The 45,989-nt window shown below is 56.6% G+C and carries 37 protein-coding genes (1 of these 37 only partly in view); 23 read left to right on the top strand and 14 right to left on the bottom strand.

The features are described from left to right. The 4 genes from Q7T36_RS02190 to Q7T36_RS02205 all read left to right on the top strand — a co-directional run. Nucleotides 1–494, top strand: the 3' portion of a protein-coding gene (locus tag Q7T36_RS02190) for a 3-oxoacyl-ACP reductase (RefSeq protein WP_304843503.1). 901 nt of this gene lie to the left of the window's left edge; 494 of the gene's 1,395 nt are visible here — the last part of the coding sequence; the start codon falls outside the window, past its left edge; the stop codon is at nucleotides 492–494. A gap of 216 nt (nucleotides 495–710) precedes the next feature. Then, on the top strand, nucleotides 711–1,571 hold the full coding sequence (locus Q7T36_RS02195) for a MaoC/PaaZ C-terminal domain-containing protein (protein WP_304843505.1): 861 nt from the start codon (nucleotides 711–713) through the stop codon (nucleotides 1,569–1,571). 63 nt (nucleotides 1,572–1,634) lie between these two features. Then, a complete protein-coding gene (locus Q7T36_RS02200; protein WP_304843507.1) occupies nucleotides 1,635–2,834 on the top strand; it encodes a serine hydrolase in 1,200 nt (399 codons plus the stop codon). 18 nt (nucleotides 2,835–2,852) lie between these two features. After that, entirely contained in the window at nucleotides 2,853–3,467 is a 615-nt protein-coding gene (locus Q7T36_RS02205; protein WP_304843509.1) for a 1-acyl-sn-glycerol-3-phosphate acyltransferase, read from the top strand. 114 nt (nucleotides 3,468–3,581) lie between these two features. Here the strand turns inward: Q7T36_RS02205 and Q7T36_RS02210 are convergent, their stop codons facing one another. The 3 genes from Q7T36_RS02210 to Q7T36_RS02220 all read right to left on the bottom strand — a co-directional run bounded on the left by Q7T36_RS02210 (nucleotide 3,582) and on the right by Q7T36_RS02220 (nucleotide 5,289). Further along, nucleotides 3,582–4,016 carry a hypothetical protein gene (locus tag Q7T36_RS02210; RefSeq protein ID WP_304843511.1) on the bottom strand — a complete coding sequence of 145 codons (435 nt, stop codon included), beginning with the start codon at nucleotides 4,014–4,016 and terminating at the stop codon, nucleotides 3,582–3,584. 91 nt (nucleotides 4,017–4,107) lie between these two features. After that, nucleotides 4,108–4,608, bottom strand: coding sequence for a ribonuclease E activity regulator RraA (gene rraA, locus Q7T36_RS02215; protein WP_304843513.1), 501 nt, complete (start codon nucleotides 4,606–4,608; stop codon nucleotides 4,108–4,110). A gap of 6 nt (nucleotides 4,609–4,614) precedes the next feature. After that, entirely contained in the window at nucleotides 4,615–5,289 is a 675-nt protein-coding gene (locus tag Q7T36_RS02220) for an NAD-dependent epimerase/dehydratase family protein (RefSeq protein WP_304843515.1), read from the bottom strand. Nucleotides 5,290–5,471: 182 nt separating this feature from the next. Here Q7T36_RS02220 and Q7T36_RS02225 point away from each other — a divergent pair, with 182 nt between their 5' ends. The 15 genes from Q7T36_RS02225 to pal all read left to right on the top strand — a co-directional run bounded on the left by Q7T36_RS02225 (nucleotide 5,472) and on the right by pal (nucleotide 20,235). Next, nucleotides 5,472–6,632 carry an isovaleryl-CoA dehydrogenase gene (locus tag Q7T36_RS02225; RefSeq protein ID WP_304843517.1) on the top strand — a complete coding sequence of 387 codons (1,161 nt, stop codon included), beginning with the start codon at nucleotides 5,472–5,474 and terminating at the stop codon, nucleotides 6,630–6,632. A gap of 169 nt (nucleotides 6,633–6,801) precedes the next feature. Then, complete coding sequence (locus Q7T36_RS02230) at nucleotides 6,802–8,412, top strand: carboxyl transferase domain-containing protein (RefSeq protein ID WP_304843519.1); 1,611 nt, start codon at nucleotides 6,802–6,804, stop codon at nucleotides 8,410–8,412. A 9-nt stretch (nucleotides 8,413–8,421) separates the two neighbouring features. Further along, nucleotides 8,422–9,201, top strand: a complete 780-nt coding sequence (locus tag Q7T36_RS02235) for an enoyl-CoA hydratase-related protein (protein ID WP_304843521.1) — start codon at nucleotides 8,422–8,424, stop codon at nucleotides 9,199–9,201. Further along, entirely contained in the window at nucleotides 9,198–11,168 is a 1,971-nt protein-coding gene (locus tag Q7T36_RS02240) for an acetyl/propionyl/methylcrotonyl-CoA carboxylase subunit alpha (protein ID WP_304843523.1), read from the top strand. Before Q7T36_RS02235 ends, Q7T36_RS02240 begins: the two co-directional genes overlap by 4 nt. Nucleotides 11,169–11,638: 470 nt before the next feature. Beyond that, complete coding sequence (locus Q7T36_RS02245; protein ID WP_304843525.1) at nucleotides 11,639–11,926, top strand: hypothetical protein; 288 nt, start codon at nucleotides 11,639–11,641, stop codon at nucleotides 11,924–11,926. 123 nt (nucleotides 11,927–12,049) lie between these two features. Further along, a complete protein-coding gene (ruvC, locus tag Q7T36_RS02250; RefSeq protein WP_304843527.1) occupies nucleotides 12,050–12,568 on the top strand; it encodes a crossover junction endodeoxyribonuclease RuvC in 519 nt (172 codons plus the stop codon). A gap of 110 nt (nucleotides 12,569–12,678) precedes the next feature. Next, nucleotides 12,679–13,833, top strand: a complete 1,155-nt coding sequence (locus Q7T36_RS02255) for an iron-containing alcohol dehydrogenase (protein WP_304843529.1) — start codon at nucleotides 12,679–12,681, stop codon at nucleotides 13,831–13,833. Continuing rightward, nucleotides 13,830–14,429, top strand: a complete 600-nt coding sequence (gene ruvA, locus Q7T36_RS02260; RefSeq protein WP_304843531.1) for a Holliday junction branch migration protein RuvA — start codon at nucleotides 13,830–13,832, stop codon at nucleotides 14,427–14,429. The genes Q7T36_RS02255 and ruvA overlap by 4 nt, the downstream gene beginning before the upstream one ends. A 30-nt stretch (nucleotides 14,430–14,459) precedes the next feature. Next, a complete protein-coding gene (ruvB, locus tag Q7T36_RS02265) occupies nucleotides 14,460–15,491 on the top strand; it encodes a Holliday junction branch migration DNA helicase RuvB (RefSeq protein WP_304843533.1) in 1,032 nt (343 codons plus the stop codon). Next, a complete protein-coding gene (ybgC, locus tag Q7T36_RS02270) occupies nucleotides 15,488–15,880 on the top strand; it encodes a tol-pal system-associated acyl-CoA thioesterase (protein WP_304843536.1) in 393 nt (130 codons plus the stop codon). The genes ruvB and ybgC overlap by 4 nt, the downstream gene beginning before the upstream one ends. Before the next feature lie 4 nt (nucleotides 15,881–15,884). Then, on the top strand, nucleotides 15,885–16,559 hold the full coding sequence (tolQ, locus tag Q7T36_RS02275; protein ID WP_304843538.1) for a protein TolQ: 675 nt from the start codon (nucleotides 15,885–15,887) through the stop codon (nucleotides 16,557–16,559). After that, nucleotides 16,556–16,993: a protein TolR gene (tolR, locus tag Q7T36_RS02280; protein ID WP_304843540.1), complete on the top strand. Its 438-nt coding sequence runs from the start codon at nucleotides 16,556–16,558 to the stop codon at nucleotides 16,991–16,993. Before tolQ ends, tolR begins: the two co-directional genes overlap by 4 nt. Beyond that, a complete protein-coding gene (gene tolA / locus Q7T36_RS02285; RefSeq protein ID WP_304843542.1) occupies nucleotides 16,990–18,237 on the top strand; it encodes a cell envelope integrity protein TolA in 1,248 nt (415 codons plus the stop codon). The genes tolR and tolA overlap by 4 nt, the downstream gene beginning before the upstream one ends. Before the next feature lie 5 nt (nucleotides 18,238–18,242). Next, a complete protein-coding gene (gene tolB / locus Q7T36_RS02290; RefSeq protein WP_304843544.1) occupies nucleotides 18,243–19,511 on the top strand; it encodes a Tol-Pal system beta propeller repeat protein TolB in 1,269 nt (422 codons plus the stop codon). A 28-nt stretch (nucleotides 19,512–19,539) separates the two neighbouring features. After that, nucleotides 19,540–20,235 carry a peptidoglycan-associated lipoprotein Pal gene (gene pal, locus Q7T36_RS17955; protein ID WP_370690028.1) on the top strand — a complete coding sequence of 232 codons (696 nt, stop codon included), beginning with the start codon at nucleotides 19,540–19,542 and terminating at the stop codon, nucleotides 20,233–20,235. A gap of 143 nt (nucleotides 20,236–20,378) precedes the next feature. Here the strand turns inward: pal and Q7T36_RS02300 are convergent, their stop codons facing one another. From Q7T36_RS02300 to Q7T36_RS02310, 3 genes are read right to left on the bottom strand one after another with little or no spacing between them, the layout of a single operon-like run. Continuing rightward, nucleotides 20,379–20,804 carry a hypothetical protein gene (locus tag Q7T36_RS02300; RefSeq protein WP_304843546.1) on the bottom strand — a complete coding sequence of 142 codons (426 nt, stop codon included), beginning with the start codon at nucleotides 20,802–20,804 and terminating at the stop codon, nucleotides 20,379–20,381. Then, nucleotides 20,801–22,636, bottom strand: a complete 1,836-nt coding sequence (locus tag Q7T36_RS02305; RefSeq protein ID WP_304843548.1) for a radical SAM protein — start codon at nucleotides 22,634–22,636, stop codon at nucleotides 20,801–20,803. Before Q7T36_RS02305 ends, Q7T36_RS02300 begins: the two co-directional genes overlap by 4 nt. Next, the gene (locus Q7T36_RS02310) at nucleotides 22,633–23,145 is read right to left on the bottom strand and encodes a hypothetical protein (RefSeq protein WP_304843550.1); all 513 of its coding nucleotides are present in this window, start codon (nucleotides 23,143–23,145) and stop codon (nucleotides 22,633–22,635) included. The genes Q7T36_RS02305 and Q7T36_RS02310 overlap by 4 nt, the downstream gene beginning before the upstream one ends. A gap of 357 nt (nucleotides 23,146–23,502) precedes the next feature. On the opposite strand from Q7T36_RS02310, the gene Q7T36_RS02315 reads away from it, so the two are divergent. Next, nucleotides 23,503–25,119, top strand: a complete 1,617-nt coding sequence (locus Q7T36_RS02315; protein ID WP_304843552.1) for a ricin-type beta-trefoil lectin domain protein — start codon at nucleotides 23,503–23,505, stop codon at nucleotides 25,117–25,119. 112 nt (nucleotides 25,120–25,231) lie between these two features. After that, a complete protein-coding gene (locus Q7T36_RS02320; protein WP_304843554.1) occupies nucleotides 25,232–25,849 on the top strand; it encodes a Crp/Fnr family transcriptional regulator in 618 nt (205 codons plus the stop codon). On the opposite strand, the gene Q7T36_RS02325 is transcribed toward Q7T36_RS02320, so the two are convergent. The 6 genes from Q7T36_RS02325 to Q7T36_RS02350 form a co-directional block, all read right to left on the bottom strand. Further along, complete coding sequence (locus Q7T36_RS02325) at nucleotides 25,788–26,660, bottom strand: alpha/beta fold hydrolase (RefSeq protein ID WP_304843557.1); 873 nt, start codon at nucleotides 26,658–26,660, stop codon at nucleotides 25,788–25,790. The genes Q7T36_RS02320 and Q7T36_RS02325 overlap by 62 nt on opposite strands. A 70-nt stretch (nucleotides 26,661–26,730) precedes the next feature. Continuing rightward, a complete protein-coding gene (locus Q7T36_RS02330) occupies nucleotides 26,731–27,423 on the bottom strand; it encodes a hypothetical protein (protein WP_304843559.1) in 693 nt (230 codons plus the stop codon). Nucleotides 27,424–27,425: 2 nt separating this feature from the next. Beyond that, a complete protein-coding gene (gene pepN, locus Q7T36_RS02335) occupies nucleotides 27,426–30,062 on the bottom strand; it encodes an aminopeptidase N (protein WP_304843561.1) in 2,637 nt (878 codons plus the stop codon). Continuing rightward, complete coding sequence (locus tag Q7T36_RS02340; RefSeq protein WP_304843563.1) at nucleotides 30,055–30,885, bottom strand: DUF2797 domain-containing protein; 831 nt, start codon at nucleotides 30,883–30,885, stop codon at nucleotides 30,055–30,057. The genes pepN and Q7T36_RS02340 overlap by 8 nt, the downstream gene beginning before the upstream one ends. A gap of 82 nt (nucleotides 30,886–30,967) precedes the next feature. Further along, the gene (locus Q7T36_RS02345; protein WP_304843603.1) at nucleotides 30,968–31,684 is read right to left on the bottom strand and encodes an RNA methyltransferase; all 717 of its coding nucleotides are present in this window, start codon (nucleotides 31,682–31,684) and stop codon (nucleotides 30,968–30,970) included. 2 nt (nucleotides 31,685–31,686) lie between these two features. Continuing rightward, on the bottom strand, nucleotides 31,687–33,312 hold the full coding sequence (locus Q7T36_RS02350) for an NAD(P)/FAD-dependent oxidoreductase (protein ID WP_304843565.1): 1,626 nt from the start codon (nucleotides 33,310–33,312) through the stop codon (nucleotides 31,687–31,689). 207 nt (nucleotides 33,313–33,519) lie between these two features. Between Q7T36_RS02350 and Q7T36_RS02355 the strand changes: the two genes are divergently transcribed. Then, on the top strand, nucleotides 33,520–34,692 hold the full coding sequence (locus Q7T36_RS02355) for a hypothetical protein (RefSeq protein ID WP_304843567.1): 1,173 nt from the start codon (nucleotides 33,520–33,522) through the stop codon (nucleotides 34,690–34,692). A 64-nt stretch (nucleotides 34,693–34,756) separates the two neighbouring features. Further along, entirely contained in the window at nucleotides 34,757–35,281 is a 525-nt protein-coding gene (locus Q7T36_RS02360; RefSeq protein WP_304843569.1) for a transposase, read from the top strand. Between the two features lie 144 nt (nucleotides 35,282–35,425). Here Q7T36_RS02360 and Q7T36_RS02365 read toward each other — a convergent pair whose 3' ends face one another. Together Q7T36_RS02365 and Q7T36_RS02370 are read right to left on the bottom strand one after the other, a co-directional pair. After that, nucleotides 35,426–35,794, bottom strand: a complete 369-nt coding sequence (locus Q7T36_RS02365; protein ID WP_304843571.1) for a hypothetical protein — start codon at nucleotides 35,792–35,794, stop codon at nucleotides 35,426–35,428. Between the two features lie 12 nt (nucleotides 35,795–35,806). After that, nucleotides 35,807–45,784, bottom strand: a complete 9,978-nt coding sequence (locus Q7T36_RS02370; RefSeq protein ID WP_304843573.1) for a hypothetical protein — start codon at nucleotides 45,782–45,784, stop codon at nucleotides 35,807–35,809. Nucleotides 45,785–45,989: the final 205 nt, after the last annotated feature.

The following is a 45,989-nucleotide window of genomic DNA, read 5'->3' on the forward strand; positions in this document are numbered from 1 at the left end:
TCATCGTCCACAACGCCGGTGTTACCCGCGACAAGACCCTGGCCAACATGACCCCGCAACAATGGGGCCTGGTGCTGAACATCAACCTGTCCAGCGAAGAGCGCATCAACGACGCGCTGCTGGCCAACAACGTGCTCAATGCCAACGGCCGCGTCATCTGCGTGTCGTCCATCAGCGGCATCGCCGGTAACATGGGTCAGACCAACTACGCAGTGTCTAAGGCCGGTGTCATCGGCATGGTGCAATCCATGGTGCCCGTGCTGAAGGAAAAGGGTGTCACCATCAACGCCGTGGCTCCGGGCTTCATTGAAACCGCCATGACCGCCGCCATCCCCTTCGCCATCCGTGAAGCCGGCCGCCGAATGAACTCGATGTCACAAGGCGGCCTGCCGGTTGATGTGGCCGAAGCCATTGCCTGGTACGCCAACCCCGCCTCCGCCGGTTTGAGCGGCAATGTGGTGCGGGTGTGCGGTCAGAGCCTGATCGGGGCTTGATGCAAGTTCCCTCTCCCCTTGTGGGAGAGGGTTAGGGAGAGGGGTGCTGCGGTGGTCTGCACACAGTCCTTCTCAAAGACACCTACTCCCGATTGTTCACTCACTTCAGGGGTGACGGTTACGGCGTGAGCCAGGATTCCTGCCTCCACCGTACCCCTCTCCCCGGCCCTCTCCCACAAGGGGAGAGGGAGCTTCTCTTCTCGGGGCCTTCATATCATGACCACCCTCTCCTTCCAATCCCTGCCTTCCAGCCTGTCGCTGTACCCCAAGGCATTGATCAACAGTTACAAGGCCAAGAAAAGCACCGACCTGCCGGATCTCAAGGCCAGCCTGAGCGCCGTCAGCATCGACCGCCAGCACCTGGCCGCCTACAACGCCGTCTGCGGTTTCGGCCAAGGCGACGTGCTGCCCGCCACTTACCTGCACATGCTGCTGTTCCCCCTGCACATGGCGCTGATGGCGGATGAATCCTTTCCTTTCGCCCTGCTCGGTTTGGTGCACATTTCCAACAGCATCACCCAGCACCGCCCGGTCAATGCCGCCGAAAAGGTCAACCTGACCTGCGAATTCGGGGAACTGAAGCCGCACGACAAGGGCGTGCAGTTTGCGCTGATCGGCAAGGCCTATGTCGGCAACGAACTGGTCTGGTCCAGCGAAAGCGTGTACTTGCGCCGTCAATCCACCGGTGCGGAAGCCAAGTCAGACAAGCCCAAGGAAACAAAGTCCGCCGGAACTCCGGACTTCAACGCCATCTGGGAAATTCCCGGCGATATCGGCCGCCAATATGGCGCGGTGTCCGGTGACCGCAACCCGATCCACCTCTACAACTTCACCGCCAAGCTGTTCGGCTTCCCTCGCGCCATTGCCCACGGCATGTGGACCAAGGCCCGCTGCCTGGCCGCCTATGACGGCCGCCTGCCCGCCGCCTTTAAGGTGGACGTGCAGTTCAAGCTGCCGGTACTGTTGCCCGCCAAGGTGGCCTTCCAGTCCATCCCCAACGGCAAGGGCGCGTTGTTCTCCGTCGCCGACGTCAAGTCCGGCAAACCGCATCTGGCGGGGAGCATTACGGCTCTGTAAGCTCGGGGGCGCGATGACAACATCGCGCCCTTTTTCCTTGTCTGCCCGAAATGAGTCAGCCCCATGACCTACACCATCCACGGCCGCTACGAATCCAACTTCGAACCCCTGGCCGATGTCTTCCTGCAACAGATGCCAAAATCACCCAAAGTCGGCGGCGCAGCGCTGACCGTCTACCATCGCGGTGTGCCGGTGGTTGATATCTGGAGCGGCGTGCGCAACAAGGGCGGAACGCCGTGGCAGGCGGACACCATGAGCATCAGCTATTCCACCACCAAAGGCATCCTCAGCACGCTGGCGCACATGCTGGTGGACGAAAGTGTGCTGGCCTATGACACCCCCATCGCCCATTGGTGGCCGGAGTTTGCCGCCAACGGCAAGCATGGCATCACGCTGCGCCATGTCATGACCCACGAATCCGGGCTGTACCACATCCGCCAGATGATTGAAAACGCGCGTGAAATGCTGGACTGGCCGCACATGCTGGACGTGATCGCCAACGCCAAGCCCTACCACGCCCCCGGTGAGCGTTGGGGCTATCACGCCCTCACCTACGGCTGGATTGTGGGCGGCGTCATTGAAAAAGCCACCGGCGAACCGCTGGCCAAGACGCTGGCTGAAAAAATCGCCATTCCGCTGGAACTGGACGGCTGCTACATCGGCGTACCCGACAGCGAACTGTCGCGCTGCTCCGAAATCATTGGCGCGGCCCGCCACAACCCGAATCCGCGCAAGCCCTCGAAAGTAGCGGTGTGGCGGCAGAAGCTGATCACCAACGCACTGGCCCTGTCCGGTTTTGACGACAGCACCGCCACCGACGCCCTGCTGCCGCGCGGCATGAGCCGTTTCTACCTCGACGAAGCCGAAAGCCTGCAAGCTTGCATCCCCGGCGCCAACGGCGTGTTTACCGCCCGTTCGCTGGCGCGTATTTATGCCGCACTGGCCAACGGCGGCGAACTGGACGGCGTGCGCCTGATGTCCGCCCAACGTTTGGCGGAAGCGACCCGTGTGCACAGCCGTCAGCGCGGCGAGGTGGTGCCGATGCCAATGCACTGGCGGATGGGCTATCACCGTATCTTCACCACCTGGCCGAAGACTCCGCATGCCTTCGGGCATTTCGGCTATGGCGGCTCGGGTGCGTGGGCAGACCCGTCGCGTGATCTGGCAGTCGCCTACACGGTCAATACCGGCAGCGGTTCGCCGCTGGGTGACTTGCGCATCATGCGAATCAACACCGCCGTCATTCAGTGTGCTGAAAACTGATTGGGAGATAACGCAACCATGGCAACGTTCAAGCTGGGTGATCAGGTGCCGCAACGCGGCAACATTTTCTCGAAGGCGGTGGGCGCAGCCATGTTGCGGGCGGTTGGCTGGCGGGTGGTGGGTGATTTTCCCAATGTGCCGAAGGCGGTGATGGTGGTGGTGCCCCATACTTCGAACTTTGACGCCTATATTGCGTTGGCGGCAACCTGGGCCATCGGGCTGGATATCACCATGATGGTGAAGCATACGGTGTTTGTGTGGCCGTTTGGCGGTTTGCTGCGCGGGTTGGGGTTTGCGCCGGTGAACCGGGAAGATGCGAAGAATCTGGTGGGGGTGTCGGCCCGGAAGTTCCGGGAATCGGACAAGCTGATTATGGGGATTGCGCCGGAGGGGACGCGGCACAGTGCGAAGCAGTGGAAGTCGGGCTTTATGCGGATTGCGCTGGAGGCCGGGGTGCCGGTGATCATGACGGGGTTTGATTACCGGAAGAAGGAGGTGATTTTCTTGGGGCGGTTTGATCCGTCCGGGGATATTGAAGGGGATATTCCGAAGATTATTGCATTGTTCAAGGAGGTTTATCCGAGGATTCCGGAGAGGTTATCGGAGCCGTTGAAGGAGATTCAGCAACGGTGAGGTGGTTTATCCGTTTGTAGGTTGGGTTGAGGCACGTAACCCAACAGTGTGTTTGTGCAGGGTGCGTATGTTGGCCTCATCTGTCAATCCATAAGCCTACAAGGCTCGAGATTCCTATTCGAGCCCGTATATTGGACGACAGTCAGGAGTGTGGCCATACCACCAGTAGATCTCTCGTCCTTTACCATTTCCAATATAAATAGTTATGCCTATTTTTTCTTTACAAAATATCATAGCACTCTCCGTTCTTGTTTTAAGCTGCCACCCTCTCGCCAGAAACTCCTTGTAATACCATTGCTTAATCGTTTCGCGACTCATACCATAAGAAAATAAATGTTCCATACGGGCTGCTGTCGTAGTAGTCGTCACTTTTCCTTTCGTATAAATAACGCCACTTAATACTGGCCTGCTCTTAAAATCCGATATCATTTCACCAAATCGCGCATATCCAAAAGTCTGCGTTATAGTTGGACTCATTATAAGAACAGAAAGGATTCCAATAAATACAATAACTATCACCGCATCAATCAAGTGCGATTTCGGAATCATGATTGACTAACCTGAAAATCAGCTAAAATAGGGCAAAAAACAAAACCCTTCGAACGAAAGATGTAGTCGGGCTGAAGCCCGACCCACAAAATCATTCCCCCGCCGGCATCTCCAACGCCTTATCCGCCACAATCACCCCATTATTATCCGCGTAAATATACTCCCCATCCTCAATAATCACCCCGCCAAACGACAGACGAATCCCCGTCTCCCCAATCCCCCGCCGATTACTCTTCATCGGCATCGAATTGATCGCCTGAACCCCCAGGTCCAGCTGCGCCAGCGCATCCACATCCCGCACGCACCCGTAAACAATCACCCCTTCCCACTCATGCTTCACCGCACTGGCGCCAATCAAATCCCCCAACAGCGCACAGCGCAACGACCCGCCGCCATCCACCACCAGCACCTTGCCCTTGCCCGGCGTCGCCAGCAGCTCCTTCACCCGCGAATTGTCCTCAAAACACTTCACGGTCACCACCTGACCGCCAAAGGACTTCCGACCGCCATAATTGCGGAACATCGGCGAAATCACACGCACATCAGGATAGGCATCGCACAGATCGGGGGTAACGTAATCAACCATGACCAACTCCAGTCAGGAAAAGGCAGCCAACGCCGCCAGCATATCATCGTAAAAATACACGGAAGGATTCACTTCCGGCTCGGGCAGATTGGCCACCGCCACCATCGCCGAAGCCACCTGCTCACCGCGAATCGGCTGGATGGCGCGCAACGGCCCGCGCAAAAACAGCCCGACCACGGGGAAGAAAGTCGCCAACAAGTTCTCAGCCAAACGGGTTTCGCCACGCTCACCCAGCAGCAGCGACGGCCGGAAAATGCTGAGGCGCGGGAACTCCAGCGTCGTAATGTCCTTCTCCAGCAAACCCTTCACCCGGCTGTAAAACACCAGCGACTTGGGGAACGCTCCCAGCGCCGACACCAGCAGAAAATGCGTGCAGCCGTTCTGGCGCATGGCATGGGCAAATTCCAGGTTATAGCCGAAATCCACCTTGTGAAACTCCGCCTTGCTCCCGGCCTGCTTCAGCGTGGTGCCCAGGCAGCAAAAAGCCTCATCCGCATGCAGGTTGACCAGTGAATCGGCCAGTTTGTCAAAATCCACAATCAGGTTTTGCAACTTCGGATGCGGCGTAACCGGCTTGCGGCTCACCGCAATCACCTTCTCATACATCGGCAACGCCAGCAGTTTTTCCAGAACCTGTTTCCCTACCAGTCCTGTGGCTCCTATCAAAATCGCGGTTTTTCCGCTCATGGAGATGCCCTGTAAAACAGCCAAAGGAAGGGATGGATTATGACCTTTGATGCAGATTTGGCAATAGTCTTATGAATGCCGGTGCTTTAGCAGCGTGGCGCAATCCGTCTAGCAAAGCAAGCATTTGCTTGGTATGATCCGGTGCATGCAAATCGCCCCCTCCGGAACACAGGAAACAGACCATGTACACAGGCATGAATTTCGGTTTTGACGACACCCTCAATCAGCTGCGTGACACCGTTCGCCAGTTCGCCCAGGCGGAAATCGCCCCGCGTGCGGCGGAGATCGACTCCAGCAACCAGTTCCCCATGGACCTGTGGAAGAAAATGGGTGATCTGGGTCTGCACGGCATGACCGTGCCCGAAGAGTTAGGCGGCGTGAACATGGGTTATCTGGCGCATGTGGTCGCCCTGGAGGAAATCTCCCGCGCTTCCGCTTCCGTCGGCCTGTCTTACGGTGCGCATTCCAACCTGTGCATCAATCAGATCTATCGCAACGGCACCGACGAACAGCGCGCCAAATACCTGCCGAAACTGGTCAGTGGCGAACACGTAGGCGCGCTGGCCATGTCTGAAGCCGGCGCCGGTTCCGACGTTGTTAGCATGAAGCTGCGCGCCGACAAGGTGGACGGCGGCTATGTGCTGAATGGCACCAAGATGTGGATCACCAACGGTCCCGATGCCAGTACCTATGTCATCTATGCCAAGACCGACCTCACCGCCGGTCCGCACGGCATGACCGCCTTCATTGTCGAACGTGACTGGAAGGGTTTCAGCCGTTCGCCGAAGCTGGACAAACTGGGCATGCGCGGTTCGAACACCTGCGAGTTGGTGTTCAATGATGTGTTAGTGCCGGAAGAAAACATCCTTGGTCGTCTGAACGGCGGCGTGAAGGTGCTGATGAGCGGACTGGATTACGAGCGAGTGGTGCTGTCCGGCGGCCCCATCGGCGTGATGCAGGCTTGCATGGACATCGTGGTGCCCTACATCCACGAGCGCAAGCAATTCGGTCAGGCCATCGGCGAGTTCCAGCTGATCCAGGGCAAGGTGGCGGACATGTACACCAAGCTCAATGCCTCCCGCGCCTACCTGTACGCCGTAGCGCAAGCCTGCGACCGTGGCGAGACTGCCCGCAAGGACGCCGCCGCCGTCATCCTTTATACTGCCGAGAACGCCACGCAATGTGCGCTGGACGCCATCCAGATCCTGGGAGGCAACGGCTACATGAACGACTGCGCCACCGGCCGCCTGCTGCGCGACGCCAAGCTCTATGAAATCGGCGCGGGCACCTCGGAAATCCGGCGTATGCTGATTGGACGGGAATTGTTCAAGGAAACGGCCTGAAGCTTTTCCCCCTCTCCCCCTGTGGGAGAGGGCCGGGGAGAGGGGTGCGGAAAGTTGTCCATACACACCGTCAGTTCCGGATTCACCGCCGTACCCCTCTCCCTAACCCTCTCCCACAAGGGGAGAGGGAACTCCCGAACATTGCGAATTTCAGTTTAGGTACCCCGCCATGCCCATCCTTTCCACCCAGCTGAACCCCCACAGCCCCGGTTTTCAGGAAAACGCCGCCGCCCTGCGCGCGCTGGTGGACGACCTGAAAGCCAAGCTTGCCTACATCGCCCAAGGCGGCGGTGACGAGGCCGTGAAGCGCCACAAGGCGCGCGGCAAGCTGACTGCCCGCGAACGTATCAACACCCTGCTTGATCCCGGTTCGCCGTTTCTGGAACTGTCGCCGCTGGCCGCTTTCGAGGTGTATGGCGATGAAGACGTTCCTGCCGCCGGGCTGGTGGCAGGGATTGGCCGAGTGGCCGGCATCGAGTGCATCATTGCCGCCAACGATGCGACGGTGAAGGGCGGCTCCTATTATCCGCTGACGGTGAAGAAGCACCTGCGTGCACAGAAGATTGCTGAAGAAAACCACCTGCCCTGCATCTACCTCGTGGATTCCGGCGGCGCGAACCTGCCCCGTCAGGATGAAGTGTTTCCGGACGAGCAGCATTTCGGGCGAATCTTCTTCAATCAGGCCAACCTGTCGGCGCAGAACATTCCACAAATCGCCGTGGTGATGGGTTCCTGCACCGCTGGCGGCGCGTATGTACCGGCGATGGCGGACGAAGCGATCATCGTCAAGAATCAGGGCACCATTTTCCTGGCCGGTCCTCCCCTGGTGAAGGCCGCGACCGGGGAAATCGTCAGTGCCGAAGATCTGGGCGGCGGTGAGTTGCATTCGCGCATTTCCGGGGTTACCGACCAGCTGGCTGATAATGACGAACACGCCCTAGCCCTAGCCCGCGCCGCCATTTCGCACCTGAACCGTCGCAAGCCGGAACAATTAGCCATGCGCGCGCCGCTGGCTCCGCGTTTTTCGGCGGAAGAACTGTACGGCATTATTCCCAAGGACCCGCGCCAGCCCTTTGATGTGCGCGAGATCATTGCCCGGCTGGTGGACGACTCCGCCTTTGACGAGTTCAAGCCGCTGTACGGCCCGACGCTGGTCTGCGGCTTTGCACACCTGTGGGGCTATCCGGTGGGCATCGTCGCCAATAATGGTGTCTTGTTCAGCGAATCCGCCATGAAAGGCGCTCATTTTATTGAATTGTGCAGCCAGCGCGGTATTCCGCTGGTGTTCCTGCAGAACATTACCGGCTTCATGGTCGGCAAGAAGTATGAAGAAGGCGGCATTGCCAAGAACGGCGCGAAGATGGTGATGGCCGTGGCCTGCGCCAAGGTGCCGAAGTTCACGGTGGTGATTGGCGGTTCCTACGGCGCCGGAAACTATGGCATGTGTGGCCGCGCCTACAGCCCGCGCTTCATGTTCATGTGGCCGAATGCGCGCATCGCAGTGATGGGCGGTGAACAGGCCGCCGGGGTGCTGACCGATGTGAAAAAGGCCGCCATGGCCAAGCGTGGCGTGCACTGGACACCGGAACAGGAAGCAGAGTTCCGTCAGCCTTATGTGGAGAAATATGCCCGGGAATCTCACCCCTACTACGCCAGCGCGCGCTTGTGGGATGACGGTGTGATCGACCCGGCGCAAACCCGTGATGTGCTGGGACTGGCGATTTCGGCGTCGTTGAATGCGCCGATTGAAGACACGAAGTTTGGCGTGTTCCGGATGTGAGGTGACGACATGCTCCAACATGACTTAGATCTGCGCGGCGTCGCCACCCTGTGCCTCGACCGCCCGCAACTGCACAACGCCTTCGATGACACACTGATCGCCGAACTGAACCGCGTGTTGACCCACTACGCCGCCAACCCCGCCGTGCGGGTGCTGGTGCTGCGCTCCAACGGCAAGAGTTTCTCCGCCGGGGCCGACCTGAACTGGATGAAGCGCGTCGCCCAATACGACTTCGATGACAACCTGCGGGACTCGCAGGGTCTGGCCGAGCTGATGGAGCGTATCTACCGCTTCCCCGCCCCGACCGTAGTCGTGGTACAAGGCCCCGCCTTTGGCGGCGGCGTCGGGCTGGTCAGTTGCTGCGACATCGCCATTGCCAGCACCAGCGCCAGCTTCTGCCTGTCGGAAGTGAAACTGGGCCTCGCGCCCGCCGTGATCAGCCCCTATGTCATCGCCGCGATGGGTGCACGTCAGGCGCAGCGTTATTTCCTGACCGCCGAGCGCTTCAGCGCCGACACCGCCTGCCAGACCGGCCTGGTACAGCAGGTGGTGGCCCCGGAAGTGCTGGATGACGAAGCCGGCAAGCTGGTCAACGCGCTGCTCGCCAACGGCCCGGTGGCACTCGCCGCCTGCAAGAAATTGATTCACCGTGTGGCCGAGGCCAGCACTCCCGAACTGCGCGACTACACCACCAACCTGATCGCCACCCTGCGCGCCGGCCCCGAAGGCCAGGAAGGATTGAAAGCCTTCCTCGACAAGCGCCCCGCCAACTGGATTCCGACACCATGATCAAGAAACTGCTGATCGCCAATCGCGGCGAAATTGCCTGTCGCGTCATCCGCACCGCCCGCAAGCTGGGAGTGCGCACGGTGGCGGTGTACTCCACGGCGGACGCCCGCGCCCGTCACGTGCAAATGGCGGACGAGGCTTATTGCATCGGCCCCGCCCCGACCCGTGAAAGCTACCTGCGCGCCGACAAGATCATCGAAGTCGCCAAGCAATGCGGCGCGGACGCCATTCACCCCGGTTACGGCTTCCTGTCCGAGAACAGCGGTTTTGCCGCCGCCGTAGCGGATGCCGGGCTGACCTTCATCGGCCCGTCGGCCAGCGCCATTGCCGCCATGGGTGGCAAGTCGCAGGCCAAGTCGCTGATGCAGCAGGCAGGCGTGCCGCTGATTCCCGGTTATCACGGCGAAGCGCAGGATGAAGCGACGCTGGTCGCCAAGTCGCTGGAAATCGGCTTGCCGGTGCTGCTGAAGGCCTCGGCCGGTGGCGGCGGCAAGGGCATGCGCGCGGTACATGCGCCGGAAGAACTGAAGGAAGCGATCCTGGGTGCACAGCGCGAAGGCCTGAGCAGTTTCGGCGACAGCCGCCTGCTGGTGGAAAAGCTGCTGGTGAAGCCGCGCCATGTGGAAGTGCAGGTGCTGGCGGACAAGCACGGCAACTGTGTCTACCTCTTCGACCGTGACTGCTCGCTGCAGCGCCGTCACCAGAAGGTGGTGGAGGAGGCTCCGGCTCCGGACTTGTCGCCGGAACTGCGCCGCGCCATGGGCGAAGCTGCCGTGCAGGCCGCCAAGGCCATTGGCTACAGCAACGCCGGGACCATCGAGTTCCTCGTCGCCAACAACGCCTTCTATTTCATGGAGATGAACACCCGCCTTCAAGTAGAGCATCCGGTCACGGAAATGATCAGCGGTCTGGATCTGGTGGAATGGCAGCTGCGCATCGCCAGTGGCGAGCCGCTGCCCTTCACCCAGGACGAGCTGAAACCGAATGGTTGCGCCGTGGAAGTGCGTCTCTACGCCGAAGACCCGGCGCACGACTTTCTGCCGCAGATCGGCCGCCTCACCCGCTTCAGCTATCCGCAGGGCGCGGATTGGCAACGCGTCGATACCGGCTTCCAGAGCGGCGACGAGATTTCTCCGTATTACGACCCGATGCTGGCCAAGGTCATCGCTTGGGGCGAAACCCGCGAGCTGGCCATCACCCGGCTGGTGCAGACGCTGGCCGGGATGCGCGTCAGCGGCCTGCGCCACAACCTCAGCTATCTGCAACGGGTGCTGTCGCATCCGGACTTCATCGCCGGTCAGCTGGATACCGCTTTCCTGATCCAGCGCCACGACGACCTGCTGAACCGGCAGAGCCCGCATCACCACGCGGCACTGCTGACGGCGGCGGCCTGGTTCTTCACGCAGCAGCAATCCGCCACCGCCCAGCGCGGCGACGCCTCGCCCTGGGCCGGGCTGGCCAGCTGGCGGCTGTGTGGCGACAACCACACGCATCTGCGCCTCAACCTCAACGATGAAGTTTGCGAGCTGGACCTGACCCCGACCGCCGACGGTTTCCACTGGCGTCAGGATGAACAGGAAGGCCGCTTCAGCTTCTCGGATTTCGAGGAACAGTTTGTGTGGCAGGACGACAGCAGCCGGGTCGCTTTCAACGTCACCATCGACCACCACGGGCTGCAACTGACCCACGAGGGCTTTCTGTGGCAATGCAGCCTGGTGGAGCCGTGGAAGCATGCCAAGGGCGCGGATGACGGTCATGCGGGCTACCGCGCGCCGATGACCGGCCGCATCACCGCCGTGCTGGTATCCGCCGGTCAGACGGTGAAGAAAGGCGAGGCGCTGGTGGTGATGGAAGCAATGAAGATGGAACACCGCATCACCGCCAAGGATGACTGTGTACTGTCGGAAGTTAGGGTCAGCGCCGGGGATCTGGTGCAGGACGGTCAGGTGCTTTTAGCGATCGAATAACGTCAACCCTGCCCCGTCCAAGCCCGGCCCTGCGCCGGGCTTTTTCTTGGCACAAAACCTGCCGTTCGTCGGATGACCAACGGTTGGTGGCCGTCAAAATCCCGTCAAACTCACTTAATGTCACTTCTGGAATTCATTAAAATTTGTTTCAGAATTCACCCAGCCCTTGCCATGACTGGCTTTGCCACCAATACCACGCTCATGTACGACACAAATTTGATGTCGCATCTTAGCTATTGACGGTAAGCCCCTAATTTATATAGATTCCACACTGAAACAAATTGACACATTTAGGTGATTTTGGGACCGGGACAATTGGTTACAAAGTCGCGACAGGGGGAAATTCACGATGGTTCAAGGACTTGTCGGTCTTCAGGTTTTTTGTCATGAATTCGAAAAAGACTCTGCCGGAATTCTTCCCTATACTGCCCCGACAGTCACGCTCATCCAGACTTTCCGGTGAAACAGACATGATTATAACAACGCGTGCGTGCCCCCATTGCAGCTTCTTCATGCGCCAGATCGGCAACGATCCGGAACATGTTCTTTGCCCCAACAACTACTGCCCGGAGAAGTTCTCCGACTGTTGTCCGCGCTGTGATTCGGACAAGAAGGAAGTGCGTCTGGTACGGGTTGGCCTCACCGCCTTTACCTGTCAGGACTGCGGCCAGGACTGGGACAATGTGAAGACACCCGGCCTCCCCTCCTCTTCCAACCTGATTGTGCTGCGCTTTCCAAAACTCGCCACCGGCTCCTGACGGAGTTCAGTACGCCCGCTTTTCCGCCACTCAGGCAAAGCGGTGGCGGCTTGAAGCCAAACAGGACTGGTCTGACCGGTCCGTTGGGTTAAGATAGCCGCTCTTCTCCTTCTGACTGCATTCATGACCATCATCATTGGCATCGACCCCGGCTCCCGTCTTACCGGCTACGGCATCATCCGCAAGACCGGCAGCAAATGCGAGTTCATCGACGCCGGCACCATCCGCACCGAAACTGAAGAAATGCCCCTGCGCCTCAAACGCATCTATGAAGGACTGAAACGGGTCATCGACTTTTACCAGCCGACCGAAGCGTCGGTGGAACAGGTTTTCCTGGCCCGAAATCCGGACTCGGCCTTGAAACTGGGACAGGCGCGCGGCGCGGCAGTGACCGTGCTGATGATGCATGATGTCGCGGTTTCCGAGTATTCCGCCCGGCAGATCAAGCAGGCCGTAGTGGGGGTGGGCTCTGCGGAAAAGGAGCAAGTGCAAGCCATGGTGACCCGCTTGCTGAATATCCCGGTCATTCCGCAAGCGGATGCCGCCGACGCCCTCGCCGCAGCCCTGTGCCACGCCTTTACCTCGCAGGCCTTGCTGAAAATCGGCGCTGCAGCGATTCGTGGCGGCAGATCGAGACGTTAGTCACATTTCCTAAAGTAATTCCTGAGTTGAAATGTTTCCAAATGTGTTATATGAAGCTATGATGCCCGTTGCGTCCCTTCAACCTATACCCATTTTTAATGAAGGCTGTCATGCTCAATTTTGACTTCTACAATCCTACACGTGTCATTTTCGGCGATGACCGGATTGCCGAATTGCCCAAGCGCATTCCCCACGATGCACGCATCCTGATTCTCTATGGCGGCGACAGCGCCCGCCGTAACGGCACACTGGATGAAGTGCTGGATGCTTTGGTCGGTCATGAAGTGTTTGAGTTCGGCGGCATTGAAGCCAATCCCTCCTACGAAACACTGATCAAGGCGGTGGAACTGGTTCGCGCCGAGAAGGTCGATTTCCTGCTGGCTGTCGGCGGCGGCTCTGTCATTGATGGCGCCAAGTTTGTGGCGACAGCCGCCACCTACGACGGTGACCCGCTGGACATCCTTACCCGCCGCATGCGCATCATGAATGCCCTGCCGATCGGTGTGGTGCTGACTTTGGCGGCCACGGGATCGGAAACCAACAACGGTGCGGTCATTACCCACCAGGCCACGCAAACCAAGCACACGCTGATGGGCGAACGACTGTACCCGGTCTTCGCTATCCTCGACCCCACCAAGACCTTTACACTGGATGCCCGCCAGATCGGTAACGGGGTTGTTGATGCTTTTGTGCACGTTACCGAACAATACCTGACCTACCCGGTGAACTCCCCGGTACAGGATCGTTTTGCCGAAGGCCTGCTGCTGACGCTGATTGACCAAGGCCCCAAGGCCCTGGCCTCGTCGCGTGATTATGATGTGCGCGCCAACCTGATGTGGACCGCCTCGCTGGCGCTTAACGGCCTGATTGGCTCCGGTGTTCCCCATGACTGGGCCACGCACATGATCGGCCATGAACTGACCGCCCTCTACGGTATTGACCATGCCCGCACGCTGGCCGTGGTGCTGCCCTCCATGCTGAAAGTCCGCAAGGACGCCAAGAAGGAAAAACTGGTGCAGTTCGCCGAGCGCGTCTGGGGATTGACGGAAGGCGAAGATGACCAGCGCATCCGCTATGCCCTGGCGCGCACCAGCAAGTTCTTTGAATCCATGGGTGTTCCCACCAAGCTGTCCGCTTATAACCTGGGGCAGGATGCTGTTGAAAATGTGCTCAAGCACCTGGAAGCGCACAACATGACCGCCTTGGGCGAAAAGCGTGACGTTACCCTGGAAATCAGCCGTAAGGTGCTGGAGGGTTGTCTGTGATAGGTCGGCTGCACGGAACTGTTGTCGACCTGAGCGCCCCGCATGCCCTGATTGATTGTCACGGCGTCGGCTATGAAGTGGAACTTCCCCTGCCTGCCTATTGCCAGTTGCGCCTCGGGCAACCCGCCACCGTCTGGACGCATCTGGTGGTGCGTGAAGACGCCCATCTGCTGTTCGCCTTTTCCGGCAAGGAAGAGCGCCTGCTGTTCCGCCTGCTGCTGAAGGTCACCGGTGTCGGCCCGAAACTGGCGCTGAGCCTGCTTTCCGGCATGGAACCGGCGATGTTCCTGCAATGCATTGAACGCGAAGACATCGCCAACCTGACCCGTATTCCGGGTGTCGGCAAGAAGACCGCCGAACGCCTGCTGATTGAATTACGTGACCGTATCAAGGAGCTTTCACCAGTCACCAATACCGTGCCGCAAACCCGCCTCACCCTCTCTGTTGACCTTTCGCCGGTGGCCGAAGCCGAACAGGCGCTGATGGCGCTGGGCTACAAGCCCGCCGAGGCGCAACGAGCCATCGCCAACGTCAAAAATCAACACGAAAACACGGCAGACCTGATACGCGCCGCATTGAAAGCGATGGTAAAGTAGCGCCTTTACCGATCCGGACTTTTCCCCCTCATGATGGACCGACTGATTGCGCCCCAAGCCCAGCGTCAGGAAGAAATCTTTGATCGCGCCATCCGCCCCACCAGTCTGGCCGACTATATCGGCCAGCCGAAAGTGCGCGAGCAGATGGAGATTTTCATTCACGCCGCCCGCAGCCGCGGCGAAGCGCTCGACCATACCCTGATCTTCGGACCACCCGGCCTAGGCAAGACCACGCTGGCCAATATTATTGCCCGGGAAATGGGCGGCGAAATGAAGTCCACCAGCGGCCCGGTACTGGAAAAGGCCGGTGATCTGGCGGCGCTGCTGACCAATCTGGAAGCCGGCGACGTGCTGTTCATTGACGAAATTCACCGTCTGTCGCCGGTCATTGAAGAAATCCTTTACCCGGCCATGGAAGACTACCAACTTGACATCATGATTGGTGAAGGCCCCGCCGCCCGCTCCATCAAGCTGGAGCTTCCCCCTTTCACGCTGGTGGCGGCCACCACCCGCGCCGGTCTGCTGACCTCCCCGCTCCGCGACCGCTTTGGTATTGTGCAGCGGCTGGAATTCTACAATGTTGCCGACCTCACCCATATCGTCACCCGTTCGGCCAGCCTGCTGAATGTACCGATGCAGCCGGAAGGTGCGGTTGAAATTGCCCGTCGCGCCCGCGGTACGCCCCGGATTGCCAACCGCCTGCTGCGCCGAGTGCGCGATTATGCCGAAGTCAAAGCCGACGGCATCATTACCGGCCCGGTAGCTGCAGCGGCCCTGGACATGCTGGACGTGGACCGTATCGGCCTGGACGGACTGGACCGCCGCTACCTGTTGACACTGATGGAAAAATTCGGCGGCGGCCCGGCCGGGGTTGAGTCACTGGCGGCAGCGCTGGCGGAAGACGGCGGCACGCTGGAAGATGTGGTCGAGCCTTACCTGATCCAGCAGGGTTTCGTCATGCGCACGGCCCGTGGACGCATCGCTACGCCTCAAGCTTGGGGGCAATTCGGCCTCACCATGCCGGAATCGTTACGGCAGCAGCTGGGCGGGGTGGCGTCTTGAGCCGCTTCAGCCTGCCGGTTCGGGTCTATATCGAAGACACCGATGCCGCCGGGATCGTCTATTACGTCAATTACCTGAAATTCATGGAACGGGCGCGCACCGAGTTCCTGCGGCACATCGGTTTCGGGCATTATTTACACCATGCGGACTACCTGTTCGTGGTGCGCTCGGCTAACATCCGCTACCGTCGCCCGGCGCGCATGGACGACCAGCTGGAAGCCACCGCAGTCATCATGAAACGCGGCCGCGCCTCGCTGGATTTCCACCAGACCATTCTGCGGGATGGCGAAATCTGCTGTGAGGGCGACATTGCCATTGCCTGTGTCGACAAAAACACCCTGAAACCCCGCGCCCTGCCCGAGCGCCTGACCGATCTGTTACCGGACTGAACCCATGGCTGTCAAAGAATCCCTCTCCATCCTCGGCCTTGTCGCCCATGCCAGCATTCCCGTGCAACTGGTGATGCTGTCGCTGGCCGCCGCTTCCGTGTACTCCTGGGCGCTGATCATCCGTTACCGTCGCGTACACTCCCAGGCGCGCAAGCTGCAGGCCGCCTTCGAGGAACAGTTCTGGTCCGGCAGTGATCTGGGCGCGCTGTACCAGAAAAGCCAGCAAAATGCCGACCGCCAGGGCTCCGAAGCCGTATTCCATGCCGGATTCAAGGAGTTTGTGCGACTGCGTCAAAAAGGGCTGAGCGCCGAGGGCGTGATGCAGGGTGTCACCCGCGCCATGCGTGTGACCCTGATGCAGGAACAAAAACGGCTGGAAAGCGATTTGTCGATTCTGGCCAGTGTCGGCTCCAGCGCCCCTTATGTCGGCCTGTTCGGTACGGTATGGGGCATCATGACCTCGTTCATCGGCCTGGCCAGCGTGGAACATGCCACCCTGTCGGTGGTGGCTCCCGGCATCGCCGAGGCGCTCATCGCCACCGCCATCGGCCTGTTTGCCGCCATTCCGGCCGTACTGGCCTACAACCACTTCATTTCCAGCAGCGACGACATCAATAACCAGTACTCCATCTTTGCCGACGAGTTCTCCGGCATCCTGCATCGGGAAAGCCACACATGATGGAGCAAAGCCCCTTCCATCGTCCGGCGCGCCGCCTGATGTCGGACATGAATGTCGTGCCTTACATCGACGTGATGCTGGTGCTGGTGGTGATTTTCATGATCACCGCGCCCATGCTCACCCAAGGCCTGAAGGTTGAATTGCCGGAGGCCGCCGCCGATACCATCAACATTGACAGTGAAGACCCGGTGGTGATCACCATCAAGGCTGATGGCAGCTACTGGTTGAAGCAAGGCAGTGGCAAGGACAAGCGCCTGAAACTGGACGACATGATCCAGGCGCTGAAAGCTGTTGAGCAATCCCAGCCCAAGGCCCAGATACTGCTGAACGGCGATACCCATGTGGATTACGGCCGGGTCGTGAAACTCATGGCGGCCCTGCAACAAGCCGGACTGACCCGGGTCGGCCTGCTGACTGTCTCGCCGGAATCATGAAGCCCGACTGGCGTACCCTGCTCCGCAAACCCCTGACGCAATCCGTGCTGCTGCATGGCAGCCTGCTGCTGGCGCTGTTCGTGTTTTCCCGCCATTTGGTGCCCGATCTGCCTCCTCCTGCCGCGCCAATAAAGGCGCAACTGGTGGGGACGCTTCCGTCCGCATCCCAGCCTGCCGTAGCAAAACCGGTGATTGTCCCGCCACCGGTCGCAGAACCCGTAAAACCGGTGGTTGATGAGACTCCGGCTCCCAAACCCGTAGAAAGTCCGGTTGAACCGAAGCCGGAACCCAAGCCGAAACCGGTCAAGAAAACCGTCGAACCTAAAAAGCCCGCTCTGGAAAAACCAGTCCCGGAAAAGAAGCCCAAGACCGAACCCAAGCCGAAACAGGTCAAGGATTCCCCGTTGCCCAAATCCGAAAAGGCCGACAAGAAAGTTGCCGCCAAGAAACCGGAGCCGGAGAAGTCGAAGGATCAAAAGCCGGTGAAGGAACCGGAGAAAAAAGTTCCGGAAAAGAAACCTGCCAAAGCCAAGGCGGAGCCTGCACCCGTGAAGGAAAAGCTTAAGGACGAGCCGAAGAAGGACGAGAAGAAGCCCAAGGCCAAGCCAGACGACAAGACTCCGGACAAAAAACCGGAAAAAGTACCTGAAAAGGCAAAGGACAAGTCCAAATCCGAAAAGTCCCCGGAGAAAAAGCCTGAGGACAAGAAGCCCGTTGCGCAGGAAAAGCCGGTTAAAAAGCCCGACCCGGTTCCGCCAAAGAAGCTGCAACCGCTGTCAAACCTGAACGAACTGGATCAGGAAATGCAGTCGGTGCAGAACCAGTTGAAGACGCAGGAGAAGGATCGCCTGAAGAAACAGGCCGAAGCCAATGCCCGCGCCGAAGCGGACCGGTTGGCGGCAGAGCAGCAGGCGGAGGATCAGCGACAAGCCATCCTGAAACAATCTCAGGCAAACAAGGCAATGACGGAAAAGTACCAACGCTTGGCTGAGCAGCGAATTTATGCTCGCTGGAGTGTTCCGCCACAGACGGAAACAGGGCAATATTGCATCGCTAGAATCATAGTCTTGCCAGGTGGCGAAGTAGAAAACGTACTCATTACCAAATCCAGTGGAAATGCTGCGTTTGATACCAGCGCCAGAGCCGCTATCCTTGCCGCTAGCCCGCTACCGGTTCCCTCTGACGCGAAGTTGTTCCGTGAGGTTTTCAAACAGTTTTCCATTACTATCATCAAGAAGGATTGATAGCTATGTTGCGTGTTGGCTTACTGCTCGTTCTAATATCTTTGGCAACCGCTGGCAATTGCGAGTTGATGCTTGAAGTTCGTAAATCAGGAAATAATAGCACCCCGATTGCAGTTGTTCCTTTCGGAAACGACCTGCAAAGCAATAGCTTGTCTGGTATTATCAGTAGTGATTTGACTCAAACAGGACTTTTCCAACCAGCATCAAATCTGCCTGCCAAACCAACCAGCAGTTCCGAAATCAGCTATCCTGTTTGGCAAGCCGCGAAATTAAACCATATTGTGGTCGGCAAAGTTGTTCCCCAAGGCGGCGACCAGTACACCATCCAGTTTGAACTGCTCAGCAGCGACCAGCAAAAACGCATCCTTGGCGAAACGCTGACCAACATCCCGGTCGCCAAATGGCGCGATGCCGCACACTTCATCAGCGACCGCATCTTCCGCCAGCTGACCGGCAAGCCCGGCGCGTTCAGCACCCGCATCGCCTACGTATTGCAATACAAGCGCGACGGCCAAACCCGTTACCGCCTTGAGATTGCCGACGCCGACGGTCACCGCCCGCAAACCGTGCTCGACTCACCGGAACCGCTGCTGTCACCGTCCTGGTCGCCGGACGGCCAGAAAATCACCTACGTATCCTTTGAAAGCCGCAAGCCGGCCGTGATTGTGCAGACGCTAGCCACCCAGCAACGCGAAGTGGTGGCCCGCTTCAAGGGGCTTAACGGCGCACCGGCCTGGTCGCCGGACGGCAGCAAGCTGGCGCTGACCCTGTCCCACGAAGGCAATCCGGAAATCTACCTGCTGACGCTGGCTGACAAAAAACTGACACGGCTTACGCAGGATAACGCCATTGATACCGAAGCCCGATGGTCTCCGGACGGCCAATCGCTGATCTTTACCTCCGACCGGGGCGGTTCGCCGCAGATTTACCGGCTGGACGTGGGCAGCCGTGAAGTGCGCCGCCTGACCTACGACGGCAACTTCAATGCCCGGGGCGCACTGAGCCCGGACGGCCGCTATCTGGCCATGGTGCACCGCGAACGCGGGCAGACATTCCAGATAGCCGTGCAGGATCTGGAAACCGGTGTGCTGAATACCCTGACCGACACCCCGCTGGATGAGTCACCCAGTTTCTCCCCCAACGGCCAGATGGTGGTTTATGCCAGCCGTCAGGGCAAACAGGGGGTGCTGGGCATCATGTCGCTGGATGGCCAATTCAAGATGAGCCTGCCCGCCACCGACGGGCAGGTGAGAGAACCCGCCTGGTCGCCCTGAGCGACCCACTGCTGAACGAGAGAATGTTATGAAATTGCCGAATCACACCCTCACCGCCCTCAGCCTGTGCCTGGCGGTCGCCCTGACCGCCGGTTGCGCCAGCAGCCCGAAGAAGCCGGTTGCCGGCGACCAACCCACTGCCGACGCCACGACCCCCGCAGATGCCAACCCATCCGGAGCCGATGAGGCCAAGACCGGCGCCCTGAACGGTGATGGCGGCCTCAACAGCCAAGGCATGGGCGACGATAACGGTAGCTCTGCCGGCAATAACGGCGCTGGCGCCAATGGTGTTAACGGACAAGGTGTTTCAGGCTCCGGCGTCAAGGGTGGCGCAAATGGCGCCGACGACACCAGCGGCTCAACCTCTGCCGCCGCCTCGTTGTCGGACCGCATCGTCCACTTCGAGTTTGACAGTTCCGAAATTCGTCAGGACGACTACCCCACCCTGTTGACGCATGCCCGTTACCTGCAGGAAAACCCCAACGCCCGCGTACTGCTGGCCGGTCATGCGGATGAGCGCGGCACCCGCGAATACAACATGGCGCTGGGTGAGCGTCGCGCCAAGTCCGTAGAAGCTTTCCTGGGAGTCAATGGCGTGCGCCCCGCGCAACTGGACACCGTCAGCTATGGCAAGGAAAAGCCGGTCAGCGACGAGCATGACGAAGCAGCATGGGCCGAGAACCGTCGGGTGGAAGTCTCCTACGAAGCCGGTGGCCCCAAGTAACAGGCTCAGCCTGTTTATCCAGAACGTCATTCCCGGCTTGACCGGGAATCCACGGGCCGTTGGACACAAAGGTGTTTGACGTCGGTGGATTCCCGCCGGCGCGGGAATGACGGCAGGGCCTGAACAACCCTCCCGAATCCTGCTTAGCCGTTGTTATTGTTATTATTGTTGTTATTATTGTTATTGTTGTTCTGGCGCTTCTGCTCCCGGGAGGCCCCGGACTCCCCGGGCAGAGTCAGCAACAATCCCGCCGATCCCAGACGCACCAGACTGCCATTACGACTGTACGCCGCTTCATCCAGCGCCGAAATTTTCCGGCCATCGCACCACAACAAGCGCACCTCCTTTGCCCCGACCAAACGGAAACTGGTGGCCACGCCCCCGCCCGGCGTATGGCAGGAAACCTGACCCTTGCGGAAAATGGCGTAAACCTTGCGCCCGGATTGCGCCAGAAACCAGTTCACCAGCCACGCTTCGTGCTTTACCCGCTCCGGACCATCCGGCATGCGCGTGGCGTTCAGGAAGCACTCCACGGTATAAGCAATCTTTTCAGTTTCACCGGGATTCATGACAAGGCTCCGGAACGCGGCAGATAAAAGAACTCCAGATTCTGGAACGGCAGATTGATGGCCTGGATATGGTAGAAAGCGTTGTTTTTCTGCTTCTGATAATGATAGTCCCGCAAGTAGCCGGTGGTGAAAAACAGGTTGTTCAGCACCCCCTTTTGGTAATGTCTGGCATGCAGGGCCAGCAAACCGGATAAATCCGCCATCACATAATCCGGCCCCAGCAAATCGCTGCTTTCCAGAAAATCGCTGTACAGCTGCCAGGTGAAGACATGGGCCTGCTTGCTGCGTTGCTCATCGCCATAAACCACCGGCGTGTCACGCAGCAGTTGCAGATAGAGCGTGTTGCGCACGGGCTCGTCACAATTCTGCCGCCACAGGCTGCGCGGGAGATGCACCACTACCCTGTCCCCTTCAGTCAGGGTATGCCACACCGATTGTGTCTTCAATAACTGCGACTGCAACGGAATCACTTCCTCGTTCACCTGCAACGTAAAAGCTTGATCGCTGTACAAGGCCTGCAACAACGGGTCGTCGTCAATCAACGCCTGCAAGGCATGCTGCTCCGGATTCAGATCGTTCGGCAGCAACAGGGCCCGGGGCGGCGCTTCCGGCTCCTGCACCACCAAGGCGGGATGCATGTCGCGTGTGTAGAGGCGGGCGAAGGCCTGCTGGTCGTCAGGCTCATCGGCCGGGAAAGACTTCGGGTTGTCGGCGTACATCGCCTTTTGCAGGTCACAGGTGTAGGACTTGCCCTGGCGGGTCTGGTGTTTGACGACGGGGCAGCCGCTGTGGCACAGCGACAAATGCCCGCAGCCGCTGCAATCACTGTCCATGCCATGGGTTTGATGGATCTGGCGGATTTTGCGCGCGCCGTTATCGAGAATATCCTCGATGCTGTCCTGAAAGATATTGCCGTACCGGAATTCCTCAATGCCCTGCCCGCGCACGCAGGAATACACCGCACCATCGCTTTGCAGCAGGTAAAAACGTTCGCCGCAGTTATAGGCGTTGGTGCAGTAGCTGGGCGTGAATTCGTCGAACCAGTTGCGGCGCAGGCCTTCCTCCAGCTCGGTGCCGCTGAACTCAGCCTTGAGGGCTTCGTACAGGGCTAACTGATCGTCGCGGGTGGCGGGCGTCAGCACAGCGTCGCCCCGGTCGGCATCGTTCAGTTCGGAGGCAAACGCAAACATCAGGTTGAACTGGTTCATGTCAAAACCCAGTTCACGATGGATAAACCAGATGTCGCGGATCAAGGCGGGGATGTCCTGCAGGTGTTCCTGGCAGATCGTGGCGGAGATTTTCTTGCCGTGCGGGTATCGCCCCAGCAGGCGGATGTTGTCCAGCGTCCGTTGCAGCCAATCGCCACCGCTGCGGGTGGTGCGGTACTGCGCATGCATGGCCAGAGGCAGGTCGATGCTGGCGCTGACTGATACCTTGTGCCGGTCCAGCAGATCGTAAAGGCTGGCGAACTTGTAGAGATTGGTCTTGATGTGCGGTGCGGTCTTGCGATGACCCAGCGCCGAAATGTCATCAAAATGCGTCAGGTAATGGCGGCGAATGGTGGTGAACAACGCCTCCAGCACCACCGGCGGCAAGGTGGTGACCTCGCCGCCGTGCAGGGAGACGTTGAACGCCAGCACTCCGGACTGGCGCAGGGCGTCCAGCGCTACGCGCAAGGTTTCCACGGCGCGGCCCGCGTCCTTTTTCAGGGCGGCGGTGGTGGTTTGTTCACCCAGATAGCAGTAACGGCAACTGAGGTTGCAGCACAGGGTGGGCGCATACAGCAGGTGGATGTTACGGGTGAACTCCGGGGGAGCAACGGGAATTTTCATGACCGTGTCCCCGCCCCGGTTGGGCGCGTAATCTCGGACGACCTCAGCCCGACCAGTTCTACAGCGGGATTGGCGGCCACCACTTTTTCCAGGATGCGCAGCTTCACCTTGTCGAACTTGGCCTGCTTGTTGCGGGCAATCTTGTCCGGCTTGCGGGCGTTGGTGGGGAAGTCGTCCTGCGACAGGATCAAGGGCATTTCACCCTCTTCCCGGATTTCCAGTCGTCCCGGTGCGGACAGGCCCAGTTGCGAGATATTGGCGTAGTAGAGTACCCGGTTGCCGCAGATCAGGTAACGCGGCCCCAGCAGCAGCTGGTTCGCGGTCGGCCAGATGCGGATCAGGTAAACCAGCAGGATGAGGCCGCACACCACTCCCGCCGGGGCGCTCAGATACAGGAAAACCAGCCCGGCAACCAGCAGCCCGATGATGATGCGCCGTTGCTGGCCGGGGGTGAAGCTGACCGATTGGCGGTGGCGGTATTTGAAGATCGAGTATCGCGATTTATCCATGTTGCCTCCCGGTGCGCGGCTGGTCCGGTGGGAACGGGCTGGATGCGATGACAGGCATCGTCTTGTTGTAATGGCCCTTGGGCGGGTGGTTGATCATCTGGGGGATGATGCACCGGGATTGTGACGGGTTCAAGATGCGGGAAAAGAGTTGTTACCTTGCTGGGGCTGCCAACGCTGGAGGCGGAGTCCGGTTTCTCCCCTTCATCCCGCAAACTTCTACGCCGTCTGTCGGTTGGCCGGAGATATCCCGTTTTCTGTCCGCCCGGGTTCTGTCTGTAATTTGAGCATGCCGTAATCTACGCCCCATACCGAATGTGAACTGACACCCATTTTCACCTGACGCTTGAGGGCTTCTTCATGACAACAAAAATCTGGCCGGCCGCACTGCTGGGACTGGGGCTGGCCAACGCCGCCATGGCCGACGCCATTACCGACTTCAACAACAGCTGGGTGGGCCAGGCGCTGTCCATGCAACGGGTGCTGGACCGCGCAGCGCCGATGAAGGACAACAATATTATCGGCACCCACAACAGCTATAACTCCGAAGTCTATCGCGACGCCGACAGCTATCTGGACCCGCAGCAGAAATTCTCCATCTACGACCAATTGCGCCTGGGCGCGCGGTTCATTGAACTGGATGCGCACTGGACGGCGCAGGCGCACGGCTGGCCTTGGCAATGGGGCAATGACCTGCTGCTGTGCCACTCCGGCATTGGCGCCAGCATGGGCAGCTGGCATCTGGGATGCAGCCTCACCGACCGTTTTGTGCGCGACGGCATGCAGGAAGTGCGCAACTGGCTGGACCGTCCGGAAAACGCCAACGAAGTCATCATCCTCTACGTGGAAGACCATACGGACGGCCATCATCAGGAATTGCTGAACATCCTTAACGACAAGCTGGGCGGCAAGATTTACGCCAGCGGCGGCTGCAAGGACATTCCCGATTCGCTGACCAAGCTGCAGGTCCGTCAGGCGGGCAAACAGGTGGTGCTGTGGAAGGATGGCGGCTGCTCGGGCAACAACGGCATGGCGGCGCTGGCGCATACCGGGCTGGGCAATATCGGCCGCATCTGGGAAGACGGCACCACCATCGGTTACATCAACGGCCTGTTCAACGGCGGCGTGGACCGCATCAGCGCCGCCGATGTCACCCAGGCCTTCAAGACCGGCGGCAACATCGTCAATCTGGACCAGTTCACCAACAGTGACGGACGTCTGGCCGCCGCTGTGTGGAGCTGGGACGTGGGCGAGCCCAACAACTACAACAACCAGGACTGCGCCGTGCAATGGGGCAACGGCCGCTGGGATGATGCCGCCTGTACCAACACCTATGCCTATGCCTGTCACCAGCCCGGCACCGGCAACTGGACCGTCACCCGCCAGACCGGCGCCTGGAACGGCGGCGCGGCGGCTTGTGCAGCCATCGGCAACAACTACATCTTCGATGTTCCCACCAACAGCCAGCACAATGAATTACTGAAAGCGGCCAAGGCCGGCGTCACCCACGTCTGGCTGAACCACAATGATATGGCCGTAGAAGGCAGCTGGATCATTCCCGGCACCGTTGCCCTGCCTACCACCCCGGTGTACAAGTCCTTGACCGATGGCCGCAGCGGCCTGTGCCTGGATGTCAGCGGCAGCAACACCGCCAACGGCACCAAGGTACAATTGTGGAGTTGCAACGGCACCAACGCGCAAAAATGGTGGTATGACGCCGCCAACGGCTACCTGCGCAGCGCGGTCGGCAGCAACAAGTGCCTGGACAATCGCGGCCAGGCCTTCAACGGCGGGGAGATCGTGATCTGGGATTGCGTGGACAGCAACAACCTGCGCTTTGACTGGGTGGGAAGCACGCTCCGCAACCGCCACGACAACAACATCGCAGTGGATGCCTTCGGTACAACCTCGGGGTCCAGAGTAGGACAATGGTCTTACCAGGGCGGGCCGAACCAGCAATGGAGTTGGGGTAACTGAGGTATTCCGTGCCCGGGTGACGCATTCCGCGAACAGTTCGTCACCCGGACGCATCATCTGCCATGCATGATCAGCGTACACTTCCCGGAACCAAGACTTTCCGGGAATCCTCATGACCAAGCCTGCCGCCGTCCCTGACTATGAACGTCTGGCGCTGCATGCCGCCCTGAACCGGATTTCGGTTTTGCCGGACGAAGACTTCCAGGCGCTGAAACCCCTGCATCGGCAATGCTGGCCCAAAGGCAGCCTTCCGCTCAAGGCCGGTGAGCTTGCGCATCAGGCAGCCTTCGTTCTGAGTGGCGCACTCCGGGAATATTACCTGCTGCAAGACGGCGCCGAACGCACCCGCTCCTTCAACCTGCCGGGCGACCTGGCCGGTTCCTTGTCCGACTTGCTGGGACAAACGCCTTCCCTCACCTGGGTGGCGGCGGAAACCGACAGTGTGCTGTTGGCCATTGACTGGAACGTGTACCAGCAGCTGGTCAATACCCGTCCGGCTTGGGCGCGTTTCTCCGGAAAATTGGCGGAATCCCTGTACTTGCGCAAGGTGGAACGGGAATATGAGCTGCTGGGCCTGAACGCTCTGGAACGCTACCGGCGCACCCTGCTGCGCTGGCCATCGCTGGAAAGCCGTTTCAGCCAGCGGGATATCGCCTCCTACATCGGCATTACACCGGTACACCTGAGCCGGTTGCGAGCGCTGATCCTGAAACAGTCGCACCCGGTGTAATTTCCCCGGATACAGGACGCCCGGCGCACTCGGCCAGAAACGGCTCCACTTGGGCAAGGAAGGCATCGGGCAGTTCGGCAAAGGGGGCATGCCCGCAGGCAAATTCCGCAAAACGGGCCAAGGGTAGACACTTCCGGGCGACACGGCCGTCGAGATAAGGTGAGATCACCGGGTCCATCCGGCCATAGGCCAGCATTACCGGCGACTGGATGCGATGCGCCTGCGGACGCAAATCGTAATCCGCCTCCAGAAAGCTTCGCCACACCGCGCGGTTTCTCAACAATGCTACCCCGCCTGACTGTTCACCGGCCGCCCGTTCCAGCATCTGCTCCACCACTGGCGTACGGCGGCGCAGATACAGACTGGCAAAGCGTCGCGGCGACAGCGCGAAACGACTGCCCTGCCAGCGGCAAAACCCGCGTGTAAAGAAATTATGCGGTGTAAATCCGCCCGGAGAGACCAGCACCAGGCCGCGCACCCGCTCCGGACATGAAATAGCCAACCGCGCTGCCACATTTCCGCCCAGTGAGTTACCGATGATCAACACCGGTTGCTGTCCCAAGGCGTCCAGCAGTTCCCGCAGCACCCGGTCATGCATAGCAAGGTCGACACTTTCCGGGGCAATATCCAGCGTGGAGCGGCCATAGCCCGGCCAATCCGGGGCAATGACATGGTAGTGCCTGGCCAAGGCGGGAATGACGGCGTCAAAGTCACGGCTGTCACCGGGATTGGCGCTGAGCAGCAACAGGGGAATACCCGCACCGGCTTCCTGATAGTGAATAAGCCCGGCGGAACTGGCGAGATAAGGCATGATGAATCTCCACGGCTACAGGATGTGAAGCCAGTATCCGTGAAGTTGCAGGGAGATGCGTTAACCTGGGTTAACGGGCTGCCGCCGTTTCAATCTTCTTCAACCGATACCAGTACTCCGGCCCGCTTCCCGTCTCCACCGCCCGCACTTCAAACAAACCGCAGCTGCGAATCAGGCTCAGCAGGCAGGGAGAACCATAAGCCTCCTCCAGCGCCGTCATTTCCACCGGCATGGCGCGGGTCAGGCGATGATCGACATCAAACACCGGTACCCATTTTTCATGGCCGGGCATCATCCGCGCATAATCATCCAGCACCTTGAGCAAAGCAGCATGCTCCTTCAGCATTTCACCGGCCGACATGCTGTCCAGTTTCCGGGTCCAGGCCGACATGGCTTCCTGCTGATCCTTCACCATACCCTCCAGGCATTCGATATCCGGCTGCAACACATCCATGCGTGCATCCAGAATCTGCCCGGCTCTCAGCAGGCTGTCGGCGGAAGACCAGTTGCAGTTCGCCAGAAACTGGTGGACCAGCTCATAGCGATCCTTCGCCAGGTCCAGCAGCACCCGTTTGCGCAGGGTGTCAAAACCCGAGGCCAGCTGGTGCGGCAGATAACTGCCGGGCAGGACGTGCTCATCATCCGGAAAATTGCCATAGGCCGCCAGAAAATTGATCATGGCTTCCACTTGCTGGTAAACCACCACATTCCGGCCAACTTTCCGTTGCACATCAGTGCGCAGGCTCTCCATATCGTTATCCATGTTCAGGAACCCAGCAATCGACCCAATGTCTCAGAAGTATCGTTGGAGAGTTGGCGCTGCGCCAGTCCTTCCAGTACAGCTTTTGCCTGCGCTTGTCGGACAGCTTCCAGACGCTTCCAGCGGCTGAAGGCCCCCAGCAGGCGGGAAGCGATCTGGGGATTGATGGCGTCCAGCTCGGCAATCTTTTCACCCAGCAGACGATAGCCTTCCCCGTCACGACGATGGAACTGTACCGGGTTGCCGTTGGCGAACTGGGCCAGCAGCGAACGCATGCGGTTGGGATTGGTCAGGGTAAAGGCGGCATGCGTGGCCAGCCGCTTCACTTCCTCCACCCCGCGCAAGGGATTGGTGGCCTGCACCGCAAACCAGCTGTCAATCACCAGCGCTTCCTTGGCAAAACGGCCAAAGAAGTCGGCCAGACAGACCGCCGCATGCGGCGCATCGAAATGCACCAGCGCCCGCAACGCCGACATGCGCTCGGTCATGTGCGGCGCCTTGCGGTAGTTGTCCGCCACGCGATCGCGCAACGCGGCGGAAGTGTCGCCCAGCAAGGCATAATGCAGGCAGACATCACGCCAGGTGCGCAAGGCAATGGCGTCGCTGTTGTACTGATAGGCCGTTTCCGGACTATGCAGGTATTGATCGCGGAAGAAAGCGGCCAGATGCCCGGCGATGGCCTTCTGCAAGCCCAGACGCACTTCATGGATGCGCTGCGGGTCAATCGGCATGACTTTATCGGCCAGATAGCTTTCGCCCGGCAGTTGCAGCAGCTTGGCGGCCAGTTCGGGGTCTTGGCTGACCAGCTCCGGCAACAGACCGGCCAGCGACACCAGCACTTCCTGCAGACCCGGCAGGCTGTCCGCCTCGCCGCGAATCACGGTCAGCATCATGCGTTCAAACAGGGTCTGCGCCGACAACCAGCGGTTGAAACCGTTGTTGTCATGACGCATCAGGAACAGCAATTCAGCATCGGATGCCGGGTAATCCAGTACTACCGGCGCGGAGAAATCACGCAGCAGCGACGGCACCGGCGCATCCGCGACATTCTGGAAAACCCAGGTTTCGTCGGCCTGAGCCATCACCAGCACCCGTTCGGTGAGGGTCGCCTCGCTTTCACCGGCCAGCGCCAGCGGCAAGGCCTCACCCTGCGGACTGAACAGGGACAGCTTCACCGGCACCGGCAGCAATTGCGGTTCCGGGAAACCCGCCTTGGCGGGCACGGACTGGCGCAGCGACAAGCTATAGGTCTGCGCCACGGCATCATGCACGCCGCTGACATGCAGCACCGGCGTGCCCGGCTGTCGGTACCATTGCATGAACGGCGTCAGGTCGCGGCCGGAAGCATCCGCCAGCGCCCGCACAAAATCCTCCACCGTCACGCCCTGGCCGTCATGGCGGTCAAAATAAAGGTCAGTGCCTTTGCGGAAATCCGCCTCGCCCAGCACGGTATGCAGCATGCGCACAATTTCCGCGCCTTTTTCGTACACCGTGGCGGTATAGAAGTTGTTGATCTCGATGAAAGATTCCGGACGCACCGGGTGCGCCAGCGGACCGGCATCTTCGGCAAACTGGGCATTGCGCAGCACGGCCACATCTTCAATGCGCTGCACGCTGGCAGACAATTGGTCGGCGGTGAACTGCTGGTCGCGGAATACCGTGAAGCCTTCTTTCAGGCTCAGTTGGAACCAGTCACGGCAGGTGACGCGGTTGCCGCTCCAGTTATGGAAGTATTCGTGCGCCACCACCGACTCCACGCGCTGGAAGCCCATGTCCGTGGTGGTGTCCGGGTGAGCCAGCACGCAGGAGGTGTTGAAGACGTTGAGGCCCTTGTTCTCCATCGCACCCATGTTGAAATGGCTGACGGCCACGATCATGAAGATATCCAGATCGTACTCGCGGCCGTAACGCTGCTCGTCCCAGCGCATTGAGGCCTTCAGGGATTCCATGGCGTGGCGGCACTGGCGCAGGTCGTGCTGTTCGGCAAACAGTTGCAGCGTCACGCGCCGACCGGAACGGGTGATGAAATGGTCTTCCAGACAGGCCAGATCCCCCGCCACCAGCGCAAACAGGTAGCTGGGCTTGGGGAACGGATCCTCCCAGGTGGCGTAATGACGGCCGTTACCGGCTTCACCACGCAGCGTGCAATTGCCGTTGGCCAACAGCACCGGGTAGCGTTTTTTATCGGCGGTGATGGTGGTGGTGAACAACGCCATGTTGTCCGGGCGGTCCACAAACCAGGTGATCTTGCGGAAACCCTCCGGCTCGCACTGGGTGCAGTACATGCCCTTGGAGAGGTACAGCCCTTCCAGCGCGGTGTTGTGCTCGGGGTCAATCTCCACCACCGATTGCAACCGGAACTCCCCGGCCTCGGGAACGGCGAGGATTTCAAGCTCCTCTCCCACCACGGCATATTGTCCGTCTGTCAGGGGTGTTCCGTTAATAGCCAGTGACTTCAGCGTCAGATCGACCCCGTGCAGGCGCAGCGGTGTTCCAACCGGCGTGCTGCCGGCGCGCTGGACGGTCATGTCCGCACTGACCCGGGTATAACCGTCATGGATATCCACCCGCAGGTCGATCCGGGAAATACGGTAAGCCGGCGCCTGATAATCCTTGAGGAAGACGGTGCGGGGATCAGTCATGGGGTTGTTCTCCGAATTCAATTTCGTAGCCGCCGTACTTGCGGATGTTGATGACGCCGGTATCCAGAATCAGGTATTGCCCCTTGATGCCCATTAGCTTGCCGCTGACGTCGGGGGCGTTGTCCAGGTTGAAGGCCTTGACCTTTACGGGGTACTGCTGCACCGGGTAGCAGAACTCGCGCTGCGGTTCTTCGGACAGCAGTTGCAATTCGCCGGGGTAACGGGCTTGCAGTTCGGCCAGCTCATCGGCACAGAGGATCAATAATTCGTCACGCAGCAACATCAGGTCCAGATCGGGCGCTTCTTCCTTCAGGAGGCGTTGCCAGGCGGTCTTGTCGCTGATGTGGTTGGCGAAGATGACTTCGGCCAGCCCGGCCTGCAAACGCGTCTTGACGGCCATGATCGGCAAGGCCTGACGTGCGCCCTGGTCCAGCCAGCGCGTGGGCACTTGCGTACCGCGGGTAATGCCCACTTTCAGCCCGGATGAATTGGCCAGATAGACTACGTGTGGCTGAAAGCAATGCGTCAGCGCCCATTCCGGTTCGCGGCAGGTGCCAAGGTGGAAGTGACAGGTTTCCGGCTTCATGATGCACATGTCGGCCGATGCCGAGTTACGGAAACACTTGTAGCAGAACCCCTGGCTGAAAGACTTGCTGGTCTTGGCGCCGCAGTTGAGACAGTAGATACGGCCTGTGTAATGCAAACGGACAGGCTGGCCGATGTAATCGTTGAGCGGTACGAGGAAATCACCCACCGGTAATTCATACGTAACAGGGCTGTCGTCGCGGGTGCGCATCTTTTTGAGGATGCCTTGGTAGTACATGGGACTGGGTTCTCGTAGCTTGGGCGGTTGTCGGGCTGAAGCCCGACCTACAGGGTGTCAGCAGTGTAATGGATTGCCGGAATTATCGCTTCAATTCATACACACACATATTCACCGCCGACGCCAGATTCAATGATTCAATGGCTCCACACCCGGCAATGGTGAACGGTTGCGCCTGCAAACGAAGCAGTTCCTCACGCGGAACGCCGCGCGCCTCATTGCCAAAGACATAACAGTCAAAATCCCGGAACGCGGCATCGCTCAACGGCCGCCCTTCCATGTCCAGACAGGCAATATTGGCATATCGCGCTGCCAAGGCAGACAGCGGCACCTCCAGCTCCATGGGTACATGGAAAATGGCCCCCATGCTGGCCCGCACCACCTTGGGATTATAGGGATCGACGCTACCCGAACTCAGCAGGCAGCGGAATCCGCCAAACCAGCCCAAGGTGCGCAAAATAGTGCCGAGATTGCCGGGGTCCTGCACTTCATGCAGGTAAATGGCGAGGCTTTGGTCGCCCTTGCCTGCCAGCGACGGCAATACCGGAACCACGGCGACAATGCCCTGCGGCGTCTTGGTGTCCGCCATCTGCGCCATCTGCCTGGCAGAAACCAGCGTGGTGCGAAAAGGTCCGTTCCAATTGGCGTATGCCTCGGTCACATACAGGTGTGAGGACTGCAAGGCCACGTTGTGTTCCGCCGCCTTTTCCAGCTCCAGCACCAGATGTTCGCCTTCCACCAGAAAATGGCCGAACTCCTCCCGGTACTTTTTCTGGTGCAGCTTCATGATGTCGTCCATCTTCACGACGGCAACCCCGCCTTGGCCACCATATCCAGCGCCACGGCTTCCGCCACCTTGATGCCATCCACCCCCGCCGACAGGATGCCGCCCGCATAACCCGCGCCTTCACCCGCCGGATACAAGCCCTGCGTATTCAGGCTTTGCAGGCTGTGATGGTCGCGGGTAATGCGTACCGGCGACGAAGTCCGGGTTTCAATGCCGGTCAGCACGGCATCGTCCCGGTCAAAGCCGCGAATCTGCTTGCCGAACTCCGGCAGCGCCTCGCGGATGGCCTCAATCACATACGTCGGCAACGACAGCGCCAGATCCCCCAGCTTGACGCCAGGCTTGTAGGACGGCTCCACCTCGCCCAATTTTTCCGAAGGCTTACCCTTGATGAAATCACCCACCAGCTGCCCCGGCGCGCAGTAATCGCTGCCGCCCAGTTCAAAGGCGCGGGACTCCAGTTGTTCCTGCAATTCCACACCTGCCAGCGGACCGCCGGGGAAATCCTGTTCCGGGCTGATGCCCACCACGATACCGGCATTGGCGTTGCGTTCGTTACGGGAATACTGGCTCATGCCGTTGGTCACCACACGCCCCGCTTCCGACGTTGCCGCCACCACGGTGCCGCCGGGGCACATGCAGAAACTGTACACCGCCCGGCCGTTTTTGGCGTGATGCACCAGCTTGTAGTCGGCTGCGCCCAGCGCCGGGTGACCGGCGTATTTGCCCAGACGGGCGTTATCAATCAGCGACTGCGGATGTTCGATGCGGAAGCCGACGGCAAAGGGTTTGGCTTCGATATGCACGCCGCGCCGATGCAGCATGCGGAAGGTATCGCGGGAACTGTGACCCAGCGCCAGCACCACATGGCGGCTGGCAATCACTTCACCGCTGTCCAGCACCACGCCTTCCACCTGTCCGTTATTAAGTTGCAGGTCAGTGACCCGGCTTTCAAAGCGCACTTCCCCGCCCAGCGTGCGGATTTCCTCACGCATGGCGGACACCACGCCGGTCAGTCGGAAGGTGCCGATGTGCGGCTTGCTGACGAACATGATTTCTTCCGGCGCACCGGCACGCACAAACTCGTGCATCACCTTGCGTCCGTAGAATTTGGGGTCCTTGATCTGGCTGTAGAGCTTGCCGTCCGAAAACAGCCCGGCGCCGCCTTCCCCGAACTGCACGTTGGATTCCGGGGTCAGGGTCTTGTTGCGCCACAGCGCCCAGGTGTCCTTGGTGCGCTGGCGCACTTCCTTGCCGCGTTCCAGCACAATGGGTTTGAAGCCCATTTGCGCCAGGGTCAGGGCCGCGAACAGGCCGCAGGGGCCGAAACCGATAATCACCGGCCGCTCCGTGAGTCCCTGGGGCGCTTGGGCGACGGTGTGGTAACGGGTGTCGGGCGCGGGACGGATATGCGGGTCGCTGGTGAAGCGTTGCAGCAGTTTGTCGATGTTGCGGGCGTTGAGGTCAATGATATAGACGAACTTGATTTCGCTGCCTTTTTTGCGGGCGTCATAGCTGCGCTTGAAGACGGTGAAATCGATGAGGTCGGCGTCTTTGATCTTGAGGCGTTCGACAATGGCGGCGCGCAGGGCTTCGGGGGTGTGGTCCAGCGGCAGGGCGAGTTCGGTGATGCGGATCATGGCGGGTTCCTGGCCGGTTTCTCCGGCAAAGGGGGTGTGCGTGGGATGGGGGATTGTACCCGGTGTGGGGCCGGCTGTCAGTTGGCGCGGGTTGGCGGCATCCGGTTATCCGTCCGGCAACTATCCTTTCGGCCATGGGAATGGCATCATTCCCAGCGCGCCGCCACCCGGCCTCTTTCTATTCAACCCTTGCATGTGAGACATCTCATGGCCTCCGCTTTTCCTGCTTCACCCGACCGCAGCCGCCTGGATCGTTTGCTGGGTTATCTGGATGCAGACCCCGCCAACCCGGCCTTGTTGACGGATGCCTTGCAGGAGGCCATTGCCGCTGAAAATCTGGATGCCGGTGACCGGATTCTGTCGCTGGCGGCGCGGGCGAATGTCACCTCGACGGGCTTTCAGGCGCATGCGCTGCATTTTTGTCTGTTGAAGACGGATTATGAGGCGGCGGCGGCCTATGGTGACAGCGCCCTGGCGCAGGGGCTGCATCATCCGGCGGTGGTGTTCAATACGGGGTTTGCCCGTTTCTATCTGCAACGTTTTGCCGACTGTGCGGCGCTGATGCTTCCTTATTGTGCGGCCAACCCCGCCCATGCGGCGGCGGCGGTGATTGCGGCGCGGGCACTGCACCATCTGGACCGGGAAGAGGAGGCCTTGCCGTTGTTGGAGCAGGCGTTGGCGGCAGAGCCGGAGCTGCCGGAGGCGCTGGGTGTGAAGGCGCTGTTGCTGTATGAGCTGGACCGCAATGCGGAGGCGCTGGTTTGTGCGGATATGGCCTTGGCGGGAGATGCTGATCAGCTGGATGCTTTGCTGGCCAAGGGGGAAGTGTTGCTGGAGCAGGACCAGCCGGATTATGCGGCGATGATTCTGCAGCATTTGGTGGACAAGCACCCGACTTGCGGGCGCGGCTGGTCCGATTTGGCGCAATGCGCGTTTTTGGCGATGGATTTGCCGGAGGTGGAGCGATGTGTGCGGCATGGGGTTGAGTTTATGCCGGAGCATATTGGTTCCTGGCATTTGCTGGCCTGGGTGCATATTTTGAAGGGTGAGACGGGCCAGGCGCGTGAGGTGTTGCAGCGGTCTTATGCGCTGGACCGGAATTTTGCGGAAACCCATGGCGGGCTGGCGGTGGTGGATGCCATGGAGGGTTTGACGGCGGAGGCGGAGTTGGGCATCCGGCGGGCGTTGAAGCTGGATGCGGGGTGTATGTCGGCACAGTTTGCGCGGTTGCTGTTGTTGAAACAGGGTGGGGATGCGGTGGGGGCGGAGGCGTTGGTGAAGGAGGTGTTGGAGCAGCCGTTTGGGGAGTCTGGGGAGACTTTGTTTGATTTGGTGGTGAAGCAGGCGCGGCTGATGTCGGAGGGGAAGACGAGGCATTGAGGGCCGGAAATACAACCGTAGGTTGGGCTGAGTCACGAAGCCCAACATTTTCAGGGACGACATCATGCATTATCGCCGAGCCCGCGCTGCGGGCGGTTCTTTTTTCTTTACGGTGAATCTGGCAGACCGCCGGCAGGATTATCTAATCCGGTATGTTCAGGATTTACGGGAAGTCTTCCGGAAGACCCGGGATAAATATCCGTTTCATATTGAGGCGATGGTAGTTTTGCCGGATCATTTGCATGCGATCTGGCGTTTGCCGGAGGGGGAAGCGGTTTATGCGGGCCGTTGGTCGTTAATCAAGTCGCGGTTTTCGCGGGCCGTTCCGGCGGGGGAATGGGTGAGTGATAGCCGGTTGGCCAAGCGTGAGCGGGGAATATGGCAGCGGCGGTATTGGGAACACCAGATTCGAGATGCGGAAGATTGGCGACGGCATGTGGATTATATTCATTTTAATCCGGTGAGGCATGGGTATGTGCGGCGGGTGGCGGATTGGCCGTTTTCGTCGTTTCACCGGTTTGTGCGTGAGGGTGTGTTGCCAGGGGATTGGGGTGGGTGCGAGGGGAATGAGGTTGACTCCGCAGGCTAGCCAACCGGCACCCCGTAGCTTGGGCTACGGCGCGAAGCCCAACGTTTTCAGGGGGTTAAGTTGCCATCAACACCATGACGAAGGGGGTGTGTTGTGGGCTTTGCAGTCCAACCTACATCCCAATTCCTTGTTTGCAACATCAAATCAAAGCCGCAATTTTTCATCGCTAACGATGGACAATCTAATATTTTCCTCTTTCAATTCTGGAATATATTTCGTAAGCGGCGGCGCGTTATCCTCATCACTGCCCACCTGAATACAAAACTCATCTCCAGAGAGATAAACTCCAGAGTCATAAAGCTCATCCTCACTTAGCAAAAATACTTTTTCCTTTCCATGAAAATCATAAAACCTTTCAATAAGCAATTCTAACATTTGACTTGTGAGCAGAAATCTCTCTGCCCCAATCCACACAATAGGCCCTTCATACTTCCTATCATCTCCTTTTATACTACAACCAAGGCCAATACACTCATTGGCCTCCTTGGCAAACAGATAGTAATAAACACTCATATCCAACTCTCCTTACTTGGGGTTATAGATCGGTTGTCTGGGAAGAAGGTTGACCCCCTTCTCATCGTGAATCACGATCTCAGTTTTTCGATAGAGGTCAAGCTTGGCAATGTTTTCTGGCGTCGGATTGTTATATAAATCCTTACGGTAGCCCCAGAATCTTGACATCCACTTACTAACATCCACTCCTTCAGGAACTTGTACAAAAACCAGATTCCCTTGTGCTTGTCTCTGGGCAGCATGACTCAGCTCGTCTTTAAACGAACCAAAAGAGGTGGTGGACTTATTCTCAATTTTAAAGACTGCTCCACCGGGTCCATCAAAGACCAAGTCGGCACCTGCTCCTCCCGGACCAGCAACTTTTCGTGGGGTGTAGCCATCAGGGGCATACTCGTAAAGCATCTTGCGAGCATTCACCTCAGTTAAAGGGAACTTCTTATTGCTATCAGCAATCAATTCACCAATTAACGAGTCTCTGTTTCCCGTCGACCCCATAGTCCGCAGTTTAATATTTGCTGAATCAACCTTCACCATGTCCTGCTTATAACTGACTTTAGCCGTTGGCCTGACTACCTCACTAATTAACCGTTGCTCCACTTTAGTTGGCGCGTAACGATTCGATTTTAAACTGCGCCCTACAACCATGTTTGTCAGTGCTTCACCTGTTTGAAAGGCGCCTTCCAATTGATCAGGCGTGACATTCGGGTCATTTAAAGCCAAACCAACCGTTGCCATAGTAAAAACTGATGATGTGGCGGCATCTGTTTTTATTTCTGCCTTCGCCTTCTCCGCAATTATGGCTCTCATTCTGGCTTTATATGCACTATCTGTTGGCCGCAATTCGGGCAACTTTTTCCCTGTGCGCGGGTCATATCCAACAGGATACGGCATTGTCATGCCATTGCGCTCGGAGTAGCCCTGAGATAACTCAATATCAATTTCAGTTTCCAGGATTGTTTTAGCTTTACCCCCCAGCCCGCCAAGATCGGCATGATAAGACGGATGGTTAAACGTAGCCGGCATGCTGCTATCAATCAACGAATCAATGAAAGACGTGGTTTCCGCAGCCTGCCACAACGGGTTTTTATACGGCATGGGTTCGGTAAAATTCAGTTCATCGATCGGTGCTATCCCTAAATCTGATAACGTTATCTCAGGCAACTCGATATTCACTTTCGTCTGCTTCGGCTTCAAACTCTCCGAATTAATGGGGTCAGTTCCCTTTATAGCTGCACGTAAGTAGTCTACACCTTTCTTTGACCAATCCTCAATTGCACCCCGAGTCTTGCTAGCCCAGTCATCATTCTGATGTCGTAGCCCAAACTGCTTGCCCAAGGAAGAACCCAACGTTGAATACGCCACGTCACTATACGAAGGCCGGTCACCACCAAACCACTTATCATTCAACCTGGCAGATGCCAAAGCTGAAACTTGATCTCGGGCGGAAATCCGAATTACATCATTAAAATCTCCCGCCACGCTGGAATGCCCTGCACTCACCAACGAACCTAACCCAGACCCCACTACGGAAGACGCAACACCAGACCAACTGAAGTGCGTATCGATATTCATCGATTTATTGGCTAAATAGTCGGCAGCGTAACTTGTGGCCCCATTAACCAATGCTGACTTAGCCAAAGTCGCGACATCTGACAAGCTTCGCATGCCATTATTAGCAATTGAATTAGCCGCATTCGACAAATCATTAATTGACTTGAATTGGCCTAGGAATTGACCTACACCAAATGAAACAATAGCAGAGACAAATGACTTACCCACTTGCTTCCAACTGAATTCATGAGTGACTCCTAACACACGTGCAGTCAGTTGCGATGCTATATTTCCAATAATTGAACCAGCTATTGGTCCAAAAATAAACATTGCCGCGACACTGACCAACGCAATCAGGACCTTTTTCCACCACTTAACCTTCTTCGGCTTGGGAGGAGGCGGCGCCTTAGGCTGAGGAGTTGTATCCCCCATAATTTTACCGGGGTCGTACACACCGAACACAGTAGAATCATTATGGATATTGGTTACCCGGTTAGGGATATCAATAACCCGGCCAACCAGCGCACTCAAGTTATCTGTCAGATTCAAGCCATTGGCATCGGCAATCAGATAACCAAGATTGGAGTCACCCCAGACAGATTGGGCAATACTTGCAAACGTATCTCCAGAATTAATGTTATAGGATGAAGGCGTGCGGGAAGGGTAGCTATCTGAAACCGAGGTAAACTCCGTTCCAAACTCAGTCCCGGAAATAGTTCCGATATTAGCAATTGGATTGCCATTGAAATAAAAATAGGTTTGACCTGCCGTTAACTGCCCAGCCGTATTATAATCACCCCTAAAGTACATTTTTCCATCAGCGTTACTGGTAAACCGCCGGTCATATACCTGACCACCAGCACCCTTAACTTGGGTAAGATCACCACGATCAGAATGATAGAAGTCACTGCCACCTGGCGTGTAACCTGCCCCGGTATATGTCACACCAATGTAGTCATCCTTGGAAGAGCCATTTACCCAAGCATAATACTTTGTATACTTGGCCGTAGAGGCAATACTTAAACTTCCCGGTGAAACGCGATTCCGAATTTCATACTCAATCTGCAAACCATCACGATCAATTCGGTCGCGAGTAGGCACAGGATCATCTGCAAATAACTTATATTTACCTCCATACAGGTTATCCTGAGTCACCTGCATTGACGCATTCGAAGTAGTTTGAAGATATAACTTTCCATCGCCCCGATAATAAAAAGACTGCACATCAACCAGTGCACCGGATGATTCATTATAATTCAGCTGCTGAGTAACCCCCAATAAGGAAGGCGTGAATCGTGTTGTTGTAACATATGTACCAAGCCCCCCAGTGTAAAGATTATAGTATCCTGAATAATAGGGCGTGGACGAATCGCGAAGCTCACCATTCAGACGGCCCCGCACATTAATCCGACTATCAATCTGCAGCAACTCACCGTTAGTCTGGTAAGTAAACCGCTTCTGCTGATATTGATCGCCAAAAAAAAGACTTGCCTTGAAGCTTTCCTCGGTCGCTCTTCTGCCAGCTGAATCATAGGTTATGGACAAGCCTTTACTCTTTCCGGCGTATAACCCCATGACAATTTCATGATTAGCATTGAGAAATCCTTCAGCAATCGTCATTCGGCCTTCGGCATCATACTTGTACCAGTTTTCTTCGACACCGGACGAAGCTGTCGCCTTCAATGAAACCTTTCGCCGGTTTCCAAATGCATCATAGGCAATATTCAATGAATAAAGCTCTGACGTATTGGCAATGGAAGCAGTGATGGTTGTCACATCCCCCCATTTAAACGAAGACGTTCTGGTAGAGTTATTGACTGCCACGGTACCTGCAGGAGCCCACATCCTGGAAAGCCGCCCCAAGCTGTCATACATATAATTGACTTTTTGCGAACCTGAAAAAGCAGCTCCATTAACAAGGACTGAATAACCATTTTCTTCCTGCATTTTCTGGCTGCGAACATTGTACTGATAAGAGCTCCAGTTATGCTCACCGGCAACTTTTGAAAGCAAGCCATTATCCAGATATGTGTAGGCCTTAGCACTTCTCCAATTATTCGGATATGAAGGATATGTCACCGAAGTTTCACCTCCCTCCATGGACAATTGACCAAAACGGTCATAAGCAAAAGCACAACACACATCCCCATCAATAGTCATGACTACGCGGCCATATGAATCATATGCCCAATACCGGCGACTATATAAAGACATAAACGGCATAGTTTCAGCAATTTTACGATTATTTACATCGTAAATAAACCGCTTGCTTACGCCAGATTCATCATGTGTGAGTACAACATTTCCTCTCTCATCATACTCAAAATACTCAACGTTCCCTGCGTCGCCGGAAAGCACCAAGTTGACATCATCATATATCAGTGTTTCAGCAACTTCCTCCCCACCACCGCGAATTTTTGCATATTGACGGCCAGCATAATCATATTTATAGGAGTCTTCAATCACGGCTATATTAATATTATTAATATAGCCGTGACTCACCAACCTGTCCATGCTGTCATAGTACATGAACGACAAGTTACCCGCCCCGTTTACTTTGGTAATTTGATTACCAAATGCATCGTATTGATAACTGTTTTTTGAAGATGAACCCACTCCTGCAAAATTTGCATCAAAGTCATCTTTTAACAGGTTTGTACCAGCATAGTAATTCCGGCTCTTGAATCTTACCGCTACCGCAGCAACGGTTATTCCTTGCGAATCAAAATACTGCCCCCTAGTATCAGACTCAGCAATGACATTATCCATTGAATCATAAGAGTATTCCTTGATCATATTGGCAAGGGCTTCTCCTCCATGCTCATCGGTAATGACAGATGCCGGGCTTTCTACACGAATAACCCGATTAAACATATCATACTGGTACTGAACAACTGTCCCATTGTCATTCATCTCAGTTGCATTACCCCAACGGTCATAGATTTTATATGAAACAGGGTACACTGTTGTTCCAACATAGTCCTTAAATGAGGGAAGTTGCTGAGCTGTCTCCCGTCCAAGCAAATCGAATAGACGAAGCGTGACTCGCTCGATTCTTGGTGCATTGGCATTTGCAGCATCACTCACCGCAAAAAGGCTTTGATTACCTGCAAGATATGTATAACCAATATCATGATTACGGTTATACTGATCTGTATCCGCTCCCTTCTTGGTTTGGCGCGTACCATTGCCTAAATGATCATACTCAAACGTGCTTAGACCTTCGCCATCAACGGTAGATTTGACATGTCCCAACTGATCATAATCATATACAATCTGAGTTTCCCCATTTAATGCCCTGGAAGACACTTCGCCAAAGGCATTATACATGGCTGATTGCTCTGTCCTCCCATAACCCGTATTAACTAAAGCCAGTAACGAATCATTACCATATGCAACCGCACCATCCACTCCGGTTGACTTCTGGCGATTCAGCTTGTCATAGGCATATGAAGTCTGAATCGAATAATCGTATTGCTTCGCAACCCCTTCAACCAGCCATGCAGTGAATACAGCCTTAACCTTCTGAGTGTCACAAATAATATTACCGGAAGCATCAATCTGGTAATTATTAACACCATAGCTGGAACGCAGAGCATTGAAGTTAACATCTGTGTCCTTGACATCAGGGTTAATCATTGCAATCAGATTACCTGAAGCGTCATAAACATTTCTGGTAATCCGGCTGCCACCTATCTGGATGCCACCATTAGCATCCACACCCGCTGAAACAGTTTCCTTGACAACCTCGCCATGGGCATTAAGAATATAGTTCTTCTCTGGCGAAGCTTTGATCATCGCCATATTGGCTCTTAAAGCTCCCAACCCCGCAGCTTCCCGTTCAGGATCAATAACTTTAATCACTCTACCTGCATTGTCATATACAGTCTGTGTGATATTTCCAGCCTTATCAGTCACTGACCGCACTAAACCGGCCTCATCATACTCTGTTGCCGAAACTTGTTGGGCGGCACTCCCAACAATATACCCTTTAGTCTCAACATAGGTGCGAACCAAACGACCCATAACATCGTATTGAAAATACGTATATCTGTTCTGCGGATTCAAATACGCAGATTCTTGAAGCTCAGCCTTGGCACTCACACCAGAGAATGTTAGCTGGTCAACATTTGTACCAAATTGCCCTGCATATTCTCGTTGCGAAACTACGTGATCCAAAACATCATAAGTATAGGATGTATAATATGCTAGCGGGTCAATTACCCCAATCCGCCTGCCTTTGGCATCATAGAACGATCGCGTAATACTGGCTGGCAGGCTTGTCACCATGTTCCCGGCCAAATCCCAAGCCTCACGGCTTTCTCGGACCACATTTCCCATTGAGTCATATTCAAAGCGTGTTGCAGGTGTAGCCACAACACTGCCACTCGGAGTGGTGTATAAATTTATCGCATCCTGCCATATGCCAATCTTCCTACCTAATTCGTCATAGCGTGAGAATATAGTCCGATCCCTGACAGCATCCTTTACTATCTCATCATCAACCAATACCCCATCTTGGGCAATATCGGCAACATTTGCCAATGCCGAAGCATAACGCTTTTGGCTTACTTGGTTGCCGTAACAATCATAATCGTAACCAGTCACGTAACCCAAAGCATCAATTTCACTCCGCAATTGATCACGAGCGTCATAAAATCTAAAACTGTCTGCATAATCATCGGCATAAACACCCGTGTTATTGATCCGAACACGCGTTTGACTCAAACGGCCAAATCCATCATAGTAATTACGTGTCGATACCAGAAACCCACCTGTTGGGTCACTTGGGGCCACTCCCCCTAACCTTGCTGTCAACTCCGATTCAGAAAGCTCCAAAGCATTGAAACGCCGGTTAAGTGTGTCATAATAACCAGGCGAAATAATCAAAACTTGCCGATTCAGGCTGTCATAACCATAACGTGTTGTCCTTACCTGGTTAAACTCATCATTTCCATTTGAAACTCTGGGCTGGGTACCTTTACGAACAATTCCTTCCTGTCTGGACACCACATTCCCAAAGGAGTCGTAATAATTACGATTCACAACAAAGCCCGTCACTGGCACGCTGCTGTAATCAGCCTGTACGGTCAGCGCCGGGGTCACTTCTTCAACAAGTCGGTTTAGTGAGTCATACAGATAATTCCATTCCTCACCCTTCTTATCTGTCTTTTTAGTCCTGTTCCCAAAGGCGTCATATATGTACGACTCTGTAAACCCAAGAGAATCTGTTGTGCTTTGCAGTCTCCCCCCGTTGTCATAACTATATTTTTCAAGAGTGGCAATCTGAGGGGCACTCGTTACAATTGAACTTAAATACAGATTACCCCAATCTGTAGTTGTGCTTGGATATTCATACGAGAATGCACCAAGGGCGATGTCATTCTCCAGTACGCCTGCTTCGAAGTCACTGTATCCGGTTGTCGGTGGCTGACCTTTCTCGTACCATGACAACGCTGTTCCTGTCGCAGTAACCTCCATTTCAAGAATATATGTTGCCATACTTGTAATCGATCCACGTGGATCAAATACCGGTGCGATATTATCAGAATTATTGACATCAAAAACAAAACGAAAGCTGCCATTTTTGATATCAACACCATGCCTCCTGGAGCCACTCTGAAACCATAACTGATAATAGCCCGTGGTATCCGAACGAACCTCCATTCTTATTTTTTGACCTGCCCTGGCTGCAACCGGCATTCGATCAACAACAAATCCAAATGGAATATCAAAGCCCAAACCAGGCAAGCCTAAGGACTGCATTTGAATCTGACCAGGCTGAGTGGACATCGCCAATATTAAAGAAGACAAACCCTCTTCATTAACCCACCGTGGTTGAGCCAAAGCATCTAAAACTGCAGACTCGGTTAATTCTGAGGTTTCACTCAGGCATCGGTCATAATTTCTTTTTTCAATAACGCGGCCAAAGTTGTCATAAATATTTTCGCTAATATACCCAAGCGCATCAAGGGTATATCTAACTCGTCCAAGGGCATCATAAACTGCTCTCGACTGCCTTACAAATACGGCCCCCGTCAGAACAGACATCATTCCTGACTCTGACAAGCTTAACCCGGTTACAGCGGTTGTATAACGTCGTTGCTCAACAACATTACCGTTCGCATCGTAACGTAATTCACTAACATATCGCCCGGTGAGTCCGGTCACTGTGGGATCAACAGTAAAGAGTAACCTTCCCATCTTGTCATTAACAAAATCAGTCCGAATCAATTTACTTGCCAATCGACTACTCGACCAAGTCATTAATGCTTGCTCAGAATAATCCGCAACATCATATTTCTCGCTGTAACGAATCGACGCCGTCTTTGCACCATTTGCAGCGTATTGACTTTCAGTTACATAGCCTAATTCATCCTGACTGAATCTAAGCCGCCCCAATTTATCATTAACAAACATGACCGTTTGCACGCCAACCGAATTTATTGCCGCTACTGAAGCAGCTAATAAAGACTGCCTTCCAGTTTCCGTCATTATTCCCTCAATTGAATCGACGGCAACTGCACTTTTGCGCTTTTCAGTAATATGACCATATCCATCAAATCGTGTTTCAGTGACAAAACCCAGCGCATCAATCTGGATTACTTCCTGGTTTAGTCCATTATACAAATGAGTTGTTGCCTGTTTTTCTCCCAAGGCCATTGACGAAATGGTACTATAGTCCAAACTCTGGGGCGAACCTGTCATCAAGTTGGCGTATCGGCTTTCCTGAATGACCCGGCCAAATGAGTCATATTGCTTTTCAGTCACATAGCCCAGTGCATCCACGGTGTAACGCAACTGGTTGTTCGCGTCGTATACATAGCGTGTCACCTGCGCATCCGTCGCCCCCAATGAAACCGGGTTTGACAGCCAAGTTGTCAGGTTTGATGGTTTCACTGCATATCGGATCTCCGCCGTCACCCGACCCAGGCCATCATACTGGCGCTCTGATATGTATCCCTCTGCATCCACCGTAAAAATCTGACGACCTTCTGCGTCGTAAACATAACGTGTCTGCTGGGCGATCACATCCGGCTGTGCCCCCCGCTTGGAAATCATCACATTATCCAGTGACAACTCACCGCTGGCGCCGTGACCCGTCTTGGTGAACACCCTCATTTGTGCCGTATTCCATCCCGTTGCATTCAGTCGATGCTTCCAACCTGTGCTCCGGTCCCCTCCCTTTACATATACATAGGCACTGGTTCCACCGCTGTCAGTCTCAATTTCCACCACATAAGTGGTATTCGCCTGCAACTGCCCCAATTCCCCCCCGGCATACACACCATTAGTCCCGTTTGAGACAATTATCGCTTTGCCGTTCTCAAACTCAATGCTGTGCTTGCGGTATCCTGTTCCGCTCTGTGCGTTCCGAATGCTGAAGCCAGTATATATGCCTGCCAGGCTGGAGCCGGTGGTCAGTTCGGCCCGGTAAACCTTGCCAGCCTCATAAGTAATGGCGTCCGACTGCTCGTAAAACACCGGAGGCCAATCCAACGCCCCGGCCGCCTGGGGCCGAACAGCCAATTGTTCGTTCGCAATGCTACCTAAAGCGGCATTACCCGTCAGAATCATGCCGGAAGGCACTGGATCACTGAAATTCACATTCAGATTGCTGTGAACCGCCAGATCAACATCTGCTTCCGTGACCACCGCATCAACATTGATTGCCTTGGCATGCTTCAGCGTTGCGCTGACCCGGCCCAAGCTGTCATAGCGCTGCTCCGTCACATACCCCAAGGCGTCCACGGTGAACCGCAATTGGTTGTCAACGTCATATGCATAGCGGGTGACCTGTGCCCCAGTCACATCCAGTGACCCTGGATTGGCCAGCCAAGTTGTCAAGTCCCCTGGTTTTTCCGCATAGCGGATTTCTTTCACCACCCGGCCCAGACCGTCGTATTTACGCTCCGTCACATACCCCAAGGCATCCACGGTAAAGCGCAACTGATTATTGGCGTTGTAGACATAACGGGTTCGCTGGGCGTCCGTTTCCGGATTCTTTGACGGCTGGGATACACTGATGTTGTCTATGTAAATGGCTGCACCCGACGTCACAGCAGGTCCGGTGTACGTCTGGACAAAGCCCTTGATGTTAGCCCACGCCCCCCCGGACAGTTGATGCTTCAAACCGCTGTCGCGGCTGCCGCCCTTTTCATAAACATATATCGTGGTCCCTGTGGCCTCCGTCACGTATTCGACCACATAGGTCGCATTCGTCTTCAGCGCCCCCGTCAGCGGGGTTACGCTCTGGCCATTTACGCCTTCTATCTTGATTCCGGTAGCACTGAAGCCAACCAAGTGTTTACGATAACTTGTACCTGCCGCCACGGAATACGTCAGCCCGTTGTCAATACTGACCCAGACCGAACTGCCGGACAGGCTGCTGCCGGTTGAAACTTCCGTCCGGTAAACCGTACCCGTTTGATTGACCAACAGACTTCCACTCAGTACGGCAGGCCAATCGTTCGCCGAACTTGAATTCCCCGTTTTAATGCTAAGTTGATCTTGCGTCAGTGTCGCTGAGGTGACCGACGGATTATGCGTCCACGTCGATGGCAGAGCCCCTCCGGTAAAGTCTACAACCTGGATGGCGTTCAGCTTTATCGCGAAATCGGATTCGTTAGAAACATCTGCAAAA

Origin of the sequence: Fluviicoccus sp. (assembly GCF_030646115.1) — a bacterium.
GTDB lineage: Bacteria > Pseudomonadota > Gammaproteobacteria > Pseudomonadales > Moraxellaceae > Fluviicoccus.

Coding starts and splice junctions, on each gene's coding strand:
- Q7T36_RS02195 (WP_304843505.1), top strand. CDS start 711: ATGACCACCCTCTCCTTCCAATCCCTGCCTTCCAGCCTGTCGCTGTAC.
- Q7T36_RS02200 (WP_304843507.1), top strand. CDS start 1,635: ATGACCTACACCATCCACGGCCGCTACGAATCCAACTTCGAACCCCTG.
- Q7T36_RS02205 (WP_304843509.1), top strand. CDS start 2,853: ATGGCAACGTTCAAGCTGGGTGATCAGGTGCCGCAACGCGGCAACATT.
- Q7T36_RS02210 (WP_304843511.1), bottom strand. CDS start 4,016: ATGATTCCGAAATCGCACTTGATTGATGCGGTGATAGTTATTGTATTT.
- Q7T36_RS02220 (WP_304843515.1), bottom strand. CDS start 5,289: ATGAGCGGAAAAACCGCGATTTTGATAGGAGCCACAGGACTGGTAGGG.
- Q7T36_RS02225 (WP_304843517.1), top strand. CDS start 5,472: ATGTACACAGGCATGAATTTCGGTTTTGACGACACCCTCAATCAGCTG.
- Q7T36_RS02230 (WP_304843519.1), top strand. CDS start 6,802: ATGCCCATCCTTTCCACCCAGCTGAACCCCCACAGCCCCGGTTTTCAG.
- Q7T36_RS02235 (WP_304843521.1), top strand. CDS start 8,422: ATGCTCCAACATGACTTAGATCTGCGCGGCGTCGCCACCCTGTGCCTC.
- Q7T36_RS02240 (WP_304843523.1), top strand. CDS start 9,198: ATGATCAAGAAACTGCTGATCGCCAATCGCGGCGAAATTGCCTGTCGC.
- Q7T36_RS02245 (WP_304843525.1), top strand. CDS start 11,639: ATGATTATAACAACGCGTGCGTGCCCCCATTGCAGCTTCTTCATGCGC.
- ruvC (WP_304843527.1), top strand. CDS start 12,050: ATGACCATCATCATTGGCATCGACCCCGGCTCCCGTCTTACCGGCTAC.
- Q7T36_RS02255 (WP_304843529.1), top strand. CDS start 12,679: ATGCTCAATTTTGACTTCTACAATCCTACACGTGTCATTTTCGGCGAT.
- ruvB (WP_304843533.1), top strand. CDS start 14,460: ATGATGGACCGACTGATTGCGCCCCAAGCCCAGCGTCAGGAAGAAATC.
- tolQ (WP_304843538.1), top strand. CDS start 15,885: ATGGCTGTCAAAGAATCCCTCTCCATCCTCGGCCTTGTCGCCCATGCC.
- tolR (WP_304843540.1), top strand. CDS start 16,556: ATGATGGAGCAAAGCCCCTTCCATCGTCCGGCGCGCCGCCTGATGTCG.
- tolA (WP_304843542.1), top strand. CDS start 16,990: ATGAAGCCCGACTGGCGTACCCTGCTCCGCAAACCCCTGACGCAATCC.
- tolB (WP_304843544.1), top strand. CDS start 18,243: ATGTTGCGTGTTGGCTTACTGCTCGTTCTAATATCTTTGGCAACCGCT.
- pal (WP_370690028.1), top strand. CDS start 19,540: ATGAAATTGCCGAATCACACCCTCACCGCCCTCAGCCTGTGCCTGGCG.
- Q7T36_RS02300 (WP_304843546.1), bottom strand. CDS start 20,804: ATGAATCCCGGTGAAACTGAAAAGATTGCTTATACCGTGGAGTGCTTC.
- Q7T36_RS02305 (WP_304843548.1), bottom strand. CDS start 22,636: ATGAAAATTCCCGTTGCTCCCCCGGAGTTCACCCGTAACATCCACCTG.
- Q7T36_RS02310 (WP_304843550.1), bottom strand. CDS start 23,145: ATGGATAAATCGCGATACTCGATCTTCAAATACCGCCACCGCCAATCG.
- Q7T36_RS02315 (WP_304843552.1), top strand. CDS start 23,503: ATGACAACAAAAATCTGGCCGGCCGCACTGCTGGGACTGGGGCTGGCC.
- Q7T36_RS02320 (WP_304843554.1), top strand. CDS start 25,232: ATGACCAAGCCTGCCGCCGTCCCTGACTATGAACGTCTGGCGCTGCAT.
- Q7T36_RS02325 (WP_304843557.1), bottom strand. CDS start 26,660: ATGCCTTATCTCGCCAGTTCCGCCGGGCTTATTCACTATCAGGAAGCC.
- Q7T36_RS02330 (WP_304843559.1), bottom strand. CDS start 27,423: ATGGATAACGATATGGAGAGCCTGCGCACTGATGTGCAACGGAAAGTT.
- pepN (WP_304843561.1), bottom strand. CDS start 30,062: ATGACTGATCCCCGCACCGTCTTCCTCAAGGATTATCAGGCGCCGGCT.
- Q7T36_RS02340 (WP_304843563.1), bottom strand. CDS start 30,885: ATGTACTACCAAGGCATCCTCAAAAAGATGCGCACCCGCGACGACAGC.
- Q7T36_RS02345 (WP_304843603.1), bottom strand. CDS start 31,684: ATGGACGACATCATGAAGCTGCACCAGAAAAAGTACCGGGAGGAGTTC.
- Q7T36_RS02350 (WP_304843565.1), bottom strand. CDS start 33,312: ATGATCCGCATCACCGAACTCGCCCTGCCGCTGGACCACACCCCCGAA.
- Q7T36_RS02355 (WP_304843567.1), top strand. CDS start 33,520: ATGGCCTCCGCTTTTCCTGCTTCACCCGACCGCAGCCGCCTGGATCGT.
- Q7T36_RS02360 (WP_304843569.1), top strand. CDS start 34,757: ATGCATTATCGCCGAGCCCGCGCTGCGGGCGGTTCTTTTTTCTTTACG.
- Q7T36_RS02365 (WP_304843571.1), bottom strand. CDS start 35,794: ATGAGTGTTTATTACTATCTGTTTGCCAAGGAGGCCAATGAGTGTATT.